Genomic DNA, 54,686 nt, shown 5'->3' with positions numbered 1-54,686 from the left:
TACGCCTTCCGGCTTGCGTCTCAATTGGGTCAGTGGCTTTGGCGCCTGGGAGCCAGGCCTGGCGCAGATCGAGCAACGCGATTGGAGCGGCGGCCGCGGTGCGCCGCGCTTCAGCACGCAATCGGCGCGCCGTTTCTACGACAGCCAGGACGCCTGGACCCTGACGCCGGGCCGTATCCATGCCGCGCCGCAGTGGCGCTATGCCAGCGGCCTGCGCACCGTCGCCCAGCGCCTGCCGGGCGACGTGCATTGGCAGGCGCTCATTGGTTCTCAGCGCAGCCTGGCCGCTCGCTTTACCGTGGGCGCTGGCGGCCTGGAAGCCAAGCGGGCGCGGGTATGGCTGCGCCGCGTGGGCTCGCCAGGCGAGCTGGCGCTGCAACTGCATGCCGATGCCGCCGGGGCGCCGGGTGCGGTGCTGCCCGGCTCCACGCATGCCATCACCCAGGCGGATGTGAGCGATGTGGTCAGCCAGCTGTACAGCTTTGATGTCTCCGGTTACAGCACCCCGCTTAGCGCGGGCACCTACCACCTCTCGCTGCGTGGGGCCGCGGCTGACAATGCCAGCAACCACTGGGAGATCGGCGTGCATCGCCGCGCTGGCGGTGGACACACCTCGCCGGACGGCAGCGTATGGAGCGCCAGCAAATTTTGCACGTACTACCGCGTGGAGGATGCTGACATCGCCCGCACGTTTGTCTTCTTCGAATTGCAGGGTGTGCTGTATGCCGCAGACCAGCGCGCCGATGGCAGCCCTTCGCGGCTGCATCTCAACGGCGAGCGCGGCGTGGCCACCAGCGGCGCGGCCGCCGCGCTCACCGATACCAACAAGAACTGGCCGGTCGACCAGTGGGCTGGCGCCTGGCTGCGCATCATCGCTGGCAAGGGCGCGGGGCAGACGCAGCGCATCCTCTCCAACACGGTCAGTACGCTGGAGGTGGAAGCTTGGCATCTGGCGCCGGATGCCACGTCTGAATACGCCATCTACGCCACGCCGCACTGGCAGGATATCTCACCCAGCACGGGCGATCTGATCGACGGCACTGTGCAGGATGTCAGCGTGCTGAACGGGCAGGCTTTGCTGGCTCAGGGCGGCGGGGTGCCGATCCTGCGCGTGCGCTTCAACCCGGCGGCTTCGCCGCCCAAGCATGAGTTTGATGATGACGGCAGCAACACGGCTGACCTTGTGCATGTATTCCAGCACAGCGAGCTGGGTCCACAAGTGTGGCGCGGCTTTACTGCCAGCGGCGAGATCTCGCGCGCTGCGCCCACCGCCTGGCTCACCGCGCTCAACTTTGGCACGCCGATCAAACTGGGTGCAGACGGCCAACCGTTGCACAAGCTGCTGGATTACAACAGCCAGCTGTGGGCACTAAAGGCCAACAGCGTTTGGCTGGTCGAGCGTAGTGAGCATGTGGCTCGCCACAACCTGGGCCTCGAAGCCCAGCCGCACCTCAGCCCGCCGCCGGCGCTGGTCTGGCAGGACAAGCTGTGGTTCGGCTGGGGCAGCAGCCTGCTGGCCACTGGCGCCAGCGGCCTGGCTGATCTTGGCCCGGGCCGTGGCGAGGGCTTGCCCGCAGGGCGCGGCGGCCGCGTGGCTGCCCTGGCGCCGCTCGGCGCCGGCCGCCTGGCTGCCGCGCTGGATGCCGGCGCGGGCGTCTCCAGTGTGATGGTGCTTGACGATGAGGCCTGGCATGAGCTGTTGCGCGCCCCGCAAAGCGGCACGCGCATCCGCGGCCTGCATTGGCAACACTGCCCGGGCACCGCGCCGCGCCTGTGGGTCGAGATGGGCGGCGACCTGGCCTACGTGCAGATGCCTGTGCATGGCGACAATCCGCTGGAGGATGCCAATATGCAGTTCCAGCACGAGGGCGTGCTGGTGGGCAGCACCATCGACATGGAGGCGACCCTGCTGCCCAAGTTCCTCACCCAGCTCAGCCTGGTGAGCCGCAACCTGGGCGAGGGCGCCCAGGTTGCGCTGGACTATCAGGTGGATGGCGAGATCGGCGGGTCGCACTGGCGGCAGGCGGGCGGCTTTTACTCTTCGCCGGTGGATACGCTGGCGTTGAACACCGGCCAGATCTACGCCTTCCGCCCGCGCCTGCGCTTGCTTAGCCAGCGCGCCGATCAGCCTGCCACAGTGGAGGCCACTTTGTTGGAGGGCTTTGCGCGCACGCCGCAGAAGTACCAGTGGGAGCTGCGTGTGCGCCTGGGTGAGCTGCAGCTCGACGGCGGCGGCGGGCTGGACCCGGCGCCGGCCGCCTTCCTGGCCTGGCTGCGTCGGGTGGCGCGCAGCGCCGCCCGCATCCGCCTGCGCTCCATCTGGAGCGCGCTGGACGACAGCTACGTCATCGTCGAGGCGCCTAGCCTGCAACGCCAGCTCTCCGGCGAAGGCGGCGTAGCCATCGTGCGCGTCCGTGAAGGGTAGCCCTGCCAGCATGATGATGATTAAAACTTTTCAAGTGAGGGGACATGTATAGCTTTATCTACAACGCAGGAAAGTTGGCTTTGCTGAAAGGGCAGGTGCAACCGCTGGCGGATACATTGCGCGCCGCCTTGGTGACCGACGCGTATGTGGCGGATAAGGATGCGCATGCATTTTTTGCAGACATCACCCACGAGGTCAGCGGCACTGGCTACACCGCCGGCGGCAAAGCGATCACCAGCGTGGCCCTGTCGCAGGACAATGCCAACGATCGCGCCGCCCTGCTGGCGGACAATGTGGTCTGGCCGGTCGGTGCCTTCACGGCCCGCGCCGCCGTGCTCTACAAAGACAGCGGCAACCCGGCCACCAGCCCGCTGCTGGCCTACATGAACTTTGGCGGTGACCACACCGTCAGCGGTGAGGACTTCAATCTGGAATGGAGCCCCGAAGGAGTTATCTACTTGGGCGAGTAAAAAAGCAAAGCTTGTCAAGTTGTATCGAGGGCACACCCGCCGCACTACAACTACAACTTGACAGAGTATGGCTTAGGCTGGCCTGTCACTTAGGAGGGATATGCAAACCTGGATCAACGGATTCTTGGAGAAAAACCCAGACCTGGCCCGTCTGCCGGTTGCCGCCCGCAGCGCCCACGCCACCCACTTTGAGCTTGGCGCGGGCGTTAGGCGGGCGGTCATCACCGCCGCGCCGCAATACTTCCGCGGCCCGCAGGGTTGGCAGGCCTATGACCTGCAACTGCGCGCCGATGCCGCCGCGCAGTGGGGCGCGCCCGGCGCACCCGTGCGCCTGGCGCCAGATGGCAGCGTTGTGCTGGGCCATTATCAGCAGCACACGCGCAGCGTGGGCGTGCTGGCGCGGGATGCATATACCCCGCTGGCCCAACTGCCCCGCGGGCGCGTGGCCGGCCCGCGCCTGCTGCGCGAGAACGGGCCGTTTCGCCATGAGCTGATGCTGACCGAAAACGGCGTAAAAGAAGAGCTGCACATCCTGCAGCCACCTGACTTGCAGGATGGCTACCTTGTCTACGAGACGCTCGCCCATGGCTCCACGCAAGGCCTGGCGTTCTCGCCCGGCAGCGCGGTGGACGCTGGCGGTTACCCACTGCCGCTGCATCGCTTCAACGAAGGCAGAGCGATGTACACAGGCCTGGCGGCTGAGGACCTGGCCCAGGCAGAGTTTCCCGTAGTGATCGATCCCACAGTCACTTTCGGCGTGCTGTCAGATGCGGTGGTGTGGTCGTTTGCCAGCACCTACTCCGCCACGCGCCTCACCTCGGCCGGGCACGACCTTGGCACGACCGACCTTTTCGTAGGCCAGGCCTACCAGGCGCCGATCCCGCGCTATCACAATCACCGCGCCGCGCTCAAGTTCTCGCTGGCTTCGTTGAATCCGTTAGCGGTCATTTATGCCGCTAACCTGCACCTGGCTTGCGTTGTAGATGCATCTACCCTGGCAGATTTCAACGTGCAGATCGTCACGTACAGCTGGGCCGCACAAGACCCCATAACCACTGGAAATCGAGAAGCGGTGTATGACGGCATCCTGTCTGCCAGTCTGGACGCAGTGTGGCGCAACACCAGCGGCCTGGCCAAGGATACCCTGCTGGCCAGCGCTCCGCTGGATCTGGCCTGGCTGGTGCCGGGAGGCACAGCCTACTATGGCCTGCGCAGCAGCCGCGATGCGGCGGGTACTGCTCCGCCAAGCAACGGCAACGAGTACGTGCGCCTGGCTGCGGCCGGCCATGGCACGCCGGCGCTGCGGCCGGCCCTGGTGTTAGATTACTTCGCGGTGCCCAGTGCCACCGGCAAACTGGTGCAGCCCAGCCCGCGCGTGCGCATACAGGAAACGCGCATCAAACTGCGCGCTCGCCGCCGCCGGACCTTGCTAAGCGCGCAGAACAGGGAGGAATGATGACAGACAGTGCAGTCTGGCTGATCGACAGCCCGGTCAGCATGCTGACGGGTGAGCAGATCGCCTACAGTGTGGATTGGCAAGGCGCTACCAGCGTCAGCGCGCCGCACGCCAGCGTGTATCGCAATGGGGTCGACATCACCGCCGAGGTGATGGACGCCGGCGATGCCCATGTGATCACCGGCAGCGTGCTGACGCTCAAAAAGCTGCGCGCCCTCGATGCAGATGGGGGCGCGCGCTATGTGGTGCTGATCGGTGCACAGGTGGATGGCAACCAGGAGCGGCGTAAGCTGCTGGTGCAGGTCGTCTCCGCCAACGCAGAAAGCTAGTGTTACGACACTTGCTTGTAACGCAAATAGGCCGTGGCCACTGCCCATGCGATGAGCCCCGCGATGGCGCCCAGCATCAGGTTGTCTCGTGCCAGCCCTACGCCCAAGCCAACGCCCAGTCCCAGCCAAATCGGGCGGTTGCCCGGGTTTGTCATCGCTTGCACTACTTGCTGCTGGCAGAGCCAGCCGCGCCGAAGGCCGCGCCCAGGGCCACGCCCAAAGCGATGCCCAGGCCAATGTTGTCCAGCGCAACACCAAAGGCGACGCCCAGGGCGATGCCAATACCCAATGACATCGGAAAGGTATTGGCGCCAGCGCGCTGCTTACCCTTTGCAGGAGCCTTGCTCTTGGTGGCAGCCTTGCTCTTCGCTGGGGTTTTCGGTTTGGCAGTTTTCTTTGCAGTGGTCTTCTTTTTCGCAGTAGCCATTTTCTCGATCTCCTTGATCGGGATTGTAGTGCATTTCTTGAGGGGGAGTTATGAGTGCAGATATGCAGGTGTTGTTCGAAGCCATCAACGCGCTCGGCGTGGTTGGCCTGCTCGCTTTCATGGTGGTGGCCTTCTACCGCGGCGATCTGATCGCGCGCAGTTTGCTTGACCGTATCCTGAGCCTGTATGAGGAGCAGATCGGCGAGCTAAGCCAGCGCATTCTTGCCAGGCTGGAGGAGGTGATGAAAGAGGAGAGATAGAAGAGCAAGATATCCGCCGCTATTCGTACGGGCGAAGCATGCTTCGCCCGCCTTTTTCTTGGAGATATGGATCACTTTCGCTAGGGGGACAAATGGAACAAGCACTGTATTGGCTTACCGGCGCACTGGGTGTGCCGCTGGTGAATTGGCTCAAGGCTTACTTCGGCCTGCAAGGCCGAGCCGCCATGTGGCTCACCACCGCTGTGGCGGCGGTGCTGGGCCTGGCGGCTGCATTGCTCAGCCGTGAGCTTGCGCCCGCCAGCCTGCAGCCAGAAGGGCTGCTGGCTGCCTTTGGGCAGGTGCTGGCCGCAGCCACGCTGGCCTACAAGCTGCTGACGGAGTAACGTCAACGGGGCTGGCGCTTGCGCCAGCCCCGTCTTTCATTGTCTTGTGCAATAATCGCAATATGTCTTTAAACATTGTTGACGCCGCTACACTGCCGGCCGAAGACCGCCAGCGCTTGGCCCAAATTCTGGTGGATGCCTTTGCGGAGCATTGGCCCAGCGCCTGGCCCACTCTGGCTGAAGCCCTGGAGGAGTTGCAGGATTTCGACGACCCACAGCGCATTTGCCGTGTAGCGCTGGATGGCACTGGCCGTGTGCTGGGTTGGATCGGCGGCATCCCTGAATACGACGGCAATGTGTGGGAGCTCCACCCGCTGGCAGTTGACCCGCCCATGCAGGGGCAGGGCATTGGCCGCGCCTTGATACAGGATTTTGAAGCGCAAGTGCGCACCCGCGGCGGCGGTCTCATCACGCTCGGCTCGGATGACGAGCATGGCATGACCACGCTGGCCGGCATGGATCTGTTTCCTGACCCGCTGCAAAAGCTGGCCAGCATCCAGGCCATCAAGCCGCATCCTTTTGTCTTCTATCAAAAGATGGGCTATGCGCTCATCGGCGTCGTGCCCGATGCGAATGGCCCGGGCAAACCAGACATCCTGATGGGCAAGCGCATCCGCTGATGGACGCTGCTGCGCTGCTGGCTGTCGCCCAGCGTCACTTCGCAGACCCGGGCGCACCGCAAAGTCTGGCTGGCCTCACCACCCTGCAGCACCAAGGCCAGCCCATTGGGCTGACCTTGCTCACCCGCCAGCCAGACGGCATGGCCTACCTGCAAGCCTTCGAAGACGGTATGCAGGCGCTGTTGGCCGCCCGCCAGCAGCAGCCCAGCTTGCAGCTGGCGCTGGTGGTGGATATGCAGCCTGCCCTGGCGCACGAAGTGGTCTCGTACCGCGCCGCGCTCAAGAAGTATTCGAAGTCGGTGGTCTTTGAAGACGTGGGGATAGGCCTGCTGCTGCTCGGCCGGCCGCAGCCGGTTTGGCTGCCGCCGCCGGAAGTGAACCCGTTCCTGCGCCAGCTGGATCGGTGGCTACTGGCTGACTAAGCGGCGACAGGTAACGATTGTAGTGCCCGTGGCGGCAGCTCGCCCAGGTCCACCATAAGCTTCAGGAACTCCGGCAGAATTTCGGGGTCAAATTGGCTGCCGGCCTGCTTCAGCATGAATTCGGCTGTGCGCGAGGGTGACCAGGCTTTGCGGTACGGCCGGTCGGAGGTCAGCGCGTCCCACACATCCACCACCGCAAACAGGCGGGCGGGGGCGGGGATGCGGGCGCCTTTTAGTTTGCGCGGGTAGCCGCTGCCGTCCCAGCGTTCGTGGTGAGCGTAGGGAATCGGCAGCGCTGAATGCAGGAAGACGATGGGGCGCAACATGTCGCGCGCGTACTCCGGGTGCTTGCGCATGATACGCCACTCACTATCGCTCAACTTGCCGGGCTTGTTTAAAATCGCGTCGGGCACCCCCAGCTTGCCAATGTCGTGCAGCAGCGCCCCGCGGCGGATGTCAGTCACCTCGGCGTCGTTGTAACCTAGACGCACGGCCAATTCAACCGCCAGGCGGGTCACTCGCTGCGTGTGGCCCTCGGTCTCCTGGTCGCGCAACTCAAGTGCACGAGCCCAGCCTAGCAAGGTTCGTTCATACTCGGCTTCACGCTGGATGTGCGCACCAAGGATATCGGCGACAGCGTGAAGGGCACTTGTTTCGGCGCGGCCCCATTTGCGCTTGCTGGTCGTTGAAGCCAGACTGATGCTCCCCCACCATTCTTTTCCTGAAAAAATGGGCATTATCAGTATCGAGCGTATCTCCTCCTGGTTCATCATGTCGCGCACATCAGGGTCAATGTTGTCAAGCGTGTCACTCACCATTTCACCAGCTGCCAATTTGCGTTGCCATCGCAACAACCCTGCATCGCGGTAGCTGACTTTGCGTTCGCCTAAACGATTCTTAAAACGAGGTTCAGAAACCCATTCCTTGCGCAGCGACAGCGCTTGGCCGCGCCCGCGGTGGCTAGGAATGTTCTGGAACAGGCGCACGCGCTCAACCCGTGTGGCTTGGCCCAGGCTGCGCAGCATGTCCGGGATCGGCTCGACGTAGTTGTCCGCCCTGAGCGTATCTTCGGCAATGCCTGCGATGGTTTCCAGGATCGAGCCGCGGTACTGCAACCCGGCCTGGGCACGCTTGCGCGCCTGCAGCTCTGCGTTCAATTGCGAATTGAGGTCAGATAGCTGCCGCGTGCGGCTTTTGACGCGGCCTTCGAGTTGGGCATTCAGATAATGCAGAGCTCGCTCTGCGGTTTCGCGCAGTTGAATTTCTTTGATCAACTCTCTGCGAGTTTCGCTGATGTACCCGGCGCTCGATCCATAAAACAGGATGATAAAAGTGTTGAAGATCAATTCAAGGGGAGCTTGAAGCGAGCTGGCGCCTGCCAGAAGCAGTAAAACCATATTGGTGGAGATGGATACTAGCGCCGCAACCAGCCCTCCACTCAGCCCAAAATACCAGGCAATAACGAAAACCGGGATGGCTGCTGCCGTACCTGCAATATTTCCGAGATATGGGTAACCGTAAAAAACCAAGGCTATGTAAGACGCTGTTGAAACAAGCAAAGAGACAAGCTGTGTAACAAAGTCACTTTGTTTGTTGTCCATACAACCCTAGGTACTCATTCTAACCACTTTTGCAGCTGCTTCATCGTCCAGGTATTAATGACATCGCCCGGCGTCACCCAGCCGCGGCGGGCCGTGGCTACGCCAAAGAACAGGAAGTCCATATGGTCGGCGTGGTGCGAATCGGTATTGATGGACAGCTTGATGCCCATTTCCACGGCGCGGCGCGCCTGCACGTCGTCCAGGTCCAGGCGGGCGGGGTTGGCGTTAATCTCCAGCGCGGTGTCGGTGTCGGCAGCGGCTTTCAGGATCGCATCCATATCCAGATCCGCGCCTTCGCGGTCGGGCAGTTTGCGGTTGGTGGGGTGACCGATGATGTCCACGTGCGGGTGGTGGATGGCGGCCAACATGCGCTCGGTGATCTGGGCGCGCGGCTGGCGCATACTCTGGTGGATCGAGGCCACCACAATATCCAGCGAGGCCAGCACATCATCGGGCAGGTCCAGCGTGCCGTCGGCGCGCACTTCTACTTCTACGCCATGCAGGATGGTGAGGGCATCGCCCATTTTCTTGCGCACCTTCTCTATTTCTTTGCGCTGTTCGATCACTTTCTCCGGCGTCAGCCCGTTCAGGATACCGATGGCCGCCGAGTGGTCGGTGACGGCCAGGATCTTGTAGCCGTGCGCCACGGCCGCCTCGGCCATTTCCTGAATGCTTTGCTGGCCATCGCTCCAGGTGCTGTGGCTGTGCAGCTCGGCCTTGATGTGCTTGACTTCGATCAGCTTGGGCAGCTTGTTCTCCAGCGCCAGCTGGATCTCGCCGCGGTCCTCGCGGATCTCGGGCGGAACCCAGTCCATGCCGAGGATCTTGTAGACCTCTTCTTCGGTGGCGCACAGGATCTCGCTTCCGTCTTCTTTTTCGAAGGATTGGTCAGACAGCGAGAGGCCAATATCCAACGCCATCTCGCGCAGGCGCACATTGTGCTCCTTGGAGCCGGTGGCGTACTGCAGCGCGGTGCCAAAGCGGGCCGGCTCGTGCACCCAGATCTGGCCGCGCATCCCGTTGTGGAATTCGACCCCGGATTTGACCGTGCCGCTGCCGGTGATACGGGCTACGTTCGGCGCCTCGGTGAAAGCTTTGATGACCTTTTCCGGGTCGGTGGAGGAGACCAGAATGTCAATATCGCCAATGCTGGCGCGCATGCGGCGCAGGCTGCCGGCCACTTCGGCGCGCTTGACACCTTTGACCTTGCGCAGGTTCTCCAGCAGCTCCTGGGCAAAGGGCCACACGTTGCCCAGCGGCAGGCGGCCGCTGCGGCGGCCCAGCGCCTCGATGCCGGTCAGGATCTTGGCCTCTGACTTGGCACCCATACCCGGGAGGTTTTGCAGTTTGCCCTCCTGGGCCGCGGCCTTCAGCTGGTCTATGCTGGTGATGCCCAGCTCTTTATAGAACATGGCGATCTTCTTGGGGCCGAGGTCTGGGATGCGCAGCAGGGTAGCCAGCTCCTCAGGCACCTCTTTTTTGAGCTTCTCCAGGAAGCTCATCTGGCCGGTGTTGAGCAGCTCGTCGATCTTCTCGGCGATGGCTTTGCCGACGCCGGGGATCTCCAGCAGGGCTTTTTGCCCGCCTTCCTTCCAAATGGTGGTCGCATCCCGGCCTAAATTGGTCAGATTTTCCGAGGCTTTGCGATAGGCCAGGGTTTTGTAGACCACTTCACCCTTGATCTCCAGCAAATTGGCGATGAGGAGGAAGGTATCGGCCAGCTCTTTATTGGTCATTGGCGCATTATACGCCCGTGTTATAATCTCTGCGCTTCCGGCAGTATTGGGTATGGCGTTCATTATGGACGCTTTATTTTATGTAAGGCAGGCGGCAGTCCACGATGGAAAGGTGGTGTTAGGTTTGCCCAAGGTTGTTCTAAGGCCTGGAGAGTCGCAAGGCTCTTTGCTCAAGCGCTTCCGCAAGAAAGTTGCGCGCAGCAAAGTGCTGAGCACGGTGCGCCGCAAGCGCTGGTTCATTTCCACCAACGAGCAGCGCCGCATGGAGAAGCAAAAAGCCATCCGCAAGGCGCAGCGCAAGCTTTCCGGCTGGAAGCCCAAGCCCAGGCCCACGTCTTCTGGCTCTGCCCAGTCGTAATCACTAAAAAGCGGCCCCGATTTTCGGGGCCGCTTTTTGTTTGCTGCGAAGTCTATTTCTCTTGCGAGAGCGAGCTCGGGGCGTTGGCGTGGGCATTCTTGTCCACACCCTCGCCGAGGGTGAAGACCAGCTCGCCGCCTAGCCAGCCAGTGACCGCCAGCAGCAGCGCACCCGCCAGGGAGAGCCACATGGCGTTGCCGCTGGCGATGAAGCCGGGCGCGGCGTAGCGCATGTACACGCTGATGGCGAACAGCAGCACGGCGAAGAAATTGCCAATGCCGTGCCAGGCACCCACGCGCTTGGCACGCGTGCCCTTTTCGATATACAGCCAATCCCACAGGCCAAAGATCTCGGCCACGACGCCGGTGATAACGCCTACCAGCATCATGTAATAAGCCGTGGCGGCCATGCTGGCCGAACCGGTCGCCAGATAGGCCAGGTCAAAGCCCACACCCGTCAACAGCAACCCCAGTGGAAACCCCACCAGCATCGGATGCACAGGGTGGCCAAAGAGCTTCATGCTAGGCTCCGTTGATGACTGGCTGTCCAAAGATGAGCGAGATAATGAACAGGATGATGAAGATAAAGAACAAGCCCTTGGCAATACTTGTGGCTGTGCCAGCCACCCCTCGAAAACCGAACAATGCTGCAATCACTGCAATGATCAGAAACCACAAAGCCCAACTCAACATATCGTCCTCCTAGCTAGTTTTTCTGGTTGTCTTTTTCTTGGCCGTCTTCTTCTTGGGCTGCGCAGGCACCTTGGCGCCCTTCTCGCGCGCCTCAGACAGGCCAATGGCTATCGCCTGTTTCTGGCTCGTCACCTTCTGGCCGAGCTGGAGCGCAGCGTGCCCTGCTTGCGTTTGCGCATGGCGCGTTCCACACTTTTTTGAGCTGCTTTTCCGTACTTAGCCATCATTTGTCTCGTACTGCGGCAAACGAGGGGGCTTTGCGTGTATTACAGGATCGCCAAGAATGAGTGCACTCTCATTTTGAGTGCAGCAGGTAACAGAGCCAAATACGAGAGCGTTGGCCGAAGTACATCCACTATCCAGTACAGGAGGTTGTGATGAACGAGCACGATAAAGACCGAAAGGACGAGAAGCAGTCCGTGCGCCCGCCCCAGGAAGGGGAGGAACATCTGCCGGATGGCGCCATTCACCGCACGCCCGAGCGCGACCCGCGCCAGGGTGCCCAGCGCCGCACCGAAGAGCCTGACCGCGAGAATCAAGAGACGCCCAACTAAAGTGGGCGTCTGAGTGCTTAAGCAAAAGAGCGAGGCATGGCCTCGCTCTTTTGTATAAATGCGAAGCCAATCAAACGCTTACGGCATGACCCATTCGTACACTACGCGGAGCAGGGCGCCAGCCGCAGCTGCACCAGCAGCCCAGGCCGCACCACCCAGCACGCCAGCCACCAGGCCGCCCAGCATGGGGACGAACATGTCGCCACCGGCCGAGGAGAACGCAACCAGGGCCAGAGCGGCCACAAAGAAGCCAGTGCGATCCTTCATCGTGCCAATGTACAGCACGCCGCCCAGGAAGGCGGCGACAGCGGAAATGGTCGCCAGAATTTCAGGCAGAGCCATCCCCAGGCCAGAAGCCAAGCCCCAAATGAGGCCAAGCGCAAGGCCAACGATCCAAAGCCACTTACCGATGTTTCCAGTATCCATCTGTTCTCTCCTTGAGATAGATGTGCGACAACCGCCGCTCACTAGATATAACCCCTGCACAGGTGTGCAGGTTGCTCCAGTTTTGCTATTGTGAAATAGAGAGCATATGCTGTTTAGGGGCCGCCGGGCGTTAGTGCAACTATGGGAAACAAAGATCTTTTAGAAAAAGTTGTTCTGCTTACGGGTGCCTCAGCCGGCATTGGCGCCGCCACGGCGCGCCAGCTGGCGGCAGCTGGTGCCCACCTGGCGCTGGCAGCCCGCCGCCAGACCCGCCTGCGCCGCCTGGCGGTTGAGATCGCCGGGCAGGGCGGGCAGATCCTGGTGGTCAAGACCGACCTGAGCGACTATACGCAGATCCGCCGCCTGGTGCGCCGCACCTTGGCCGTCTTTGGCCGCATAGATGTGCTGGTCAATATTGCGGGTTGGGGATCGTACAGTTGGATGGATACCGCCAAGGCCAAGCACCTCGAGACCCAGTTTGCCGTCAACGTGCTGGCGCCTTTGCATCTGACCCGCTTGCTGCTGCCTGATATGCAGCGCCGCCGCTCCGGCCATATCATCAACATGGTCTCGTATGCCAGCCGGGTGGCAGTACCCCCGCAGACCATTTACGCGGGCACCAAGTACGCCCTTGAAGGACTTACGGATGGGCTGCGCCGCGAGCTGCGGCCCTGGGGTATCCATGTTTCACGCGTCCATCCGGGCGGCGTCAGCGGCACGGAGTTCAATGACCTGGCCGCTCGGCGCGGCGGCGTTGGCTTTCAGTCGCCCGGGGTGGGCAACCTCAGCCGCGAGTCCGTGGCGCGCGCCATTCATCGCCTCATCCTGCACCCGCGGCGCGAGCTGATGCTGGGCCGTTTATACGATGTGCCCGCCTTCATTAACCGTTATGCGCCGTGGCTGGTGGACTGGGCTATGGCCTGGTGGGTGCGCCGCAAACGAAAGATGTTCTGAGTTAGCGATACAATGGCCGAACGCTTGTGGGAGGCCCTGTTTGAGAACTCACTATTTGCTTCTTCCCCTACTGTTGGCTTTGGTTGCATGCACTCCTGTTGCAGGCGGCGGCTATCCCGGTCGCTACCAGGCCAACCTTGAACGTGAAACGGTGATCCTTTGGCTGAATGCCAATGGCGACGCCACGCTGTCACAAGACCCCGGTGATGGCCAGGCGCCTCGCGTGGATGTGGGCGACTGGATTGGCAGCCAGGATTCATTGGACCTCAATTTTGACGCTGCCGTGCTGACCTTCGGCCGCGAGGATGATGATTCGCTCGTATTGGTGGATGATCTCAACGGCATTGCCCCGGCCGGGCTGGCGCTGCAGCCCACCATGGCGCTGATGGACACGCGCTGGGTCTGGCTGCAGACCGTGGCCAACGGCCAACCCACCCAGCCCAGCACGCGGGATGCGTTCGTGCTCACGTTCAATGACATGGGCTATGCCAGCATGGAGACCGATTGCAACTCAGGGCAGGGTGCCTTCCTGGTTGGCGCCGGGCGGCAGCTCAGCATGCCGCTGATCGCCACCACGCGCATGTTCTGCGAAGGCTCCAACGAAGGCGACTTCTACGCCCAGCTTGGCCTGGTGGAAAGCTACAGCCTCACGGCCGACGGTGTGCTGGAGCTGCACCTGGGCGGTGACGGCGGCACGATGGAATTCTCGCCTGAGGCCTAAGCTGCATGCTGCAACTGCGACCCAACTGTGAATGCTGCAATGTGGATCTGCCGCCCGAGGCGCAGGCCTACATCTGCTCGTTCGAGTGCACCTTTTGCGCAGACTGCGCGCGGGACAAGCTGAACTTCGTGTGCCCCAACTGCGGCGGCGGGCTGGTGCGCCGACCCGTGCGCCCGGCAGCGAAGCTGCTGAAGTATCCCGCGTCGACCGAGCGGGTCTACAAGCCCGAAGGCTGCGCGGCCAAGCCCGCTTAGTCTGCTTTCCCTTCTTCTTTTAGGAGTCTATCCATGAGCAATGCGTTTCTGTACGTCATCACCGTGCTGATTTGGGGTTCCACATGGCTGGCGATCAAGCTCCAGCTGGGCACGGTGGCGCCAGAGCTTTCGGTGGCGTATCGTTTTCTTCTGGCAGCATTGATATTGTTCGTATACAGCAAGTGGCGCGGGCTCAACTTGCGCTTCAGCCGCAGCCAGCACGCCTTCATGGCGCTGCAAGGGCTGATGCTCTTCTCGCTCAACTATGTCATGGTGTATTTCTCAGAGACCTATGTCACCAGCGGCTTGGTGGCAGTGTTGTTCTCGGCTGTCATCATTCTCAATGTCATGTTCGGCGCCATCTTCCTGCGCAATGCCGTGCAGGGGCGCGTGGTTGCCGGTGCGCTGGTTGGCGTGGTGGGCGTGGCGCTCATCTTCTGGCCTGAACTGAGAGGTTTGCAGGTGGATAGCCTGAGGGCGCTGGGGATCGGGCTGGGGTTGTGCGCGGCGGTATCGGCCTCGCTGGGCAACATTGTGTCGGCGCGCAACCAGCGCGCCAATCTGCCCGTCATCCAGACCAACGCGTATGGCATGCTCTATGGCTCGCTGGCCACGCTGGCGTTTGCCGTACTGCGCGGCACGCAGTTCACCTTTGAGCTCTCGGCGGGCTATCTTGGCTCGTTGCTGTATCTGGCGCTGTTCGGCTCGGTGATCGCCTTCGGCAGCTACCTGACCCTGCTGGGCCGCATCGGTGCAGACCGTGTGGCGTATGTGAACGTGTTCGTGCCTGTGATCGCTCTGGCGCTATCCGCCATATTTGAGGGGCTTCATCTGGGCTGGTTCGAGTTCACGGGTGTGGCTCTGGTGCTGCTGGGCAATGCGATCGTGGTGGGTTCGAAGCGGCTCAAAGCTTCGGCTTGATGCGCGGCATCCAGCGCGGCACGCTGGCCTTGTATTGGCGGTAGCTTTCACCAAAGCGGCGTTCCAGCCCCGGCTCCTCGGAGAGTACAAAGTAGATGTGGTTGATGGAAACAAAGGCCACACCCCAGGCCAGCAAGGCAACTGAACCAAAATACAAGGCTTCGCCCAGCAAAATGCCGGCCACGCCGCTGATCATCGGATTGCGCACATAGCGATACGGCCCCACCGCCACCAGCGCCTGGGTTGGGTCCCACGGCGCCAGGGTGCCGCGGCCCACGCGCACGAATAGGCTTACACACCAGGCAAACAGGCTGAACCCAGCCGCGAACAACAGCACGCCGGCCGCCCGCTGCCAAAGCGCCGGCTCCCCGGCGCCAAACTGGCCCAGCAGATACGTGGGCACGATCACAGTGACTACAAAGGGCAGCAGCAAGACTGCCAGCATATGGCGCAGCATCGGCTAATTATCGTCCAGCAGGTCGCCCAGCGCGGCGGGTGGGGCGGCCTGCAGCAGCCCGCGCAAGGTCCGCCGCCAGGCGGCCGGCGGCCGCGCCAACAGCGGTGCGGCCAGCTTGCCGCTCACCAGCAGCAACACGGCGATCATCAGCAGCCAAGGCACAGCGTTGAACGCCACCAGCGCCACTTGCGGAAAGCTGCGCTGCAGCACCGTGGCCAGCGCCTTGGTGGCGCCGAACAGCACCGCGCCCAGCGCCCCGCGCACGGGTGACCAGCCGCCAAAGATCACAATCGCCAGGGCGATCCAGCCCATGCCGCGGGTGTGTCCCTCGGCCCAGCCGATCTTGACGTCCAGTGAATAGGCCGCCCCGGCAATGCCCACCAGCGCACCGCCCAGCACCGCATAGAGGTAGCGTAGCTTGCGCACGGCCACGCCGCGGGCGAAGGCCGCCTCAGGCCGCTCGCCGGCGCTGCGCAGCTCCAGCCCGGCGCGGGTGCGGAACAAGAACCACCACGTCACCGCCACCAAGAGCAGGGCGAAGTACACCACCGCGTCCTGACGGAAGAAGATCGGGCCGAGTACTGGAATGTCTTTGAGGATGGGGATGTGCATGGCTGGCACGCTGGGGCCGGGCAGGCGGGTGAAGCTCTGGCCGAGAAACGCGCTCAGGCTGTCGCCCAGCATGGCGAGCACAAAACCGATCGCCACCTGATTCTGGCGCAGGTGCAGGCTACCAAAGGCCACGATGAGCGCCATCAGCGCGCCCACCGCGGCGGCCGAGGCGAAGCCCAGCAGCAGGCTGCCGCTCAGCAGAGCAGCCACGAAACCGGCCAGCGCCGAGAGCAGCAGGCTGCCATCCATGGAAAGATTGATGACGCCGGCCCGCTCGCTGATCGTTTCGCCGCATACGGCAATGATCAGCGGGGCCGACTGCAGCAGGATGCTGCCGAAAATGGCGATGAGTTGGGTGCTATCCATTCTTTGCACTCCCGCCACGCCTGAGGGCGCGGCGCACGCGTTCGTAATTGCCGAACAGCAGCACCAGCAGCACCAGCACGCCAGTCAGGATATCGCCCAGAGCCGAGTGCAGCTGTGTGCGGAGTTGTAACGTAATACTGCCGTTGAGCACGGCGGAGAAGAAGAAGGCCACTAGCGGCGTCAGCACCAGGCGGAAGCCTGCCAGCAGCACCACCATCAGCGCCAGGTAGCCAATGCCGCCTGAGATGCTTTGGCGCAGGCTGTCGAACCAACTGAGCACGCGCACGCCGCCGCCCAGCCCGGCCAGCGCGCCACACAGCGCCATCGCCAGCAGCATCTCGCGGCGGCTGGAAACGCCCAGCAGGAACGCCGAGCGGGCGTTTTGGCCCAGCGCCTTGAGGCGCAGCCCCCAATGGCCATTGGTCAGTGCCAGCGCCACCGCCGCGAAGGCCAGCAACGCCAGAGCCAGCGAGAGCAGGCTCAGGCGCGAATTCTCGAATAGGGGCAGCAGGGCGTGGGCGCCAAACGGCTGCGTGCCGCGGAAGCTGCCGCCCTCTGGTGGCTGCCAGGGGCCAGCGATCAGGTAATTGGTGAGCAGGATGGCAAGATTGTTCAAGGCCAGCCCGCCAAAGATCTCGTGCACGCCGCCGCGTGTCTTCAATAAGCCAGCCAGCGCCGCCCACAAGGCGCCGCCCGCCATCGCGGCCAGTAGCTCCAGCGGGATCTGCAGGCCGGCGGGCAGCTCGACCCGCAGCGCCACCCAGCTGGCAGCGATGGCGCCCATGATGATCTGGCCTTCGATACCAATGTTCCACAGACCGGCTTTGAAGGTGAGCAGCAGCCCGCTGGCTGCCAGCAGCAGCGGCACCAGAAAGGCCAGCACGCTGTATACACGTGCGCTGGTGCCAAAGGCGCCCTGCCACATGGCGGCATACGCATCAATGGGCGATGTGCCCATCGCCAGCAAAAGCAGCGTGGTCACCAGGAATGCGGCCAACCCGGGCAACAGCGGCCAGATGCGCTCCAGCCGGCTCACAGCGCGCCGCCAATCAAATGGCCCAGCTCATCCGCGGTGGTTTCCGCGGCGAGCAGGCTGCGCAGCAGCCGCCCGCCCGAGAACACCGCGATCACGTCGCTGCGCGCCGCGATCTCGTCCAGGTCGGCCGAGATGAACATGATCGCCGTACCCTGGGCGCGGCGCCGGTCGAGCTGTTCCCAGATCCAGTCCGTTGAGCGAATATCCAGCCCGCGGGTGGGGTGTTCCATCAGGATCAGTTTCAAATTCTGCGGCAGCATGGCGAACAAAAAGCGCTGCTGGTTGCCGCCGGATAAGTTCTCAATATACGACTCAGGCTGTCCCACCACCTGGTAGGTGCCGATGTGCTGCGCCGCCAGTTGGCGGTTGGACGGCCAGTCCACTAGCACTCCGTGGGCCTGGCTCACCAGCGCCATGTGCTCGGTCAGGGTCAGGCCGGCGATCAGGCCCTCTTCCAGGCGGCCGGCCGGTAAATAGGCCACGCCGTGCTGGCGGGCTTGTGGGTAGTTCCATTCAGTTTGGCTTTCGCCACCCAGCTGCAGGCTGCCGCCGCTCAGCGGCAGCAGCCCGGCGCAAGCGCGCAGTAGCAGCTCCTGCCCACTGCCCTCCAGCCCGGCCAGGCCGAGCACCTGCCCGGCCTGCAATTGCAGGCTCACCGGCTCCAACTCCAGGCGCGTACTGCGCACGGAGATATGTTGAAGCTGCAACAGCATGTCTCCGTGCGCAGTCTGGCGAGCGGGCCGCGGCGCCAACTCGTCAAACATGAGGCTCACCAGTTCCTCGTTGGGGCAGGGTAGCGGCAGGCCGCCCACCAGGCGTCCCTTGCGTAGCACATAGGCATAGTCGCACAGCTCTTGCACTTCATCCAGTTTGTGCGACACCAATATCAGGGTCTTACCTTCTTCGCGCGCCAGGGTGCGCATGGAGGCGAACAGGATGTCCTTCTGTTCTGCGCTGATGCCAGTGGTCGGCTCGTCCAATATCAGCACTTGCGCGCCGCCCGCCAGCAAACGCAGCAGATCCAGCTGTTGGCGCTCACCCATGCTCAATTCACTCGTATGTTCGTGGGGGTCAATATCGAAGCCGTAGCGCTGCGCCAGCGCTGCCAGCGTTCGGGCGGCTTGCCGCGGGCTTTCGCCCCCGGCGGCCCGGCCCAGCAAGTAATTCTCCAGTACGGTGAAGACCGGCACGTCCAGCGGCTCCTGGTACAGCATGCCGACGCCAGCTGCCAGCGCCTGGCGCGGCGAGGCGAACTGCTGGGGCGTACCCCTTAGCACAATTTCGCCGCGGTCTGGCTGCTGGTAGCCCGACAGGATCTTCATCAGCGTGCTCTTGCCGGCACCGTTCTCGCCCAGCAGGCCGTAAATGCGGCCCGGCTCGAACTGGATCGAGATCTCGTCGTTGGCAACCAGCGTTCCAAATTGTTTGTGGATCGCGTTGAGGTGTACTTGCATGATGATGTCAGCTGAGTAGACCAGAAAAATCCGTGCTGGCTGCCGCAATTTTGCGGCAGCCAGCACGTTGGTCCTCGTTGCTGCTACTGGCTGGGGCCGTTCATCCCTTCCAGCAGCTGGGGTAGATACCAGATCTCTTCATCGGTGCCTACTGCCCCCGCCGCGATGTACGCTGTGCCGTCTTGCAGGTTGATGGGACCGGACCACACGGCCACTTCACCGCTGGCCAGCTTGCTGATGTAGTCGGCCAGGTTGGCGGCCGCTTCTTCGCTCAGGCCAGGCCCGTTCAGCCAACCCACCGAGCTGCTGTCCAGATCGCTGAGGTCATCCCAGTTCGGGCCGTTCCACAACCAGCTCTGGCTCCACTCACCTTCGATGACGGCGGTGGCGACGGCCAGATAGTCCGGCCCCCAGTTGAAGAAGGGTACACCCAGGCAGATGTCGGGCGCATTGTCGCAGGCGCCGAGATAGTCGTAGGGTATCGCCCATACGGTGTCACCGGCCGCTGCGCGCTGGCCGGCCACGTTGATGGCTTCGGTGGTGTCGATTCCGCTCAGCACAACGTCAACACCGGTGTCGAGGAAGTTGGTAGTCACCTCGGTGGGGTCGCTGGTGACGCCGGGGATGTTGAACCAGAAGCCGATCCAGCTCACGGTGAATTCCAGGTCATCCGGGTTCTCGCCGCGGTAGGTCTCGTAGCAGTGGCGGGCGCCCAGGTAGGCCGAAGCCGTCAGGCGCAAAGTCTCATGGTTGATCAGCGGGCCAACGTAGCCCAGCTGGCCGGTCTGCGTGGTCAGCGCCGCGGCGCAGCCCGCAACCGCCTTCATCTCTTCCATGCGGCCCATCACATTGCTCAGGTTGGCGGGTGCTTCTCCGGTGAGGGCGTCATCACCGGAGACATTGACGAAGACCACATCCGGGTACTTGGCTGCCACCGTGGTGGTGTCCTCTTCGAACTCATCCGAAGTGGTGAAGATGAGCGTGGCGCCTTGCGCCACCATTTCGTCCACCACGCCTTCCAGCGTGGCCTCCGGCTTGTCGGCCGGGTTGAGCAGATCGAATACGATCATTTCCGCGCCGGGCAGGTGCTCGACGACATACTGGCCGCCCTCATAGTGCGCCTGGCTCCAGCCATGGTCGTTCTGCGGGCCGACCAGGATCATGCCAAAAGTGAAGCCTTCACCGCTGGCGCTGCTGCCGCCACAGGCGGCCAGCAGCAGGGCGGCCAGGGTGAGAAAAGCAAAAATCGGTTTTCGAGACATTCCACTCCTCCAAGTTCTAGTTAATGAAGCCGAGAAATAAAAAGCTGAGGTAGGTGAGCTCGCTCTCGGGTCACCTCCTCAGCTTTGATGTTCGCTTTGACTTGGTTGTGCAATGCGGGAAAACAAACGTCCCATCAAGATGATGGGACGTGATTTCGGCTGGGTCTTACACTCCTCCCCGTGTGGCTTCGATACCGGGGGGAGGTAGAAGCCGTGCATGCGTCCTTATGGAGTAGGCGTATACATGGCGGTTGGTGAGGGTAAGGCCACAATATACAGGCATTTTAAGCCTGAGTCAAGCTTTTTGCGAGGATTGGTACAAAGTGGGTCTAGAATGATAGGCATGACGCAACGATCCGCCCTCGTGCTCGGCTGCGGCGTGTCCGGCCTGAGCAGCGGCATCCTGCTCCTGCAGGCCGGGTACGCCGTCACCATCTGGGCCCGTGAACTGCCGCCGCACACCACCTCCAACCAGGCCGCCGCGCTGTGGTTCCCGTACCTGGCGCATCCTATTGAGCGGGTTGGCCCCTGGGCCAGCGCCACGCTTGCGTATTTCAAGCAACACCTGCTGCCTGACCCGGCCAGCGGCTGCCGCCCGACCCTGGTGCAGGACCTGTACGCCCACCCGGTCGAGACGCCCTGGTGGGCGGGGGCGGTGGCCGGCTACCGCCGCCTGGCAGCCGCCGAGCTGCCCGCCGGCTATGTGGACGGCTTTGAAACCGAGTCGGTCGTGATCGATACCAGCGCGTACATGGACTACTTGGTGGCGTGGTTCTTGCGCCTGGGTGGGAATATTACTCAACGCGAGGTAGCAAGCTTGGACCAGGCGCTGGCCGAGAGCAAGTTGGTGGTCAATTGCACCGGGCTGGGCTCACGCCAGTTGGCCGGTGATACCAGCCTGTATCCGGTGCGCGGCCAAACTGTGAAAGTGCGCCCGAATGGAGTGGTACACAGCATCCTGGATGACGAAGGGCCGAACGGGCTGGGTTACATCATCCCGCGCAGCGCGGATATCGTGCTGGGCGGTACGGCGCAAGCCGACGACTGGGATACCACCGTGCGCGCCGCAGACCAGGCCGAGATCCTGGCCAAGGCGGCCAACCTGCACCCCGCCTTCGGCGAGGTGCAGGTGGTTGGCGCAGGCGTAGGCCTGCGCCCGGTGCGCCACGAAGTGCGCCTGGAGGCTGAAACTCTTGGGAAGACTCGCGTAATCCATAATTACGGACATGGTGGCGCTGGTTTTACTTTAAGCTGGGGATGTGCAGAAGAAGTAGTGTCGCTGGGAACCTGACTCCTTAGTGCTTGTCATTCCGAAGCAGCGCTAATGATCCTTTGGCTATTTCAATATCCAGGCCAGATCTTTTATGCCCTAAAGGATTCCTCGCTTCGCTCGGAATGACAGGATCGCCATCATTGTCATTGCGAGGAGTAGGCGCTGCGTAGCAGCGGCAACCGTCGAAGCAATCCCCAGGCTTTACGCAAGCACAAGTGGAGATTGCTTCGTTGTTCAGCGGCTCCGCCGCCTCACGTCCTCGCAATGACGTTAAACAACAAAAAATAGAGCGCAGCTAAGGCTGCGCTCTTTTTTTTTTGAGATTGTTTTTAGCTACCGCCCAGCCACCGGACCGGCGCCCTTGATCGCCGCGCTGGCGCTGCCCTCGAAGCGTTTGAAGTTCTTGTGGAACTCGGCGGCCAGCTTGGCCGCCTGCGCGTCGTAGGCGGCCTTGTCGGCCCAGGTGTCACGCGGGTTCAGCACCTCGCTGGGCACGTCCGGCGCGCTGGTGGGGATCGCCAGGCCGAACACCGGGTCCGTCTGCGTGGCCACGCCGTCCAGCTTGCCTTCCACCGCGGCGTGCACCATGGCACGCGTATAGTCGATCTTCATGCGGCTGCCCACGCCGTAGGGGCCGCCGGTCCAGCCGGTGTTGACCAGCCAGGCCTGTGTGTTGTGCTTGCGCATCTTCTCGGCCAGCATCTCAGCGTAGACCGTCGGGTCCCACACCATGAACACCTCGCCGAAGCAGGCCGAGAAGGTGGCCTGCGGCTCGGTGACGCCGCGCTCGGTGCCGGCCAGCTTGGCCGTGTAGCCGGAGAGGAAGTAGTACATCGCCTGCTCGGGCGTCAGCTTGGAGATCGGCGGCAACACGCCCCAGGCATCCGCGGTCAGGAACACAATGTGGTTGGGGTGGCCGGCCATGCCATCAGGGTCTGTATTTGAGTTGAAGTTGAGGGGGTATGCGGAGCGAGTGTTCTCGGTGATCTCGTCACTGTCCAGATTCAGAGTGCGGTCTGGATTGAGCACCACATTCTCCAGTACGGTGCCATAACGATGCGAAGCCGCCCAGATATCCGGCTCGGCTTTCTGGGAGAGCTTGATGACCTTGGCGTAGCAGCCGCCCTCCAGGTTGAAGACGCCGTTATCACTCCAGCCGTGCTCGTCGTCGCCGATCAGGGCTCGCGAGGGGTCGGCCGAGAGGGTGGTCTTGCCCGTACCCGACAGGCCGAAGAAAAGCGCCGTGCGCCGGTCGCTGCCCACGTTGGCCGAGCAGTGCATCGAGAGCACGCCCTGCTTGGGCAGCAGATAGTTGAGCGATGAGAAGATCGACTTCTTGAGCTCGCCGGCGTAGCGCGTGCCGCCGATCAGCACCATCTTCTTGGCCAGGTTGAGCACGATGAACGTGCCAGAGCGCACGCCGTCCGTCTTCGGGTTGGCCTGCAGCTCGGGCGCGTGCAGCACGGTGAACTCGGCTTCAAAATTGCTCAGATCGGCCTTGTGGCGGAACATGTTCTTGACGAACAGCATGTGCCAGGCCGAGGTGGATACAAAACGTACCGGCATCTCGTAGGCCGGGTCGGCGCAGGCATACACCTCGCGCACATAGAGTTTGTCTTGCTTGTTGAGATGGGCGACCATCTTCTGGTGCAGACGGTCAAAGTATTTCTCGCTGATCTCGGTGTTGACCTTGCCCCAGTGCACATCGTTCTCACTGTAGGCTTCGCGCACCACGAAGCGGTCCTTGGGTGAGCGCCCGGTGTGCGGGGTGGTGACCGCGTTCAGCGGGCCGGCCGCGGTGAGCTGGATCTCGCCATTGCGCACGGCGTGCTCATAGCTTTCGGCTGTGGTCAGGTTGTAAATGGCCTTCTTCAGGCTCAAGGCAGCCGGTTTGTTGGCTACAGGTTTGCGTTTCGTTGTTGTCTTGGTCGTCTTTTTGCTGGTGGCTTTGCGCTGCAACTTCTTTTTGACCGGCATTCAATCTCCTCGGGATCGGGGTCGTTGATAGCTCTAAAAATTGTATCAGCAATCGGTTGGCGGTTAAAATCGCCGCTGCGAGGGCCTTATGAAAAGTCAGATGAATGAGAAGAAGCGTACCAAGAGCGCACTGGTGAACACTGAGCAGTTGGAGCGCAATATCCGTGAGGCGCTGACCCGCCGCCAGAACACAGCGCTGAAAGCCGCTCTGGAGCACCAGCACCCGGCAAACATTGCCGATGTGATGGAGCGCCTCAATACCGGCCAGCGCCGCCGCGTCTTCGCCGCCCTGGAGCTGGAGCGCCAGGCCGCCGTGCTCGGCGAGCTGCCGCCCAACCTGGTGCGCCAGGTGGCTGGCCCGCTGAAGGTGGGCCAGATCGCCGCCATTGTGGACCAGATGCCCATGGACGAGGCGGCCCAGATCGTGCCGCTGTTCCCGCGCCGCCGCTCGGTGATCCTCGAGGCGATGGATGCGCAGCACGCTCTCGACATCCAGCGCCTGCTGCAGTACTCCATCCACAGCGCCGGTCGCATGATGACCGAGAAGTTCGTGCGCGTGCACAAAGATTGGCGCGCCGCCGAAACTCTGGTGCGCCTGCGCCGCATGAACGCCGCCGCCGAGACCCTGACCAATCTGTATGTCGTGGATGACGAAGACCGCCTGGAAGGCGTGGTCTCGCTGCGCGAGGTGGTAGTGGCCCCGGCCCGCAAGAAACTGGGCGAGCTGATGAACACCCAACTGGTCAGCGTCACGCCCGAGACCGACCGTGAAGAGGTGGCCCGCCTGCTCTCGCACTACGATTATCTGGCTATGCCCGTGCTGGATGTGAGCGGGCGCATGCTCGGCATCATCCCGGTCGACGATGTGATCGACGTGCTGGCTGCCGAAAGCACCGAGGACATTCTGCGCTTCGGTGGTGTGGAAAGCGGCCCGGTGGACCAGCCCTATTTCACCATCCCCATCCGCACCGCCATCTCCCGCCGCATCGGCTGGCTGCTGCTGCTGTTCGTGGCCGAAACGCTGACCGGCATGGTGCTGCGCCATTTTGAGAGCGAGCTGGCCGCCGTGGTGGCGCTTTCGTTCTTCATCCCGCTGCTCATCGGCACCGGCGGCAACACCGGCGCCCAAACCGTCTCGACCCTGATCCGCGGCCTGGCCCTGGGCGAGGTGACCCCGCGCGACAGCTTCAAAGTCATCGGCCGCGAGCTATTCAGCGGCCTGCTCATCGGCCTATTGCTCGGCTCGGTCTCCTACATGCGCGCCAAGTTCTGGGGTTCCAGCGATGCGCTGGCCCTCACTGTGGCGCTCTCAGTGCTGGTCATCTGCACCTGGGCCAACACCATCGGCTCGCTGATCCCGTTGCTGGCCCAGCGCCTCAAGATCGACCCGGCCGCGGTCAGCGCCCCGCTCATCACGACCCTGGTGGACGCGACGGGTTTGGCTATTTACTTGTACATTGCGAAGACGGTTATGGGACTTTAGGGTTACTTAAAAGTGTAAGGAGTTTCGTCCCGAGCAAAGCTCGGTAACTCGGCGAAGCCGAGTAGAAACTCCCTAAAAGGTAAATGGCAAAGCCATTTGCCTAGCGCGCCCAGCAGGAGTCGAACCCACAACCTACTGATCCGAAGTCAGTCGCTCTGTCCAGTTGAGCTATGGGCGCATATTTCAATTATACAGTCTGCACTCAGCTATAACTTCCTCTCCTGTATACTCCCTCAAATACATGCCCGCATCCCGCCAACCAACCACCTGGGGCTTCGTCGCCGCCGGCAAGATGGCCGCCGCCATGGCGGCCGACCTGCGCTTTGCGCAGGGTAGCCGCGTTGGCGGCGTGTTCTCCCGTACGCCTGAGTCGGCGGCGGCCTTTGCCCGCCGCTTCGGCGGGCAGGCGTACGGCTCGCTGGACGCCATGCTGGCTGACCCGGCCATCGACGTGGTCTACGTCTCTTCGCCCAATAACCTGCACTATGAGCAAACGAAAGCCGCCTTGCTCGCAGGTAAGCCGGTGCTGTGCGAGAAGACCTTCACTCTCAACGCGCCCCAGCTGGCCGAACTCATCGAGTTGGCCCGTTCTCGCAAACTATTTCTGATGGAAGCGATGTGGGTGCGGTGGCTCCCGCTGGTCGCCAGGCTGCGAGAACTCCTGCAGCGCGGCGCAATCGGCCAGCCGCTGCACCTCAGCGCCGCGTTCTTCTCCCAGCCGCCCATCGTAGACGACAATCGCTTCTATAACCCGGCATTGGGCGGCGGTGCGCTGCTCGACCTTGGCATTTACCCCGTCTCCTTCGCCAGCCTGGTCTTCGGCCAGCCGCAGGAGATCATGTCCAAGGCTCTGCTGGCGCCCACTGGAGTAGATATCCGCTTCGCCGCCACGTTCCAATACGCCAGCGGCGCCACGGCGCAGCTGGCGGCTGGCTTCGACGGCCGCATGCGCCACGACATCATGCTGCTCGGCAGCGAGGGCAATATTCGCATCGAGATGGACCGCGGCGGTTGGAAAATGCGCCGCCTGCACCTGCAGCAAGGGGGCGGCACCCGCACTCTCACCGCGCCCTACAAAGGGCAGGGCTACGGCTACCAGGCCGCCGAGGTGGCCAGTTGCCTGGCAGCCGGCCAGCTGGAAAGCGAGGCCATGCCGCTGGATGAGTCACTGGCGATCATGCGCACGCTGGATACGCTACGGGCGCATTGGGGCATGCGCTACCCGGGCGAATAGCTACTCGTCCCGCGAGGGCAGGGTGTAGTAGTTGTATACCGTCTCGCTGAGGTCAGAGAAGATCACTGAAATCGGGTCGAACACCAGCTGCACCGGCTGGTAGAACGTGATCGCCAGCACATAGTCCCCGTTGGGGGTGAACACGATGCCGGCATCGCTCATTACATTGATGACCTGCGTATTCGGGTTGGTCACCCAGCCGTGTTTGTTGGCAACCCGGGTGCCCTCGGGCACGCCGGCCTGGATCAGGATGCCGATGCGGTTCTGGCTCAGGATCTCCAGCATGTCTTGGCATTCACCCTGGCTGATCTGGTCAGGGAACACGGCCCGCAGCGTGCCGCCGCCGTCCTGGGCGCACTGGTAGATGTCTGAGAGCAGCATGCCCATGTCCGTAGGCGTGGTCTGGTTGTAGGGGTCAGGGTCGGTGTTCACATCCGTGCGCTGGCTGGCAGGTGTGCTGTAGCGCTCCAGCAGCGGCGCCCCCAGGTAGAAGTAGCCGGCCAGGAAGGTGTTGTTCAGCCCCAGCTGGCGCATATCCTCGGTTACGCTGATCGGGGCGCGTGGCCCGCCGATCACTTCGCTCATGAGGGCGTCTGTGGCCTCGTTGAGCGATTGGGCGATCATCTCGCGGAACAGCTCCTGGATGCGCGCATCCGGCTCGGTGTCCAGGTTCTTGAAGGAGGACACCAGCACGGGGATCTTCATCAGGCTGGCGGCGGTGAAAGAGATATCCGGCTGGTTGGGCAGGTTGCTGCCCAGGCGGTAAATGAAGTGCAGATCCTGCCCGGTGGCCAGGTCTTGAAAGTAAATGTCAGCAATGCCGTCATAGCCCGCCACTTCAAGGATCTGCTGCATTTGCACTTGCAGGTTCTGCAGGTTGGGGCGGGCCGTGGCGGACTGTTGGATGCTCAGTGTGACCGTGCGCTGGGAAGGCGAGAACAGCGCATTCTCGATCTGGCTTACTGCATTTTCCATGTTGATGGTGGTGCCAGGCTCGCCCAGGCGGAACTGAGTGGTGCCGGCGATGGGCTGCGCCGGGCTGGGTGCCTTGTCGTAGCGCGCCGAGACTTCGTCTTGTAAATAGCGCAGCAACAGGCCCTCAGAGTAGGTAGCATCCAGCGGCACTTCCACCGGGTTGGATACGTTGCCCCACAAATAATCCCAGAAGCCGCCCCAGAAGGGCGAGCTGGTGCGCTGCTGGTCTGCCGCGGCGATCATGCCTTCAAGGTTCAGGCGGAACTCGGCCATGGCCGGGTCCATGTGAATGATGCTGTCGCCGTAGCGCAGCTCCACCGGCAGGTTATAGATGCGCAACAGGCGCTCGGCGGCTTGCTGGCGGCTGATGCCGCCCATGGGGATGCCTGCCACCACCAGGCCAGCGGGAAAGTTGGCGCGGTCACGGCTGTATAGAATGAGCTGAATGATCAGAAGAACGAGGGTGCTGATCAGCAAGAAGCTGGCAGCCAGGCGCATGAATGAAGAGCGCGGGCGGACGTAGAAACTCATAAGACGTTGCGAGTATATCGCATCCACTTGTGCGTGTTAGAATCCCGCGTATTAGGGTTGTATGAATGCAACCCTTCCTCCAAAAACTGCAACCCATAACGCTCATGCTACGTAGCTTTCTTATATATCTCTCACAAGCTGACTGGGCTCGTCGCCTCATCATGAGCCTGGGCGTCTCGCGGCGCATGGCGCGCCGCTTCGTCGCCGGCGACGAGCTGTCAGACGCCCTGCACGCCGTGCGCAGGCTCAACAATGACGGCATGCTTGCCACGCTCGACCTGCTGGGCGAGCACACAGCCGATGCGGCGGCTGCTAACGCCTCCACTGCCCGCATTATCGAGGCGGTGCAACAGATCGCCGAAAGCGGCGTGCGCTCCGGCGTGTCCATCAAGCTGACCCAGCTGGGCCTCAAGCTCGACCTGGCGCTGGTTGAAAGTAATCTGCGCCAGATTCTGCAGGCGGCCAGCGAGCGCCAGGTCTTCGTGCGCATTGATATGGAAGACTCCCCCTGGGTGGATACCACCCTGACCCTGTACCGCAAAATGCGCGCCGAAGGTTTGCATAATGTCGGCGTGGTCATCCAGTCGTACTTATATAGAAGCGAGGCTGACGTACTCGCTCTGATCGCCGAAGGTGCCCGTATCCGCGTCGTCAAGGGTGCTTACATGGAGCCGGCCGACCGCGCCTTCCCGGACAAGGCTGATGTGGATGCCGCCTACGACCGCCTGGCCGATCTGCTCTTGCATGCCGGCCACAGCGTGCTCGCCGCCGAGGGCGTGGCCGGCCCCTGGCCGCCCATGCTGGCCGTTGCCAGCCAGGACCTGGCCCGCATTCAGTTCGCCAAGCAGCACGCCGCCGAGCTGGGCATTCCCAAAACCCAGGTCGAGTTCCAGATGCTGTTTGGCATCCGCCGTGACCTGCAGCAGGCCTTGGCCGCCGAAGGCTACCCTGTGCGCATCTATGTGCCCTACGGCCGCGAGTGGTATCCCTACTTCATGCGCCGCCTGGCCGAGCGCCCGGCCAACCTGTGGTTTTTCCTGACCAATCTGGTGAGGCGCTGATGTCTGAACTCGCCCACGAACTGGCCGATGCGCTGCACAGCGAAGGGGAGAAGACCGCCGCCTTCTTCCGCGGCCTTACCCCAGAGCAGATGCAGACCCGCATCTATGAAGATGGCCTAGCCTGGAGCACGCATGACCTGCTGGCCCACTTTGTAGAGGTCGAAGGCTCGCTGGGCCGCATCATCCGGCGCATTGCCGAAACGGGCGAGGGCGTGCCGGCTGATTTCAACATCAACCGCTGGAACGCCCGCCACACCACTGAGATGAGCGAGCAACACGATGATGCCTGGCTCATCGAAGAGTTCGCCCGCCGCCGCGGCGAGAATGCGCACTGGGCTCGCAGCCTGACCGATGCCGACCTCGAACGCCGCGGCCGCCACCCGGCGCTCGGCGAAACCGAGATCAAGCATATGCTCAAGCTGCTGTATATCCATCTCCTCGGCCACCAGCGCGACATTAAGCGCACCCTCAAACTCGCATGAGCAGCCAGCCGCCCATCTCGGACATGCACCTGCTGCCCCAGCAGCCCGCACCCGACGGCGTGGTGCTGCTGCGCGAGACCGATCACATCCTGCGCCGCTTCGGCGAGCTGGCCCTGCACAACCTGGCGGCCGGCAGCATGGGCGCTTATGCGCTGCGCGTCGAGGCCGACCGGGTGCTCTTCGTCTTAGACGGTGCGGTGGATGCGCGCCTGCTGGACCTGCGCACCCAGTCGCCCAGTTACGGCGTACACACCAGTATCAGCCTGCAAGCCAATGCGCAAGCCATGCTGGTGCCGTTCGGCGTGGCCTGCAGCCTGGCGGCCGCGGCTGACGCCCGCGTGCTGTGGCTTAGCACGCATAGCCAGCCGCACGCCAGCGATCGTCACGCCACCCCAGACGAACTCAAGCAGTTTGGCGCGGCCACCTAAGCTGTGAAAACCAACCCGCTCATCTTGTTCCTGCGCCTCTCCCGCCCCTGGTTCCTTGGCGGTGGGGCGCTGTTTTATTTCCTCGGCGTGGGCATTGCCCGCTACCTGGGCCATCCGCTGGATTGGAACCTTGTGCTCAGCGGCCAGATCTGGGTCAGCGCCATGCAGCTCAGCGTGCATTACCTCAACGAATATTTTGATCACCCCAACGACGCCGATCACGCCAACCGCACGCCGTTCAGTGGCGGCAGCGGCGCGCTGGGGCAGGGCGAGGGCCAACTGCGCCCGCAGGTGGCCCTGATCGCCGCCGGCACTGCCCTAGCATTGGTGGCGGCCGCCACCAATGTGGTCGCGCGGGCTGGCAGCCTGAATGCGACCGTTTTGCTGATCATGGGCCTCATCTTCTTCGGCGCCTTCTTTTACTCCGTGCCGCCCGTGCGCCTGGCCACCAGCGGCTACGGCGAGCTCAGCACCGCTATCATCCTGGCCGCACTGGTGCCGGCCCTCGGCTTCAGCCTGCAGAGCGGGGCCATGCACCGCCTGCTGGCCATGAGCACTTTCCCACTGGTGGTGCTGACCCTGGCCTCCACCCTGGCCCTTGAATTTTCTGATTACGCCCAGGATCTGCGAACCGGCAAGCTGACCCTGTTCGTGCGCATCGGCTGGGAACAGGCGCTGCGCCTGCACCATATTCTGGTGGCCGCGGGCTACGCCCTAATGCTCGGTGCGCTGGCCGCTGGCTTGCCAACCGCCATTGGCCTTATGCCGCTGCTCAGCCTGCCGCTGGCCGGGCTGCAGGTCTGGTACATGCAGCGGATCGCTCAGGGCCTCAAGCCCAATTGGCTGGCGGTCACTTTCAACGGCATGGCCTTTACTTTCCTCAGCGCTTATTTGCTGGCCCAGGCGTTTTGGGTTAGATAAGGGCTGCAATTCTCCTTACGTAGCCTAAATGCTTGCCAAAAGTTATTGTTGTTGGAATAGGGGTGGGGGTCAAAAGATATTACTAACAACTTTCGGCTTCCCCAGCTCATGCTGATCTTATAGCGCAGATCGTTTGTTTAGGGGTGTATTGGGGTTGGTTGTCAAAGCAATGGGCTGATCAAGAGTAGGGCAGAGCTTGTGCCGGCAAGGCTTAATCTCCCAACAAATCCCCATCCCACTGACTATAATTTCAAAAAACGGAGACTTATATGACCCTGAACATTGGCCAGAAGGCCCCTGATTTCAAACTGCCCGACGAGAACGGCAAGCTGCACAAGCTCTCAGACTATAAGGGCAAGACGGTGGTGCTGTACTTCTACCCGGCAGATGACACCCCGGGCTGCACGCTGGAAGCCTGCAACTTCCGTGACGACTACCTCAAGTACAAGGCGGCTGGCGCGGTGATCCTGGGCGTCAGCCCGGATGACGAGCAATCCCACGAGAAGTTCAAGGCGAAGTTCAGCCTGCCGTTCCCGCTGCTGGCGGATGTGGGCCATAAGGTCTGCGAGCAATACGGCGTTTGGGGCGAGAAGACCATGTTCGGCAAGAAGTACATGGGCGTCATCCGCTCCACGTTCCTGATCGGGCCGGACGGCAAGATCGCCGAGATTTACAGCAAGGTCAGCGTCCCCAAGCACAGCGAAAAAGTGCTCAAAGCGGTTGAAGAGCTGCAAGCCTGAGGGTTCAAAGTTGAATTAGTGATATACTGACTTCGTACCTTTCGGCACAATAACAACACGAAAGGCTTTTTTCGGAGGACAACGGATGATTCATCTCCTCATTGTTGGTGTGCTTGTGATCGTGGCAACCCTTGGTTTGGGCTTGTTGCTAACGCAAACAAACATCTTGCCGCTCCAGGCAAGCCAACAAGCCATCACCATTGACTGGCTCTTCAACATTCACTTCTGGTTCATTGCTTTCTTTGTTGCGCTGATCTGTGTCGTCATCGTCTACAGCCTGGTCGTCTTCCGCCGCAAGGCGGGCGAAAAGGGCGATGGCGTGTACATGCACGGCAACCAGCGCCTCGAGATCTTCTGGACGGTGGTGCCGATCGGCATCGTGTTGTGGATGGCGGTGATCGGCGGCCAGACGCTCTCCGACGTGGAGCGCCGTGACCCGCAGGCCATTACGGTAGATGTGTTTGCCTCGCAATGGAGTTGGCGCTTCCAATATGAAGTGACCACCGAAGAGGGCGTGCGCACCGCGGTGGCCTCCGATGTGCTCGTGTTGCCGCGCAACCAGCAAGCTCTGTTGCGCCTGCACTCGCAGGATGTGATCCATTCCTTCTTTGTGCCTGAATTCCGCGTCAAGCAAGACATCTTGCCTGGCGGTGAAGAATACGTGCGCGAACTGCGCATTACCCCCAACACCAACGGCACCTATCAAGTGCAGTGTGCCGAGATCTGCGGCCAGGGCCACTACAGTATGCTGGCCCAGGTGCAGGTGGTGGATGGCTCTGAGTTCACCGGCTGGCTCACCGAGCAGGCGGCTGACTGCAACCTGACCGATGTAGAGTGCGGCCAGCGCTGGGCCGAGACCTTCGGCTGCCTGGGCTGCCACACCACCGACGGCACTGCCAAGATCGGCCCCACCTGGCTCGGCCTGGCCGGCCACAATGTGGAGCTAACCGACGGCAGCACCGTCATTGCCGATACCAATTACCTGCTGACCGCTATCGTGGACCCGAATGCCCAGATCGTGGCCGGTTTCCAACCCAATGTCATGCCGCAAAACTTTGATGAGCTTCTCAGCGAGGAGCAGATCAACCAGATCGTGGCTTTCATTGAGAGCCTGGGCAACTAACTTGCCGACAAAGTTGAGGAGTTAGAGGATGCGTTTCTTTTCCACTAGTTTTTTCCGCGGCCTGATCGCTCAGATCGCCGGCACCGTGCTCGGTATGGGCTTGGTGATGGCGCTGCGCGTCATCTTGGGCCTGCCGCTCTCCAGCGCCGTTGAAGCTGAAGACGCCCACATCCGCGAGATCATCGTGGTGGGCGGCGTGCTGGTGGGCGCCATCGCCTTCCTCATCGGCGCCGGCGTCTTCACCGACTGGTTCAAGTGGGCCCGCGGCGAGGAAACCTCAGACGATCACACGCCTGACCCCAGCAAGCCCAACTGGATGCGCTACTTCAGCGTGGACTTTGACCACAAGGTCATCGGCGTGCAGTATGGCGTCACCTCGCTGCTACTCCTGCTGTTCGGCGGCACGTTTGCCATGCTCTTCCGCATCGAGCTCTCCGGCTCCGGCATTACTTTCCTCAACAGTGAGATCTTCAAGGTGCTGCTGGGTTATGACGGCCCGCACCTTTACAACACCCTCATGTCGCTGCACGGCATCGTCATGATCGCCGGCATCCTGCTGGGCGTTGGTGCCATGTCCAACTACCTGGTGCCGATGCTCATCGGCGCCAACGATATGGCCTTCCCGCGCCTCAACGCATTCGCCTTCTGGATCAACGTGCCCGGCGCGGCCATCCTGCTCAGCAGCTTGTTCTTCGGCGGCTTTGACACTGGCTGGGTGGGTTACCCACCGCTGAGTCTGCGCGCCCCGTTGGGCATGCAGATGTTCCTCATCGGCGTCTACCTCGTCGGCCTGTCGTCCATCGCCGGTTCGATCAACGTCATCGTCACCACGCTCACCATGCGCGCCAAGGGCATGAGCCTGTTCCGCATGCCCATCTTCTGCTGGGCCGCCCTGGCCACCGCGCTGCTGCAGTTCAGCGCCACCCAGTTGATCGGTCTGTCCTTCCAGCTGGTGATGCTGGAGCGCTTGATGGGCATGAGTTTCTTCGACTCGCTGCAGGGCGGTGACCCGGTGCTGTACCAGCACCTGTTCTGGTTCTACTCGCACCCGGCCGTGTACGTATTCATTCTGCCCGGCCTGGGCGTCATCAGCGAGCTGCTGCCGGTCTTCGGCCGCAAGCCGCTCTACGGTTACCGCTGGGTGGCGTTGTCCTCCTTCGGCATCGCCGTGGTCAGCTTCTTCGTGTGGGCTCACCACATGTTCGTCTCCGGCATGAGCCCCTTCCTGCGCATTCCTTTCATGTATTCGACCCTGTTGGTGGCAGTGCCCACCGGCGTCAAGTTCTTCAGTTGGGCCGCCACCGTATGGCAGGGCAAGACCATCTTCAAGACGCCCATGCTGTTCGCCCTGGGGGCGGTGGTCATATTCCTGCTGGGTGGCGTGACGGGGCCCCCGCTGGCCACCATCGCCACGGACCTGCATTTGCACGACACCTGGTTTGTGGTCGGCCACTTCCATGACACCATGTTCGGCGGTTTCATCTTCCCGTTCGTGGCGGCCATCTTCTACTGGTTCCCCAAGATGACCGGCCGCATGTATAACGAGAAGCAGGGCAAGATCCAGTTCTGGCTGATGTTCATCGGCTTCATGCTGATGAGCAACCTGCAGCTCGTGCTCGGCTTGCTGGGCATGCGCCGCCGCGTGGTTGATTTTGACGCTGCGCTGGGCTTCGACACGATGCAGTTGTTCGTCACCATCGGCGGCTTCATGGTCTTCTTCGGCATGCTGCTCTTCGCCTACAACATCATCCGTAGCTGGACCAAGGGTGAGGTTGCCGAGGGCAACGTGTGGGACTCCCGCTCCCCCGAGTGGCAGAAGCCCAACCCGATGCCGCTGCACAACTACGAGCAACCCTTTGAAGTGGTGGGTGAGCCGTATGACTACGGCCTGCCCAACTCACAATACGTCAACATGAACCCGGCGGGCAGCAGCCCGTCTGCGCACTAACGGTTTAGGAGTGGACTGGTATGGCTGATAACAACGAAAGCCGCCGAGCGGCGCTGAACCGGGGAATGTGGGTGGCCTTCATGCTCGCCGTGCTCACCTTTGGTGAGTTCCTGGTGGGCGTCATTGCACCCCCCTGGGGCACGCTGCTGCTGGTGGTGGCCGGCTTCAAGGCTTTTTTCGTGATCACGGAGTACATGCACATTGGGCGCCTGTTCTCCTCGGATGAGGAGCACTAAATGTCTGCTGTAGAAAGCTACGCAACCAAACTCGTCCGCAACCGCATGGGGTTGTGGCTGTTTGTCATCTCAGACGCCTTTGTCTTCGTGGGCCTGTTCATTGCCCGCATGGTGCTGCTGGGCGACACCCGCCCGCACCTTGACCAGGGCCTGGGCCTCGGCGTCACGATCATGCTGCTGGTCAGCAGCTTCTTCATGAACCGCGCCGAAGTCGAGATGGCCCATGGGAACCGCCCGGCCTTTTTGCGCAACACCTTCATCACCATGGTGCTGGGCGCCATCTTCCTGCTGGGTGTGGTCGGCGTTGAGTGGCAGATCGCCCACTTCGGCCCCGCGGATGGCCAGCAGGGTGCTGTGTTCTACGCCATGACCGGCTTCCACGCCTTCCACGTCCTGACCGGCGTGATCTTCCTGTTCATTGTGTGGAACAACGGCCGCCGCGGCCACTACAGCGCCGAGAAGCACTGGGCCGTGGAAGCGTGCGCCATCTACTGGCACTTTGTAGACGTGGTGTGGATGTTCTTCTATGTAGGTCTTTACCTACTGGGAACGCCGATCGTCTAAACTTTCTCGAAAAGCTATCGGGTATAACAGAAGCGGGCTGTGCTGGCCCTGCTGAAGCTGTTGGCTTCAGCAGTCAGCCACCCGCTTTTGTGTTTGAAAAGAGATGATGAAGAACAAACGCATTCTTGCAACTGCACTGGGTCTTGTAGCTCTGGCCGCCCTCGGGGTGACCGCCTTCCAGATCTGGGAGAAGCAAAAGGCCTTCCGCGGCTCGGAGATCGTGCCACCCCAGATTGCCGCGCCCATCACGCTGCAGCGCCTGGACGGCTCGACCTATGACCTGGCCGCCCAGCGCGGCCGTGTGGTGGTGCTGTACTTCGGCTTCACCCATTGCCCTGACTATTGCCCCGGCACCCTGGCTAAGTTCCAGCAGGTCGTTACCCGCATGGGCGAAAACGCCAGCCAGGTTGACTTCGTCTTCGTCACCGCTGACCCGGACCGCGATACGCCTCAGGTGGCCGATGAGTACGCCCGCCACTTTAACCCTGACTTCATCGGCCTCTCCGGCAGCGAGGAAGAGCTGACTCCCACCTGGCAGGCCTACTATGTGGGCCGCCTGATCGTACCCATGCCGGACAGCGTGCTCGGCTACACCGTGCAGCACTCCACCCGTTCCTATGTGATCGATAAGCAGGGCAACCTGCGCCTCACCTTCCCGTTCGAGATGCAGGCTGCCGATATGGCCCATGACCTGCAATTGCTGTTGGCGGAGAAATGAAGCTAGACCCCGTAAAGACCCCTCTCTACATGAACCGTTTCGTGCTGGTTCTGCTGGTTTCCATACTGGCCGCCTGGCTGATCAGCGAAGCCGGCCTCTTTTTGCAGCAGGATCGCAGCACTGCGCGTGCTCCGCAGCAGGTCGAGCTCATCATCCCGGCGGGCACGGCCGCCAAGGTGGCGGCCGGCGAGCCGGCGCCCGGCATCCCCGATGAGATGACCTTCGTGCTCGGCGATGTGCTCGTGGTGCGCAACGAGGATAGCGAGACCCACACCCTTGGCCCGCTGCTGGTGCCCGCCGGCGCCAGCGCCAGCCTGCCGCTGAATGAAGAAGACAACTTCTCCATGACCTGCAGCTTCAACGCCAGCAGCTACATGGGGCTGACTGTGCGACCGCCCACAACCCTGCGCACCCGTTTGGTGGGCATCGCCTTCGCCGCCATCCCCACCGCCGCCATGCTGTTCGTCTACAGCCTGGCGGTGTTCCCGGTCAAGCCCAAGGCCGCCTAACCCATGCTCGCCCGCCTGTTCAGCCGCCGCTGGCTGCTCACCACCATTCTGGTGTTGGCAGCCGCCGCGGTCATGGTTCGCCTGGGGATCTGGCAGCTGGACCGTTTGGAATGGCGTCGTGCCTTCAACGCGCGCGTGATCGAGCAGGCCAACCTGCCGCCCATGCAACTTGGGGCGGCCGACACCGATTTGGATTTATACTCAATGGAATATCGCCAGGTGCAAGTGACTGGCGAGTACCTTGCACAAGACGCCGTTGCGTTGCGCAACCAGGTGTGGGTTACGGTCTACGGCAACCAGGTAGGCTACAAGCTGCTGATGCCATTGCGCATCCAGGGCAGCGAGACGGCGATCCTGGTGGATCGTGGCTGGGTACCCGCCGAGCAACCGCTGGACCTGGCGCAGTATGCTGAACCAGGCCCGGTGGCCATCACCGGCCAGATCCGCCGGGCCGAGATCGACGTGCAGCTGGCCTTCAACGCCGACCCTACGCTGCAGCCCGGCGAGCTGCGTTTGGAGCTGTGGAACTATCTGGATCTGCCACGCCTGGCAGACCAGATGGAGACGCCACTGCTCACCGGCGGCTATGTGCAGATCGTGCCGCAGGGCGCGCAGGAGCAGCCGCCGTTTGCCAACCCGCCCGAGCTTGACTTAAGCGAGGGCTCGCACTTTGGCTACGCGGTGCAATGGTTCACCTTTGCCACTATTTTGCTGACGGGCTACCCGTATTTTGCCCGCCGCCAGGATCTGAGAAACGAGAAATGAGCCCAACGAAGAAAAAAGCAGCAAAGAAAAAGGCTGTGCGCAAGGCTGCCCCCAAACTGGTGGTGGGCAACTTTCGCTATCTGGTGCTGGCCGCGGCCATCTCCACCTTCCTGCTGATCGTCATCGGCGGCATCGTGCGCGTCACCGGCTCCGGCCTGGGTTGCCCTGATTGGCCCACCTGCTTTGGCCGTATCCTGCCGCCGCCGCAGATCGAAGCGCAGATCGAGTTCAGCCATCGTTTTTGGGCTTCGGCCATCACCTCACCGCTCATTCTGCTCTCGGCCTTCTTCGCCTGGCGTCGCTTCCGCAGCGTGCGCCTGATCTGGTCCCCCTTGTTCTGGTCGCTGCCGATCCTGGCCATCCAGGGCGCCTTGGGGGCCATCGTCGTTTTGCAGGAGCTGCCGCCGTACATCGTAGCCGTCCACCTCGGCACCGCCTTCCTGCTGCTGGCGCTGCTCATCCTGGCTACGGTGACCGCCTTCCGCCTGCATGCTCAACCCCAGCAGGCCGATAAGCTGGTCTTCCGCAGCCGCTTTGCGCGCCTGGCTATGGGTGGCGTGATCGGCCTGTTCATTGTGCTGGTCAGTGGGGCCTTCACCGCCGCTGAGGGCGCAACCTATGCCTGCTCCGGCTGGCCACTGTGCAACGGCGAGCTTATCCCTAGCCATCCGCTCGGCTGGCTGCATATGTTCCATCGTCTTATCGTGGCCTTGCTCACCGTGCATATTGTGATGCTGCTGCGCGCCGCCTGGCGCACCCAGCGCACTCAGCGCGGCATCCTGTCGGCCGCCACGCTGACCGTCGTGCTTTACTTCGCCCAAGTCTTGGTGGGGGCGCTCAAGGTCAGCATGCAATTCCCCATCTATTTGCTCGGCCTGCACGTGGCCACGGCCGCGGCGGTGTGGGCGATGATGGTCGTGCTCGTCGTTCTGGTCGGCCTGGCTGGCCGCACCACGCAAGACGAGGAGCGCGAGGCGGCCAAGCCGGTCAACCGCAAGCAGCGACTGGCCGATTTTGTGCTGCTCACCAAACCCATTATCGTGGCCCTGCTGCTGGTGACCACCTACGCTGGCATGGTGGTGGCTGGCAAAGCCTTGCCTTCGCTCTCGCTCACGTTCTGGACGATGCTGGGCGGTGCGCTGGCGGCGGGCGGCAGCGGCGCCATCAACCAATACATTGACCGCGAGATCGACCAGCATATGACGCGCACGGCGCGGCGGCCCATTGCCGCTGGCCGCCTAACCCCCGCCGAAGGCTACGCCTTCGGCCTGGGTGCGCTGGTCGTTTCGTTCTATATCATGGCGGGCTTCGTCAACCTGCTAGCCGCGCTGCTCACCTTGACCGGTATGCTGTATTACATCGTGCTGTACAGCCTGTGGCTCAAGCACGCCACCGTGCAGAACATCGTCATCGGCGGCGGCGCCGGCGCCATCCCACCGCTGGTGGGCTGGGCGGCCGTCACCGGCGACCTCAGCATTCCGGCGCTGTTCCTGTTCGCCATCGTCTTCATGTGGACCCCGCCGCATTTCTGGGCGCTGGCCCTCGTCAAGCAGAACGATTACGCCCGCGCCGGCGTGCCCATGCTGCCGGTGGTGCGCGGCGAGAAGGCTACCCGCTGGCAGATCTGGGTCTATACCCTGGAGCTGGTGGCGCTGACCCTGCTGATGCCGATCCTGGGTATGGCAGGCGGTGTATACGCGGTGTGCGCCGTGCTGTTGGGCGCCTGGCTCATTTACTGGGCCTGGAAAGTGTGGAAAGTGGGCAGCAACAAGATCGCCTGGAGCATGTACCGCTACTCCAGCATGTACCTGGCCTTCCTGTTTGTGGCTTTGGTGGTTGACGCGTTGGTATAGTTGCGTGGGCTGCGCCCACGCGTTGGCGTTGCTACTCGGCTATCGCCGAGTAACGCAACACCACGCAGCGTTTGTGGTAGCCAAACGGGCGCACATCGTGCGCCCGTTTTATTTTAGGTTTTGTCATTGCGAGGAATGCTGAAAGTTGCATGTCGTGCAACTTCAGCCGACGAAGCAATCCGGGTTTGCGCTCTAAAATTTTTGAAACCCGATTGCTTCGCTGCGCTCGGAATGACAAACAGTCTACGGAGCCAGCACCTTGACCTCGATGGTGAGGTCTTCGGCGTGTTCGAAATGCAGGGTCAGCTCGAAGGTGTCGCCGGCGCTGAGCTCGCGCTGCAGGTTGATGAGCATGATGTGATAGCCGCCCGGCGCGAAAGCGATCTCATGGCTGGCGGCAAGCTCGACGCGGTCCACCTTCACCATCGTGCCGATGCTGGACATGTCGTGCATTTCGGTCTCGCCCATGGGATGTTCGCCTTCAGCGTGCCCGGCTTCGCCGTGCTCGTCATGGGCGGCTTGCTGGCTCTCGACGGCTTCGCCATCCGCCACCATGCCACTGAGGTGGATCTCGACGGTTTCGGCTACGTCAGACGAGGCGCCGATCAGGGCGTCATCGGTTTCGGTGGCGTTGTGCAGCATGAAGTAGGTTGCACCGGTGCCGCCGGCCAGGGTGGGGCGGCTGTAGGCTTCGTGGGTGTGCCAGCGGCCGCCGGCGTTGTTGCACGCAGCCAGCGCCACGGCAAGCACAACAAGAACAGCTACATAGTGCTTCTTCAAGACATCCTCTCTGGTACTGGTGAATGGGCGGCTAAGTATACGCCCGCTAGCTGACCACGACGCGGGTGCCCGGGCCAATGGATTGCACTTCGCCATACTGGCTCTCTGGCATGAGCCAGCGGAACAACCACTTGGCCTCGTGCGGCTTCATGTTGACGCAGCCGTGGCTCATCTCGTTGCCGTAGTTGTCGTGCCAGTAGGTGCCGTGGAAAGCCACACCCCATTCGTGGAAGTACGAGACCCACGGCACGCCAGGCAGCTCGTAGGCTTCCACGTCGGCGGTGATGTTGCCGTCGCCCATGTGGCGTACTGGCATTTTAGAAGTGACGCTAAAAGTTCCTCTTGGCGTGGCAGTCGGGATGCCGTTGGTGCTGACCAGATAGGGGATTCCGGTGGAGATCTTGGTGTCCATCAGTAGGGCGCCTTCTTCGTAGGCCCACAGACGCTGCTCGCGAATGCTGACCTCGACGTGTTTCTGGTGCAGCGGGATGTGGGCATTGATCGGGGTCAGTTCGCTGGCGGGCACTTTGCGCATGTGCTCGGCGAGTACGTGATAGGTGATCTTGAGCAACTCATCGGTGATCTCGTACCACAGGGCGCCATCCGGACCCTCGGTGATGGCGGTGACCCAGTGGGTGGAGAGGTAGTAGAGGCGGTAGAGCTTCTCCCAGCCGCGGGCGCGGGTGAAGCGGTAGGACTGGGTGAGTGGCACGGTGATCTCGAACAGTTCGCCGGCCGGGTTGATCTGCACTTGGGGCGTGTTGAGCTGGGTTTCGACGGGTTGCAGGTAGGCGGTGTGGGCGTAGCCTTCGTCTACCCGGTACCAGCGCGGGTTGAAATCTGGGCCCAGGTCGGATTCGAACTCTTCGAAGGTGTAGATGAGCTGGTCACGCGAGCGGGTGGCGACGACATCGCTCTGGTAGGAGGGTTCGCTGTACAGGCGCAGCTCCTTGACCGCCACGCGGGCTAAGCCGGTAGCTTCGTTTGGCTTGCTGGCGCTCATCAGGCCGCGGTTGGCCTGCGCCAGCGGCTGCAGGGTCAGGCCACCGAGGGCCAGGCCGCCGAGCTGTAGGAATTCCTTGCGGGAGAGCTGGTCTTGCATGCTTCTATTCTAACAAGCCGGCTCGACGGCGGAACCTGAACGGTGTATGAGTATGTTCATACTGGCTGGTGCTTGAAATGCCCTAAAGGATCCCTCGCTACGCTCGGGATGACTGAGTGGCACTTCAGTTACCCATGCCAACGAGGATCCCTCGCTCCGCTCGGGATGCACAAATGGCGCTGCTAGCCGCTAGGTATGGCGGCGCGTATAATCGCGCCGTGCCTTCGTTCACGCTGGACATCCAGAGTTTTATACGCGCGGCAACCTTCGTCTTGCTGTTCTTCGGCGTGTATGCTTTATGGTCCGGGCGCAGCTCCATCCAATCCTCCCATGATGTGCCGTTCTACCGTGTGCGCCAGCAACGCGTCTTTGCCGGCTGGCGCAACATTGTCTTCGGCATGGTGCTGCTGGCCGCCTCGGCGTGGACCGGGTTCAACGGCGAGCGCACCGCCTACGCCGTGTTCCCGGTGACGGCCACGCCAACACTGAGCCCCACGCCTTCGCTCACCTTCACCCCGTCGCTGACGCCATCCGAAACCCTGACGCCCAGTGAAACGCCCACGCTGCAGTTCTCGCTGACCCCGTCCCCCTCGGCCATCCCGGTGCTGCCGGGCGAGATCGCCGCCGAATTCACATCCCAGGTCACACCCAGCGGGGCCGAGGTGTTCAGCCCGTTTGTCTTCGCCCGCAACATCAACTTGAGCACCTATCAGCCCATCGGCGCGGCGCTGGTGTTCGAGAACCCGGTCACCGGCATCTATGCGCTGTTCAGCTATGACCAGATGCAGCCCGGTGTGCAGTGGACGGCGCTGTGGTACCGCGACGGCCAGCTGGTGCACTACGAAAGCAAGCCGTGGGACGGCGGCACGGGCGGCTATGGCTACACCGAGTGGCTGGCCCCGGCCGAGGACTGGCTGGCGGGCCGCTACCAGGTGGAGATGTACGTGGGCAGCGATGTGAAGCTGGTGGGCAATTTTGATGTGACCGGCCAGCCTTCAACAAGCACGCCCACGCCTTCGGCCACGCCCACCTTTACGCCCAGCCCGACGCGCACACCAACGCCGCTGCCCAGCCCAACGCATACGCGCCAGCCCACAGCCACCGCGCCATCCAATTGATCAGGCGTGCTGCTGGCTGCCCTCAGCCAGCTCCTTGGCCACGCCCGCGGCGATGCGGGCGTTGTTTTTGAGCAGCGCTAAGTTCGCCTGCAGGCTGCGCCCGCCGCTGAGCTGGGCCACGCGGGCCAGCAGGAACGGCGAGACGGCCTGGCCGCGGATGCCCTGCGCGTTGGCCTCGGCTTGAGCCTGGGTGATCCAGGCTTCCACTTCGTCGCGCGGGATGGCGGCCTCGGCCGGCGGCGGGGCGGCCAGCAGCACGCCGCCGCCGCCCAGCTGCCAGTGCGCCCGCGCCAGGGCGGCCGCCCCGGCGGCATCCTCCACGCGGTTGCTGGTGGCGAGCCCGCTGTCTACGGAGTAGAAGGCGGGGTAAGCGTCCGTACCATAGCCGACCACCGGCACGCCGAGGGTCTCGAACTGCTCCAGCGTAGCGGGTAGGTCGAGAATGGCTTTGGCGCCGGCGCAGACCAGCACCAGCGGCTGGCGGGCCAGCTCGGGCAGATCGGCCGAGATGTCCCAGTGCCCGCCCCGATGCACGCCACCGATACCGCCGGTGGCGAAGACACGGATGCGGGCGCTGGCGGCGATGCGCAGCGTGGCCGCGACGGTGGTGCCGCCGCTGGCCTTTTGGGCCACGGCGGCGGCCAGGTCTCGGCTGCTGAGCTTGCGGACTTCAGGATCGTTGGCGCGCGCCTCCAGCTGGGCGGTGTCCAGCCCCACGCACAGCTCGCCGTCAATGACGGCGATGGTGGCGGGGATGGCGCCCTCGGCGCGCACGATGGCTTCGAGCGCCTGGGCCAGCTCCAGGTTCTGCGGGCGGGGTAGGCCGTGGGTGATGACGGTCGATTCGAGGGCAACCACAGGCTGGCCGTGCAGGATGGCCTGGCTGACTTCGAGGGAGAGTTTGAACATGCCGGATAGTTTCATAAGTTCACCACAGGGATTCTAAAGGCAAAAGTTATTGTTGCTGGAATAGGGGAGGGGGTTAAAAGATATTACTAACAACTTTGGGGAGCGTTTCGGGATCTTGCAGACCGGGTGCGGGATGCTGGTTGCGGAGGGCATGCTGCATCTATAGCGCGGAGTGGGGTGTCTGACAAGGGTGCGTCAAGCTGCTGGACGAGCTTGAATTCATGCCACCTAAGTGGAAGCCCTCACGGCCGCGTAGGGGCGGGTCTTAGACCCGCCCCTACAGAGTCACTGCTGAGTACTTGCCAGCGGGCAGGAACACTCTTGAAGTAAACCAGATTGCTCATCACGATGTGCCGCTTCGTGCGCAGGCAAGCCTGCGCCTCGCAATGACGGAAAATGAGCCGTTACAATGCTCGCATGCTCACTGTTGAAACCCATTGCCATACTGACGCCAGCGGCGACTGCCGCGTGCGTGTGGAGGACTTGGTGAAGACCGCCCGCCGGCGCGGGATCGACCGCCTGGTGGTGACCGACCATAACACCATCAGCGGAGCGGTGCGGGCACAGCAGCTGGCCCCGGAGCTCATTATTGTGGGGCAGGAGATCATGACCGAGCAGGGCGAGCTGCTGGCCTTCTTCGTGAGCCAGGAGGTGCCGCGTGACCTGCCGCCCATGGAGGCTATCCGCCTGCTGCGTGAGCAGGCCGCCTACATCAGCGTCTCGCACCCGTTTGACCCGCGCCGCGGCTGGGAGCTGCGGGCGCTGGAGGCGATCGCCCCGTATGTGGACGCAGTGGAGATCTTCAATGCGCGCAACATCCTGCCGGCGTACAACGAGGCCGCCGAGCGCTTTGCCGCCCGCTTTCAGCTGGGCGGCACGGCCGGCTCGGACGCGCATACCCTGATCGAGGTGGGGCGGGCGACGATGCAGGTGCCAGAGTTCACGGATGCGGCCAGCCTGCGGGCGGCCATGCCGCGGGCGCAGTACACCAAGCGCGCCAGCGGGCCGCTGATCCGCCTGGCCTCTCGCTATGCAGCTATCCTCAACAAGCTGCGCTAGCAGTGTTTTGAGCTAGCAGTCTGCTAAAATAGCCCGCTGCGTGAATGCGCACACGGCTCGGTGGCGGAACTGGCAGACGCAGGGGACTTAAAATCCTCCGAGGGCAACCTCTTGTGGGTTCGATTCCCACCCGAGCTACTTTTTTTATGAGGGAAACAAAACGATGGCTAACATAACTCCAAAGAGAAATGGCGAATTTCTAAAAATCGTATTCGCAATACTTGCTGAAAAACCTGAAGGCATGCCCGCCAAAGCAATTCTCGCTGAATTAGGAAAGAGAATCGAGCTTACTGATTTTGAGCGGGGTAGCTATCCGTCGGATCCAAGTCATCGGCCACGTTTTGAAAAGATTGTTCGATTTGCCACGATTCCAACCGTCAAAGCTGGATGGCTCTATAAAGATAAGGGTATCTGGACAGTGACAGATGAAGGTCGAAAAGCAAATGAAACGATAGTGGATCCCGAGAAACTTTATCGAACAGCGTATGACATTTATAAAAAGTGGGCAAGCTCTCAAGAAACTTTGTCTGAAGAAGACGGTGGGGAACTTGAGGAGCCTTCTGCTTCAACGGCTTTAATTGCTTTAGAGGAAGCTCAGGAACAAGCTTGGCAGCAAGTCCGTGATTTCCTCTTGGAAATGGACCCTTATGACTTTCAGAACCTTGTTGGGGATTTGCTGACGGCAATGGGCTACCATGTGGATTGGATTGCTCCTCCGGGGCCGGACAAAGGGATTGATATTGTGGCATTCAATGACCCACTAGGAGCGAAAAAGCCCCGGATCATTGTTCAAGTCAAACACAAGACTTCTCAGAGCGTCTCATCAAAGGATTTGCGAGAGTTTCTTTCTGTCATTGGAGCCGACCGAGTGGGCATCTTTGTTTCGTCTTCAGGGTTCACAAGGGACGCAGAAGAAGCTGCTCGTGGGCAGGAGAATAAACTGGTGACTTTAATAAATCTAAGTAAATTCTTTGATCTTTGGGTAAAGAACTTTGAGAATTTATCCCCTGAGGCCCAGAAACGTTTGCCTCTAATGCCAGTCTATTACTTAGCTCTAGACTGACAGTTGTGCTAAAATCTCAGCATGTTCCAACCAATTGTTGTGGACAGCAATAATCTGGACAATAACCCCCAACGGGCGGGAGGCTCCTGCCTGGCGGTTCGTTAGGTCCGCCAGCTCGGCTCTCGCCCGGTGCCCTCGCACCGGGCGTTTTTGTTAAATGAACTTATCTTAAGGAAGATTTTAGGAGCGTTATGTACAAGACCCATACCTGCGGTGAACTGCGCGCCGAGCACAGCGGACAAACCGTCACGCTGGCCGGCTGGGTGCACCGCCGCCGAGACCACGGCGGGCTTACCTTCATTGACCTGCGCGACCGTTTCGGTTTAGTCCAGATCGTCACCGACCCCGAGAAGGCCCCCGAGGCGCACGCCGCCTTCGAGCCCGTGCGCAGCGAGTGGGTGCTGCAGGTCACCGGCGTAGTACGCGCCCGCCCCGAGGGCATGCAGAACGCCGAACTGGCCACCGGCCAGATCGAAGTGGCCGTGACCGAGCTCAAGGTGCTCAACCAGGCCAAGCCGGTGCCCTTCGCCATCAACAAAGACGAAGAAGTGGACGAGAACGCCCGCCTGAAGTACCGCTATCTCGATCTGCGCCGCGAGCGCATGCAGCGCAACATTGTGCTGCGCCACAAGATCGTCAAGTTCATTCGCGATTACATGGACAAGGAAGACTTCCTCGAGATCGAGACGCCGATCCTGTTCAAGACCACGCCCGAGGGCGCGCGCGACTACCTGGTGCCCTCGCGCGTGCACGCAGGCGAGTTCTACGCGCTGCCCCAGTCGCCGCAGCAGCTTAAGCAGCTGCTCATGGTGGCGGGCATGGAGCGCTATTTCCAGATCGCGCGCTGCTTCCGCGACGAAGATTTGCGCGGCGACCGTCAGCCGGAGTTCACCCAGCTGGACATCGAGATGTCGTTCGTGCAGCGCGAAGACGTGATGGATCTAATGGAGCGCATGTATACCGCCATGGTCAAAGAGCTGGTGCCTAACAAGCGCCTGCTGTCTGAGCCCTGGCCGCGCTTGCATTACAAAGAGGCCATGGCGCGCTTCGGCAAAGACAACCCAGACATGCGCTACGGCATGGAACTGCAAGACCTCACCGCCTGGGCCGCGGGCAGCGGCTTCAAAGTCTTTGAAGACGCCGTGGCTGCCGGCGGCCATGTGCGCGGCATCAACGCCAAGGGCATGGGCAGCGCCAGCCGCAAAGAGATCGACGCGCTGACCGACTACGTCAAGCAGTTCAAGGCCAAGGGCCTGGCCTGGCTGGCCGTAGCCGCCGAGGGCGAGGACCGTTCGTCTTTCGTCAAGTTCCTGAGCCCCGAAGGGCTGGCCGCGCTCAAGCAGGCCATGAGCGCCGAGCCGGGCGACCTGCTGCTGTTCGTGGCTGACCAGCCGGCCGTGGTGTACGACACCCTGGGCCGCCTGCGCGTGCACCTGGCAGAGCAGCTCAAACTGGCCGATCCGGATCTGCTGGCGTTCTGCTGGGTCATCGACTTCCCCTTCGCCTTCTGGAACGAGGAGGAGCAGCGCTGGGACCCCAGCCAGCATCTGTTCACTTCCCCAATGCCGGATGACATTGACCTGATCGAGAAGGACCCCGCCAACATGCGCGGCACGCAGTACGACATGGTGCTCAACAACACCGAGGTGGCCGGCGGCTCGATCCGCATCCACGACCGCGCGTTGCAATCGCGCATCTTCAAGCTGATCGGCTTGAGCGAGGACGTGGCGCAGGAGCGTTTTGGCCACATGCTGGAAGCCTTCGAGTACGGCGCGCCGCCGCACGGCGGCATCGCCTCCGGCATTGACCGCCTGGCCATGATCCTGGCCGATGAAGAGAGCATCCGCGAGGTCATCGCTTTCCCCAAGAACCAGGCCGCCCGCGATGTGATGGCGGACGCCCCGTCGCCCACCGAAGAGCGCCAGCTCAAAGAGCTGCACATCAAGGTGGATATGCCCAAGAAGAAAGACTAAAAAAAAAGGCCGAGCGTTCGCTCGGCCTTTTTTTATCCACCTATGTGTCATTCTGACCGGCTTTATAAACCTGCACCCGAATCGCCGAAGCTCGGCTCAGGGAAGAATCCTTGCTGGCGCATCTTTTATGTAGAGCCTGAGTTACTCATACGTAAGCAAGGATCCCTCGCTGCGCTCGGGATGCACGAATTGCCTAGTGTGGAGCCATTAATAACCCACCTGTAAGGTTAGAGAATGGTCGTTCTTTAATCTTGGCGTGCTATAAGAGAAGTAACCCGCTGTGCTGCCGTAAAGCTGGGCTTGCAGCCTTCAGCTTTTGAACCAACACAAGCAGATCGGGCTCGGCTTCCAGAACAGTCGCAGTAAACCGCGTGTTCTTCCGCGGGCTTTCGGAGCGAGACCAGCTTGACCCTTTGGGTTCAAAACTCCCGCTGCAAGTCCAGCTACGCTGGGTAGCACAGCGGGTTTTATTTTCTAATGCGCCGCTCCGGCACCACATAGATCAGCGGCAGGCTCACCAGCGTCACCGCGTACTTCACCAGCAGATTGACCACAAAGATGCCCCATACCGTCGCCCACGGCAGCAGCCCGCCAAAGGCGCCCACGGCAAAGATGACATTGTCCACCGGTACGCTGAGGCTGTTGCTCACCAGCACCCGCGCCCACTGGTAGCGGCGCGTGACGCGCGTCACGAACAGATGATAGAGCTCCGTATCCAGCAGCTCGCTCACCACTTCGGCGGCGATGGAGGCCAGGGTGATGCGCCACACCGGCGCCAGCACGGCGGCAAACTCGGCGCCCAGCCCCCAGCTGGCGTCGCTGGGGAAGTTGGCCGCCCACACCAGGTAGGCCGCCATCACCAGGTTGATGGCGCCGGCCGCCACCACCAGCGTGCGGGCCGCCTGGCGGCCGAGCAGCTTGTGCACCAGATCGCGCAGGGTGAAGGTGATGGGGTAAATGAAGGTGCCCATATCCACCGCCAGGCTGCCGAGGGCCGGCAATGTCAGCACGCCGATCTTGACGCTGGCCACGTCCGAGAGCATCTGCGCGGCGATGTAGGCGGCGATCACCACCACCGCGGCACGCGAGATCGTTTCCACTGTTTGTTTCTTTGCCATCCTGCTCCTTGGCGGCGAGTGCGCGTGCAAAAGAAATGAGAACGCGCAGTTCTCGCCGCAGTTTTGATAAGCCGGGTGCGCTGCTACCGGCGCGCGGGCCATGCTTAGGTCAGTCTAAGCTTGGCGCGTTGCCTGAACATTATAATCATCTCATGAGCGCTACTACGCCTCTGACGCAACAAGCCTGCGTTCCCTGCCGTGGCGATGAGCCCAGCCTGAGCCAGCCTGAGATCGACCGCATGCTGCCGCAGGTGCCCGAGTGGCAAACCGTCACCGTGGCCAATGTGCCCCGCCTGCGCCGCACCTTCCGCTTTGATGATTTTGCCGGCGCGCTGGCCTTCACCCAACAGGTGGGTGAGCTGGCCGAGGCCGAGGGCCACCACCCGGTGCTGCGCACCGAGTGGGGCCGGGTGCGGGTGGACTGGTGGACGCACAAGATCAATGGTTTGCACAACAATGATTTTGTGATGGCTGCCAAGACCGACGAGCTGTTCGGCGGCTGATGTTCCAAGCCCGCCGCGCCGTCCTTGTATTCACCTGCCTAGCCGCGGCGCTGGCCGCCTGCCAGCCGCTGCCCGCCGTCTCGCTCGCAACCCCGGTGAGGCTGCCGACTAATACCCCCTTTGCCTTCTCCAGCTTGTACGGCCAGCTGGCGCCCACCTATACGCCCACCCCGCAAGCGGAGCTAGAGCCAACCGCCACCCAGCCGCCAGCGCTGAGCGGCGAAAGCATCCCCATCCATTTGTTCTGCACGCAAAGCAGCCCGCTGGGCGAACTGGCCGCGGCCCGCGCCGCCGCCTTTGAGGCGGCGGTGGCTGCACACAACGCGGCCGGCGGCATCCAGGGCGCGCAGATGGCCCTGCAGGTCACTGACATCGGCGCGGCCGAAGACCCGGCCGAGCTGGCCGGGGATGCGCTGGCTGCATCGGGCGCGCCGCTGGCGGTGCTGTGCGATGCAGCCAGCGAAGCCGCCCTGGCCGAGCTGCTGACCCAACGCCGCACGCCGGCGATTGCACTGGGGGCACTGGCTGAGCGGCGCGGCGGGTTGTACGGCATCGAACCGCCGCCCAGCCAGGCGCTGGCTTACCTGCTGCGCACGCTTAAAACGAATTGGGGCACGGTCAAGCCGACCGGCGCCAGCAGCACCCTGCGCCTGGCGGTGCTCAACTGGCCTGAGGCCTACGCCGGCATCGCGGTCAGCGATGAGCTGGCCGCCTACGCAGAGGAGCAGCGCATCGAGCTGGTGTACCAGGCTGAATACGAGCCGCGCCACGACCTCAATGTCTACGATTCCCTCTTTGCGCTACGGGACGAGCACGCCAACCTGATCTTTGTGAATGCTGATTCATATGGGCTGGCCCAAGTGCTCAATGCTCTCTCCCACCTGGGCGTGCGCAGCCGCGTAGTGGTGGCCACGCCGGCGGCGGCCTATGAGCCGGTGCTATACACCTACCTGGCCGACCCGGCTTTCGCCGAGGGGCTGTACATCGTCTCGGCCTGGGACTATACGCCGCAGAACTGGGAACAACTGCACATGCACGCGGCCTTGGCACTGGCCGAGGATGCGCTGGCCCGCGCCCTGGATGCTGGCGGTGGCCCGCAGGCGCTGACGCCGGCAGCGGTGGCGCAGGCGCTGCAAGCTGCGCCCTTCGGCCCGCTGGATTTTGCGGGCGGGGCGCGCTGGCCTGCCCAGCTGGCGCTGTGGCAGGTGGGCGCCGCGCCCGGCCAGCTGACCCGGGTCGCCGAGCCGGCCGCGCTGCCGGACCTTCCCTAACTTTGGGCTAGTTTCACAATTTGCTTGAGGCTTGTATCGCGTTTGGCGAGCGGGCCAATTTGCACCGCCTGCGCGCCCAGATATCTGGCGAACTGGCGCACGCATTCAGCCAGTGCATCAATGGCGGCCTCGTCCTTGCGCGGCGCGCGGGGCTGCCACCACCAATTCTTGATCAGGAAGGTCTTGCTGTCACGCACGAAACCGGGGTCCAGGCGGGCGATCAACTCGTCACCATACAGCACCGGCAGCACGTAGTAGCCATATTGGCGTTTCGGTTCGGGCACATACACTTCCCAGCGATAGAAGAAATCAAAAATGTGCTCGATCATCGTGCGATCCCATAGGAAATTGTCCAGTGGGGCGATGAAGGCGGCCTGAGCCTTGCTTTTGCGCGCCGGCGCCTGCAGGGCCGCCAGCTGCGCCCGGGGAACGTAGAACTCCTGGCCCTTGATGCCCTCAACGCCCACGCGGGCCACCTGCTCGCGGCCAAGCAGGCGTGCAAACGAGGGTTGCAGCGAACCCTGGCGGTTGACACCCACCCAGTGGTCATTGCCTATCGGGCGGGCCATGCCCATGCTCTCGAGGCGGCGCATGACGTGCCACTCGCGGTAGGCCTCCAGGCTGCCGTGCGGGTCAGCCTTGGCGAGCAGCTTCTTGTCCAGCGTGCGGTGGGCGTATTCGAAATAGCGGCGTGTGCCGACGCGGTGGTGCACCACCAGTTCGCCGCTGTAGAACAGAATATCCAGCGCAATACGGGCTGCCCGGGCCGAGTTGGCCAGCCACCAATCCATCTTGGTGTCGTCTTCCAGCTCCAGCGATGAGAGCGGCCCGCGGGTCTTGACCTCGCTGCGCACCCAGTCCAGCAGTTTGGCCGCCTTCTGTGTGCTGCTGGCCTGCTTGTAGCGCTGGCCCATCCGCTCGCGGTAAGCTCCGAAGAAGGGCCAGTCCTCGGTGGGGTAGATCGACATGACCTTGTCGAAGCCGTCCACCAGGCTTCGGTCGGCATACAGCAGCTCGTCGAGCACGTGCGGCTTGTAGTTGCGCACGCGGGATTGCAGTACCAGGTGCGGGTTCTGGCCCACGATGTTGATGGGATCGTACTGGATGCAGTTGACCTGGCGGACGAACTGCAGCGCGCCGGCTTTGCCCGCCAGTGAACGCGGCGGGGCGAGGCGGTGGTAACTCACCAGGTAGCGGCGCGCCTGTTGTTTGCTGATGATGAGCTCGGGCGGGAGCAGTTTTGCCATCACAGCCAGCCTTCCAGTTGGGCGCGCACCGCCTGGGCAATGAGCTCGTGCCCGGCCGGGGTGGGGTGCAGCCCGTCTGAGGTCAGCTGGGCTGGGCCGCCGGCGGCCTCGAAGGCGGGCTGGAGTGCCACGTAGCCATAGCCGTGCTGCGCCGCAAAGCGGCGCAGGGCGGCGTCGTAGTCGCTGGCGGCGATCTGGGTGTAGTGCAGGTCTTCGGCGATGGGCAGGGTGCGCGGCTCGTCCACCGGCGTCAGGCCAACGATAAGGATGCGGGCATCGCGGCCGGCCATGCGGCTAGCAAATTCGGCCAGCCCGCGTTCAAAGTCCTCTAGCTTAACCTCGTAGCGTCCGGCGTTGTAGCGGCGCGAATCGTTGATGCCCACCGCCAAGGTCAGGATGTCTGGCTTGTAGAGGAGGGCGTCCTGCTCCAGGCGGTTGAGGATGTGAAAGATGGTGTCGCCGCCCACGCCAGCGTGTACGGCCTCCCAGCCGGCGGGCAGCGTAGCTGCCAGACGGCGTGTCCAACCGCCGCTCTCGTGGTCGGCCGCGCCCTCGGTGATGGAATCGCCAATGAATACGATGGTGGGCATAATCGGCAGAGCGGTATTATAGTCACACGATGAGTCAAAACACCCGCGTCCTCGCCGTCAGCAACGATATGTTCTTCATGCCGCAGGTGGAAGCAGCCGCCAAGGCAGCCGGCTACCGCTTCGAATGGCTGGAGACGCCGTTCACTGAGGCCGAGTTCACCGCCCACCTGGCCGCCCAACCTACCGCGCTGGTGGTGCTGGACTTGAACACTGGTCTGCCATGGCCGCACTGGCTACCCGCTGCCAAGGCGCAGGCCGCCACCGCCGCCATCCCCTGGCTGGCGTTCGGCTCGCACCTGAAGCCGCGCCGCCTGGCGGCGGCCCGCCATGCCGGCGCGACGAAGGCGGTGCCCAAGTCTCAGTTCGCCGAGACTTTGCAAGCCATGCTGGCGCAGTCCGCATAATTGTTAAGGCGAACCGCAGTGCGCCCTAATGTTTTTTACAGCACCACTCCCGGGTCTTGAAGAACGGTTTGTATATTGTCGGGGTTGTAATGGGCGCGAATTCCATTCGTGCGGCCTGACCAGTCTGCACCCATGCTTGAAACCAAACTCCCCTCTTCCCCCGAAAAGCGTACGCTGTCCTGCTCCGTCTGGGTAAGAACGAGACTAACCCCGTCGGCTTGCGAAGAATACCCTTGAGTTGGGGTTTCTCTCTGGCGCAGACGAGAGAGGCAGGCTTTTGTTTGCCACCAATGGATACCGACTCTTGAAGAATTACGATCCTGCAGATATGGAGAATCTTTGAATCCTACCTTTGTTGCTGACAGATTCCAGGAGATGGCGGCGGCTCTGGGAATAACGCCGAACGATTGCATGCCGGCGACGTCTCTTCCGAAGCTTTGAAAGCATATTGCCAAGCGGCTTCAAGATATCGATTCCTTCAAAGGCCAGTAGAACTTCCCCCCTTCATGAATCAAAGTATCCACTAGCTCAACCGTCTGCGCCCTTGTTGAAGGAGTGTTGTATAGGAGAGAAAAGACCTCTTTCCATGTGTCATCAAGTAAGAAGTGCGTTCTATTTTCTTCAACCCTTACGCTTCCTTCTAGCAGAAATAGCTGCACTGCCTCTAAAGTTTGCTCCGGACTCTCAGAGGCTAGACGAGGTAGACAACTCATTAAACCGATGTCCCACTCCAACAGACCCCCAGACCTCCGCAGGGTTAAAAATAATAACTCAGCGAGTTCAGATACTTGAAAAATCCCTTTATCAAGACTAGTCCAAAACCCAAAATCTTTGAACAATTCATCCTTAGGATAGTTCTCTAAAAGCCTTCTCCAAATTTTCTTTATTCTCTCCCGCAGCTCAGGTGAATTTTTTATAAGACCGTCGATCTCAGAATTTCCGCCAGACACATAAAGACGACCAATCTTATTCACGAAAGCTCGATGAGCTTCAAAGGACCCACAGCGCCAGAAGGTTTCTAATATATCCGCCTCATCCTCAGGAAGTTCATGGAGATAAGCGATAGCGAGATGCGCTCCCAGCCCTTCTTCGGGAGATTGAAAATGCTTTTGATGTGGATAATGAAGATCCGCAAGATACACGCCTCGTTTGTAGAGTTTTTGAAATTGAGGAGTATTGAATATCTCCGTATAAAGGGAGTTATATAAATAACCCTCCCATCCCGCTAGAAACAAAAGACGCCTAGACCTTCCGCTAGGGAAAATACGACCTACCCTTTCCAGCGTCCACTCTCTATCAAGGAAAAAGAAAGTGGGCAGGTAATGTCCAAACATAAACATCAACGCGCGAGTGTTCTCTTCCTCTAGTACACCCTCACAAAGATTTTTAATATCAGAAGATAGCTTTGAGGCTGCTTCAACAGGAAAGCCCATCCGTTCAATATCCACGAACTGAACTAAGGAACGAAAGGCTTTCCCTCTAATAGAATTGATCGCCAAATTCAGGGGGTCACTAACCATAGGTGGTTCTCTTCCTACAGTCTCGGTCATCATTGCAGTATCAATTTGTTCGTCTTCGGGAACAGGATTGGGGTAACCCAAGATGTACTCAATAATTGAAATGACTTTCGACCGATGAGCTTCTAAGCGGAGCCCCAAGGCAAGTGCCTGCTCGGATAGCGCTTTTTGTAATAGGCTTGCTATACCATGAAGAACTCCCCTCAATCTAACGAGGTGTGCGTCACCAACCCGCTCTTCACCTTGATGAAGGTCAATTGGCTGAGCTTGAGCTACTCCAATAATGACCAAACAAAAGTCAAACAGCTGCCCCCATGCCTCCCCAGAAAATGGCTCAGTGGAATTTTCAATAGCTTTTTCAAGGCCGGCAGATAATGAGTATGCGTAGTGCAAATCTATTTCATCGCCTAAAAATTCCGTCGCATGGGCTAAGTACTCAGATGGCCGCAAAGAAATATCTGCTTTTAATACATCACCTAACCCTTCTGCATCTAATGGGCTGAGAAAATGTTGCTCAACATCTTGTTCTCTCAACCTTTGCGGAGACCACTCTCCCTTTAAATTCTCAACGATCACTTCTAACGGGATTTCCTTTAGTTGCTCCAAGTCAACCGGTCCTCTATGTCTAACCCACCCTACTTGCATTTGACCCACGGTTGGCCGAGGGACAACTTCAAGATCAATGTTAAAATCTTCTCCCGCCAGTACTTCTTTTTCTTCATCCGTGAGGTGTTCGCTAATTAGAGAGGCAATCTGCGAGCCCTCCCTTTTGCGGTATTCATTTTCATCGGGCCGACCGAAGTATTCCCTTAGGTTACTGATGTAGGCTCTCTTATCCTCATCACTCAGGGATGGGAAAACCATTTGAAGGGTTGTCTTGTATTCAGCCCCATAAGTTAGTTCTCCATATCTTTCTGTTTCAAACACTCGAAACAGGGCTTCTTTTAGTGGCCGCTGAAGAACTAAAGGACAAAGAGTGAGAAGGTAAAGTCTTAAGCGCCATGTGACCAAACTATCAGGTAAAGACTCGATGTATTTAGAAAAAAATTCGCCT

General features: G+C 61.7%; 59 protein-coding genes and 2 tRNA genes (2 of these 61 running past the window's edge). 38 read left to right on the top strand and 23 right to left on the bottom strand.

Features of this window, described 5'->3' with window-relative positions; all coding sequences use genetic code 11:
* From KIT08_02720 to KIT08_02705, 4 genes are all read left to right on the top strand, one after another.
* Positions 1-2,425, top strand: partial view of a hypothetical protein gene (locus KIT08_02720; GenBank protein UYN90160.1) — the 3' portion only. 125 nt of this gene lie to the left of the window's left edge; the window shows 2,425 of its 2,550 coding nt (coding positions 126-2,550); its start codon lies off the left edge, out of view; the stop codon is at positions 2,423-2,425.
* Positions 2,426-2,499: 74 nt separating this feature from the next.
* Positions 2,500-2,895, top strand: coding sequence for a hypothetical protein (locus KIT08_02715; GenBank protein ID UYN90159.1), 396 nt, complete (start codon positions 2,500-2,502; stop codon positions 2,893-2,895).
* A 100-nt stretch (positions 2,896-2,995) separates the two neighbouring features.
* Positions 2,996-4,351: a hypothetical protein gene (locus KIT08_02710; GenBank protein ID UYN90158.1), complete on the top strand. Its 1,356-nt coding sequence runs from the start codon at positions 2,996-2,998 to the stop codon at positions 4,349-4,351.
* Positions 4,351-4,680 (top strand): hypothetical protein, encoded by a 330-nt coding sequence (locus KIT08_02705; GenBank protein UYN90157.1) that lies wholly within the window; start codon positions 4,351-4,353, stop codon positions 4,678-4,680. Before KIT08_02710 ends, KIT08_02705 begins: the two co-directional genes overlap by 1 nt.
* A gap of 2 nt (positions 4,681-4,682) precedes the next feature.
* Here the strand turns inward: KIT08_02705 and KIT08_02700 are convergent, their stop codons facing one another.
* Together KIT08_02700 and KIT08_02695 are read right to left on the bottom strand one after the other, a co-directional pair.
* Entirely contained in the window at positions 4,683-4,844 is a 162-nt protein-coding gene (locus tag KIT08_02700; protein UYN90156.1) for a hypothetical protein, read from the bottom strand.
* Complete coding sequence (locus KIT08_02695; GenBank protein UYN90155.1) at positions 4,844-5,107, bottom strand: hypothetical protein; 264 nt, start codon at positions 5,105-5,107, stop codon at positions 4,844-4,846. The genes KIT08_02700 and KIT08_02695 overlap by 1 nt, the downstream gene beginning before the upstream one ends.
* A gap of 50 nt (positions 5,108-5,157) precedes the next feature.
* Here KIT08_02695 and KIT08_02690 point away from each other — a divergent pair, with 50 nt between their 5' ends.
* The 4 genes from KIT08_02690 (at position 5,158) to KIT08_02675 (ending at position 6,753) form a co-directional block, all read left to right on the top strand.
* Positions 5,158-5,367, top strand: coding sequence for a hypothetical protein (locus tag KIT08_02690; protein ID UYN90154.1), 210 nt, complete (start codon positions 5,158-5,160; stop codon positions 5,365-5,367).
* A 92-nt stretch (positions 5,368-5,459) separates the two neighbouring features.
* Complete coding sequence (locus KIT08_02685) at positions 5,460-5,711, top strand: hypothetical protein (GenBank protein ID UYN90153.1); 252 nt, start codon at positions 5,460-5,462, stop codon at positions 5,709-5,711.
* A 62-nt stretch (positions 5,712-5,773) separates the two neighbouring features.
* Positions 5,774-6,331 carry a GNAT family N-acetyltransferase gene (locus KIT08_02680; protein ID UYN90152.1) on the top strand — a complete coding sequence of 186 codons (558 nt, stop codon included), beginning with the start codon at positions 5,774-5,776 and terminating at the stop codon, positions 6,329-6,331.
* Entirely contained in the window at positions 6,331-6,753 is a 423-nt protein-coding gene (locus KIT08_02675) for a hypothetical protein (protein ID UYN90151.1), read from the top strand. The genes KIT08_02680 and KIT08_02675 overlap by 1 nt, the downstream gene beginning before the upstream one ends.
* On the opposite strand, the gene KIT08_02670 is transcribed toward KIT08_02675, so the two are convergent.
* Together KIT08_02670 and polX are read right to left on the bottom strand one after the other, a co-directional pair.
* A complete protein-coding gene (locus KIT08_02670; protein ID UYN90150.1) occupies positions 6,750-8,150 on the bottom strand; it encodes an HD domain-containing protein in 1,401 nt (466 codons plus the stop codon). The two genes, KIT08_02675 and KIT08_02670, sit on opposite strands and share 4 nt — an antisense overlap.
* 218 nt (positions 8,151-8,368) lie before the next feature.
* Positions 8,369-10,090 carry a DNA polymerase/3'-5' exonuclease PolX gene (polX, locus tag KIT08_02665; GenBank protein ID UYN90149.1) on the bottom strand — a complete coding sequence of 574 codons (1,722 nt, stop codon included), beginning with the start codon at positions 10,088-10,090 and terminating at the stop codon, positions 8,369-8,371.
* Positions 10,091-10,214: 124 nt separating this feature from the next.
* Here polX and rpsU point away from each other — a divergent pair, with 124 nt between their 5' ends.
* On the top strand, positions 10,215-10,448 hold the full coding sequence (rpsU, locus tag KIT08_02660; GenBank protein ID UYN90775.1) for a 30S ribosomal protein S21: 234 nt from the start codon (positions 10,215-10,217) through the stop codon (positions 10,446-10,448).
* Between the two features lie 52 nt (positions 10,449-10,500).
* Here the strand turns inward: rpsU and KIT08_02655 are convergent, their stop codons facing one another.
* Positions 10,501-10,968, bottom strand: coding sequence for a DUF2231 domain-containing protein (locus KIT08_02655; GenBank protein UYN90148.1), 468 nt, complete (start codon positions 10,966-10,968; stop codon positions 10,501-10,503).
* A gap of 1 nt (position 10,969) precedes the next feature.
* A complete protein-coding gene (locus KIT08_02650) occupies positions 10,970-11,140 on the bottom strand; it encodes a DUF1328 domain-containing protein (GenBank protein UYN90147.1) in 171 nt (56 codons plus the stop codon).
* A gap of 377 nt (positions 11,141-11,517) precedes the next feature.
* Between KIT08_02650 and KIT08_02645 the strand changes: the two genes are divergently transcribed.
* Positions 11,518-11,694 (top strand): hypothetical protein, encoded by a 177-nt coding sequence (locus KIT08_02645; protein ID UYN90146.1) that lies wholly within the window; start codon positions 11,518-11,520, stop codon positions 11,692-11,694.
* Between the two features lie 78 nt (positions 11,695-11,772).
* Here the strand turns inward: KIT08_02645 and KIT08_02640 are convergent, their stop codons facing one another.
* On the bottom strand, positions 11,773-12,120 hold the full coding sequence (locus KIT08_02640; protein UYN90145.1) for a hypothetical protein: 348 nt from the start codon (positions 12,118-12,120) through the stop codon (positions 11,773-11,775).
* A gap of 141 nt (positions 12,121-12,261) precedes the next feature.
* Between KIT08_02640 and KIT08_02635 the strand changes: the two genes are divergently transcribed.
* The 4 genes from KIT08_02635 to KIT08_02620 are packed head-to-tail and all read left to right on the top strand — an operon-like array spanning position 12,262 to position 14,970.
* The gene (locus tag KIT08_02635; protein ID UYN90144.1) at positions 12,262-13,074 is read left to right on the top strand and encodes an SDR family NAD(P)-dependent oxidoreductase; all 813 of its coding nucleotides are present in this window, start codon (positions 12,262-12,264) and stop codon (positions 13,072-13,074) included.
* A gap of 55 nt (positions 13,075-13,129) precedes the next feature.
* Complete coding sequence (locus KIT08_02630) at positions 13,130-13,795, top strand: META domain-containing protein (protein UYN90143.1); 666 nt, start codon at positions 13,130-13,132, stop codon at positions 13,793-13,795.
* A 5-nt stretch (positions 13,796-13,800) separates the two neighbouring features.
* Positions 13,801-14,049 carry a DUF1272 domain-containing protein gene (locus KIT08_02625; protein UYN90142.1) on the top strand — a complete coding sequence of 83 codons (249 nt, stop codon included), beginning with the start codon at positions 13,801-13,803 and terminating at the stop codon, positions 14,047-14,049.
* 33 nt (positions 14,050-14,082) lie between these two features.
* On the top strand, positions 14,083-14,970 hold the full coding sequence (locus KIT08_02620) for an EamA family transporter (protein ID UYN90141.1): 888 nt from the start codon (positions 14,083-14,085) through the stop codon (positions 14,968-14,970).
* On the opposite strand, the gene KIT08_02615 is transcribed toward KIT08_02620, so the two are convergent.
* The 5 genes from KIT08_02615 to KIT08_02595 form a co-directional block, all read right to left on the bottom strand.
* Positions 14,954-15,427, bottom strand: a complete 474-nt coding sequence (locus tag KIT08_02615) for an isoprenylcysteine carboxylmethyltransferase family protein (protein UYN90140.1) — start codon at positions 15,425-15,427, stop codon at positions 14,954-14,956. The genes KIT08_02620 and KIT08_02615 overlap by 17 nt on opposite strands.
* Before the next feature lie 3 nt (positions 15,428-15,430).
* On the bottom strand, positions 15,431-16,405 hold the full coding sequence (locus KIT08_02610) for an ABC transporter permease (protein ID UYN90139.1): 975 nt from the start codon (positions 16,403-16,405) through the stop codon (positions 15,431-15,433).
* The gene (locus tag KIT08_02605) at positions 16,398-17,441 is read right to left on the bottom strand and encodes an ABC transporter permease (protein UYN90138.1); all 1,044 of its coding nucleotides are present in this window, start codon (positions 17,439-17,441) and stop codon (positions 16,398-16,400) included. Before KIT08_02605 ends, KIT08_02610 begins: the two co-directional genes overlap by 8 nt.
* Positions 17,438-18,895, bottom strand: coding sequence for an ATP-binding cassette domain-containing protein (locus KIT08_02600; protein ID UYN90137.1), 1,458 nt, complete (start codon positions 18,893-18,895; stop codon positions 17,438-17,440). The genes KIT08_02605 and KIT08_02600 overlap by 4 nt, the downstream gene beginning before the upstream one ends.
* 83 nt (positions 18,896-18,978) lie before the next feature.
* Positions 18,979-20,157, bottom strand: coding sequence for a BMP family ABC transporter substrate-binding protein (locus tag KIT08_02595; GenBank protein UYN90136.1), 1,179 nt, complete (start codon positions 20,155-20,157; stop codon positions 18,979-18,981).
* Positions 20,158-20,500: 343 nt separating this feature from the next.
* Between KIT08_02595 and KIT08_02590 the strand changes: the two genes are divergently transcribed.
* A complete protein-coding gene (locus KIT08_02590) occupies positions 20,501-21,448 on the top strand; it encodes an FAD-binding oxidoreductase (GenBank protein UYN90135.1) in 948 nt (315 codons plus the stop codon).
* Between the two features lie 315 nt (positions 21,449-21,763).
* Here KIT08_02590 and pckA read toward each other — a convergent pair whose 3' ends face one another.
* On the bottom strand, positions 21,764-23,407 hold the full coding sequence (pckA, locus tag KIT08_02585; GenBank protein UYN90134.1) for a phosphoenolpyruvate carboxykinase (ATP): 1,644 nt from the start codon (positions 23,405-23,407) through the stop codon (positions 21,764-21,766).
* Positions 23,408-23,507: 100 nt separating this feature from the next.
* Between pckA and mgtE the strand changes: the two genes are divergently transcribed.
* Positions 23,508-24,890 (top strand): magnesium transporter, encoded by a 1,383-nt coding sequence (gene mgtE / locus KIT08_02580; GenBank protein ID UYN90133.1) that lies wholly within the window; start codon positions 23,508-23,510, stop codon positions 24,888-24,890.
* 104 nt (positions 24,891-24,994) lie between these two features.
* Here the strand turns inward: mgtE and KIT08_02575 are convergent.
* A tRNA-Arg gene (locus tag KIT08_02575) sits at positions 24,995-25,068 on the bottom strand.
* A 63-nt stretch (positions 25,069-25,131) separates the two neighbouring features.
* Between KIT08_02575 and KIT08_02570 the strand changes: the two genes are divergently transcribed.
* Positions 25,132-26,124, top strand: a complete 993-nt coding sequence (locus tag KIT08_02570) for a Gfo/Idh/MocA family oxidoreductase (GenBank protein ID UYN90132.1) — start codon at positions 25,132-25,134, stop codon at positions 26,122-26,124.
* Here KIT08_02570 and KIT08_02565 read toward each other — a convergent pair whose 3' ends face one another.
* Complete coding sequence (locus KIT08_02565) at positions 26,125-27,630, bottom strand: serine hydrolase (protein ID UYN90131.1); 1,506 nt, start codon at positions 27,628-27,630, stop codon at positions 26,125-26,127.
* A gap of 104 nt (positions 27,631-27,734) precedes the next feature.
* On the opposite strand from KIT08_02565, the gene KIT08_02560 reads away from it, so the two are divergent.
* From KIT08_02560 to KIT08_02500, 13 genes are all read left to right on the top strand, one after another.
* The gene (locus KIT08_02560; protein UYN90130.1) at positions 27,735-28,691 is read left to right on the top strand and encodes a proline dehydrogenase family protein; all 957 of its coding nucleotides are present in this window, start codon (positions 27,735-27,737) and stop codon (positions 28,689-28,691) included.
* Entirely contained in the window at positions 28,691-29,173 is a 483-nt protein-coding gene (locus KIT08_02555) for a DinB family protein (protein UYN90129.1), read from the top strand. Before KIT08_02560 ends, KIT08_02555 begins: the two co-directional genes overlap by 1 nt.
* Positions 29,170-29,601 carry a dTDP-4-dehydrorhamnose 3,5-epimerase family protein gene (locus tag KIT08_02550; protein UYN90128.1) on the top strand — a complete coding sequence of 144 codons (432 nt, stop codon included), beginning with the start codon at positions 29,170-29,172 and terminating at the stop codon, positions 29,599-29,601. The genes KIT08_02555 and KIT08_02550 overlap by 4 nt, the downstream gene beginning before the upstream one ends.
* Before the next feature lie 3 nt (positions 29,602-29,604).
* Complete coding sequence (locus KIT08_02545) at positions 29,605-30,522, top strand: prenyltransferase (GenBank protein ID UYN90127.1); 918 nt, start codon at positions 29,605-29,607, stop codon at positions 30,520-30,522.
* A gap of 269 nt (positions 30,523-30,791) precedes the next feature.
* Entirely contained in the window at positions 30,792-31,262 is a 471-nt protein-coding gene (gene bcp / locus KIT08_02540; protein ID UYN90126.1) for a thioredoxin-dependent thiol peroxidase, read from the top strand.
* A gap of 85 nt (positions 31,263-31,347) precedes the next feature.
* Entirely contained in the window at positions 31,348-32,385 is a 1,038-nt protein-coding gene (gene coxB, locus KIT08_02535) for a cytochrome c oxidase subunit II (GenBank protein UYN90125.1), read from the top strand.
* Positions 32,386-32,413: 28 nt separating this feature from the next.
* Positions 32,414-34,333 (top strand): cbb3-type cytochrome c oxidase subunit I, encoded by a 1,920-nt coding sequence (locus tag KIT08_02530; GenBank protein UYN90124.1) that lies wholly within the window; start codon positions 32,414-32,416, stop codon positions 34,331-34,333.
* Positions 34,334-34,353: 20 nt separating this feature from the next.
* The gene (locus KIT08_02525; protein ID UYN90123.1) at positions 34,354-34,569 is read left to right on the top strand and encodes a hypothetical protein; all 216 of its coding nucleotides are present in this window, start codon (positions 34,354-34,356) and stop codon (positions 34,567-34,569) included.
* Complete coding sequence (locus KIT08_02520; protein UYN90122.1) at positions 34,570-35,133, top strand: heme-copper oxidase subunit III; 564 nt, start codon at positions 34,570-34,572, stop codon at positions 35,131-35,133.
* Between the two features lie 106 nt (positions 35,134-35,239).
* Positions 35,240-35,851, top strand: a complete 612-nt coding sequence (locus KIT08_02515) for an SCO family protein (protein ID UYN90121.1) — start codon at positions 35,240-35,242, stop codon at positions 35,849-35,851.
* Positions 35,848-36,360, top strand: a complete 513-nt coding sequence (locus KIT08_02510) for a hypothetical protein (GenBank protein UYN90120.1) — start codon at positions 35,848-35,850, stop codon at positions 36,358-36,360. The genes KIT08_02515 and KIT08_02510 overlap by 4 nt, the downstream gene beginning before the upstream one ends.
* Before the next feature lie 3 nt (positions 36,361-36,363).
* A complete protein-coding gene (locus KIT08_02505; GenBank protein ID UYN90119.1) occupies positions 36,364-37,125 on the top strand; it encodes an SURF1 family protein in 762 nt (253 codons plus the stop codon).
* Positions 37,122-38,978, top strand: a complete 1,857-nt coding sequence (locus KIT08_02500) for a heme o synthase (GenBank protein UYN90118.1) — start codon at positions 37,122-37,124, stop codon at positions 38,976-38,978. The genes KIT08_02505 and KIT08_02500 overlap by 4 nt, the downstream gene beginning before the upstream one ends.
* Positions 38,979-39,221: 243 nt before the next feature.
* On the opposite strand, the gene KIT08_02495 is transcribed toward KIT08_02500, so the two are convergent.
* A complete protein-coding gene (locus tag KIT08_02495) occupies positions 39,222-39,758 on the bottom strand; it encodes a copper chaperone PCu(A)C (protein ID UYN90117.1) in 537 nt (178 codons plus the stop codon).
* A 46-nt stretch (positions 39,759-39,804) separates the two neighbouring features.
* A complete protein-coding gene (locus tag KIT08_02490; GenBank protein ID UYN90116.1) occupies positions 39,805-40,860 on the bottom strand; it encodes a L,D-transpeptidase in 1,056 nt (351 codons plus the stop codon).
* Positions 40,861-41,078: 218 nt separating this feature from the next.
* On the opposite strand from KIT08_02490, the gene KIT08_02485 reads away from it, so the two are divergent.
* Positions 41,079-41,978 carry a hypothetical protein gene (locus tag KIT08_02485; protein UYN90115.1) on the top strand — a complete coding sequence of 300 codons (900 nt, stop codon included), beginning with the start codon at positions 41,079-41,081 and terminating at the stop codon, positions 41,976-41,978.
* On the opposite strand, the gene KIT08_02480 is transcribed toward KIT08_02485, so the two are convergent.
* Positions 41,979-42,887, bottom strand: coding sequence for a pseudouridine-5'-phosphate glycosidase (locus tag KIT08_02480; protein ID UYN90114.1), 909 nt, complete (start codon positions 42,885-42,887; stop codon positions 41,979-41,981).
* A 417-nt stretch (positions 42,888-43,304) separates the two neighbouring features.
* On the opposite strand from KIT08_02480, the gene KIT08_02475 reads away from it, so the two are divergent.
* The 4 genes from KIT08_02475 to aspS all read left to right on the top strand — a co-directional run bounded on the left by KIT08_02475 (position 43,305) and on the right by aspS (position 46,982).
* On the top strand, positions 43,305-43,946 hold the full coding sequence (locus tag KIT08_02475) for a PHP domain-containing protein (GenBank protein ID UYN90113.1): 642 nt from the start codon (positions 43,305-43,307) through the stop codon (positions 43,944-43,946).
* Positions 43,947-44,000: 54 nt separating this feature from the next.
* Positions 44,001-44,084 (top strand) — tRNA-Leu (locus tag KIT08_02470).
* A gap of 25 nt (positions 44,085-44,109) precedes the next feature.
* On the top strand, positions 44,110-45,009 hold the full coding sequence (locus KIT08_02465) for an Mrr restriction system protein (protein ID UYN90112.1): 900 nt from the start codon (positions 44,110-44,112) through the stop codon (positions 45,007-45,009).
* A gap of 191 nt (positions 45,010-45,200) precedes the next feature.
* Entirely contained in the window at positions 45,201-46,982 is a 1,782-nt protein-coding gene (gene aspS / locus KIT08_02460; protein ID UYN90111.1) for an aspartate--tRNA ligase, read from the top strand.
* A gap of 467 nt (positions 46,983-47,449) precedes the next feature.
* On the opposite strand, the gene KIT08_02455 is transcribed toward aspS, so the two are convergent.
* A complete protein-coding gene (locus KIT08_02455; protein UYN90110.1) occupies positions 47,450-48,100 on the bottom strand; it encodes a queuosine precursor transporter in 651 nt (216 codons plus the stop codon).
* A gap of 152 nt (positions 48,101-48,252) precedes the next feature.
* Here KIT08_02455 and KIT08_02450 point away from each other — a divergent pair, with 152 nt between their 5' ends.
* Both KIT08_02450 and KIT08_02445 read left to right on the top strand, forming a co-directional pair.
* Complete coding sequence (locus KIT08_02450; protein UYN90109.1) at positions 48,253-48,603, top strand: 4a-hydroxytetrahydrobiopterin dehydratase; 351 nt, start codon at positions 48,253-48,255, stop codon at positions 48,601-48,603.
* Positions 48,603-49,874, top strand: a complete 1,272-nt coding sequence (locus KIT08_02445) for an ABC transporter substrate-binding protein (GenBank protein UYN90108.1) — start codon at positions 48,603-48,605, stop codon at positions 49,872-49,874. Before KIT08_02450 ends, KIT08_02445 begins: the two co-directional genes overlap by 1 nt.
* Here KIT08_02445 and KIT08_02440 read toward each other — a convergent pair.
* Both KIT08_02440 and KIT08_02435 read right to left on the bottom strand, forming a co-directional pair.
* A complete protein-coding gene (locus tag KIT08_02440) occupies positions 49,871-51,121 on the bottom strand; it encodes a YcaQ family DNA glycosylase (protein UYN90107.1) in 1,251 nt (416 codons plus the stop codon). The genes KIT08_02445 and KIT08_02440 overlap by 4 nt on opposite strands.
* Positions 51,121-51,711 (bottom strand): hypothetical protein, encoded by a 591-nt coding sequence (locus KIT08_02435; protein UYN90106.1) that lies wholly within the window; start codon positions 51,709-51,711, stop codon positions 51,121-51,123. Before KIT08_02435 ends, KIT08_02440 begins: the two co-directional genes overlap by 1 nt.
* 29 nt (positions 51,712-51,740) lie before the next feature.
* Here KIT08_02435 and KIT08_02430 point away from each other — a divergent pair, with 29 nt between their 5' ends.
* Complete coding sequence (locus KIT08_02430) at positions 51,741-52,115, top strand: hypothetical protein (GenBank protein UYN90105.1); 375 nt, start codon at positions 51,741-51,743, stop codon at positions 52,113-52,115.
* Between the two features lie 35 nt (positions 52,116-52,150).
* Here the strand turns inward: KIT08_02430 and KIT08_02425 are convergent, their stop codons facing one another.
* The gene (locus KIT08_02425; GenBank protein ID UYN90104.1) at positions 52,151-52,528 is read right to left on the bottom strand and encodes a hypothetical protein; all 378 of its coding nucleotides are present in this window, start codon (positions 52,526-52,528) and stop codon (positions 52,151-52,153) included.
* Positions 52,529-52,576: 48 nt separating this feature from the next.
* Positions 52,577-54,686, bottom strand: the 3' portion of a protein-coding gene (locus tag KIT08_02420; protein UYN90103.1) for a hypothetical protein. It continues 1,160 nt past the right edge of the window; only the last 2,110 of its 3,270 coding nucleotides appear in the window; its start codon lies beyond the right edge, outside the window — the gene reads right to left on this strand; its stop codon occupies positions 52,577-52,579.

Source organism: Anaerolineales bacterium (assembly GCA_025808555.1).
GTDB lineage: Bacteria > Chloroflexota > Anaerolineae > Anaerolineales > UBA11579 > JAMCZK01.
Note: the sequence above shows the minus strand (reverse complement) of the source record. Positions and strands in the feature narration are given on the sequence as shown.

Bases quoted from the DNA above. Each gene is read 5' to 3' on its own strand.
- KIT08_02710 (UYN90158.1), top strand. From the start codon at position 2,996: ATGCAAACCTGGATCAACGGATTCTTGGAGAAAAACCCAGACCTGGCC.
- KIT08_02480 (UYN90114.1), bottom strand. From the start codon at position 42,887: ATGTTCAAACTCTCCCTCGAAGTCAGCCAGGCCATCCTGCACGGCCAG.
- KIT08_02430 (UYN90105.1), top strand. From the start codon at position 51,741: ATGAGTCAAAACACCCGCGTCCTCGCCGTCAGCAACGATATGTTCTTC.
- KIT08_02690 (UYN90154.1), top strand. From the start codon at position 5,158: ATGAGTGCAGATATGCAGGTGTTGTTCGAAGCCATCAACGCGCTCGGC.
- KIT08_02555 (UYN90129.1), top strand. From the start codon at position 28,691: ATGTCTGAACTCGCCCACGAACTGGCCGATGCGCTGCACAGCGAAGGG.
- KIT08_02650 (UYN90147.1), bottom strand. From the start codon at position 11,140: ATGTTGAGTTGGGCTTTGTGGTTTCTGATCATTGCAGTGATTGCAGCA.
- KIT08_02705 (UYN90157.1), top strand. From the start codon at position 4,351: ATGACAGACAGTGCAGTCTGGCTGATCGACAGCCCGGTCAGCATGCTG.
- KIT08_02695 (UYN90155.1), bottom strand. From the start codon at position 5,107: ATGGCTACTGCGAAAAAGAAGACCACTGCAAAGAAAACTGCCAAACCG.
- KIT08_02465 (UYN90112.1), top strand. From the start codon at position 44,110: ATGGCTAACATAACTCCAAAGAGAAATGGCGAATTTCTAAAAATCGTA.
- KIT08_02530 (UYN90124.1), top strand. From the start codon at position 32,414: ATGCGTTTCTTTTCCACTAGTTTTTTCCGCGGCCTGATCGCTCAGATC.
- KIT08_02510 (UYN90120.1), top strand. From the start codon at position 35,848: ATGAAGCTAGACCCCGTAAAGACCCCTCTCTACATGAACCGTTTCGTG.
- KIT08_02680 (UYN90152.1), top strand. From the start codon at position 5,774: ATGTCTTTAAACATTGTTGACGCCGCTACACTGCCGGCCGAAGACCGC.
- KIT08_02425 (UYN90104.1), bottom strand. From the start codon at position 52,528: ATGCAATCGTTCGGCGTTATTCCCAGAGCCGCCGCCATCTCCTGGAAT.
- KIT08_02450 (UYN90109.1), top strand. From the start codon at position 48,253: ATGAGCGCTACTACGCCTCTGACGCAACAAGCCTGCGTTCCCTGCCGT.
- KIT08_02625 (UYN90142.1), top strand. From the start codon at position 13,801: ATGCTGCAACTGCGACCCAACTGTGAATGCTGCAATGTGGATCTGCCG.
- KIT08_02525 (UYN90123.1), top strand. From the start codon at position 34,354: ATGGCTGATAACAACGAAAGCCGCCGAGCGGCGCTGAACCGGGGAATG.
- polX (UYN90149.1), bottom strand. From the start codon at position 10,090: ATGACCAATAAAGAGCTGGCCGATACCTTCCTCCTCATCGCCAATTTG.
- KIT08_02435 (UYN90106.1), bottom strand. From the start codon at position 51,711: ATGCCCACCATCGTATTCATTGGCGATTCCATCACCGAGGGCGCGGCC.
- KIT08_02570 (UYN90132.1), top strand. From the start codon at position 25,132: ATGCCCGCATCCCGCCAACCAACCACCTGGGGCTTCGTCGCCGCCGGC.
- KIT08_02515 (UYN90121.1), top strand. From the start codon at position 35,240: ATGAAGAACAAACGCATTCTTGCAACTGCACTGGGTCTTGTAGCTCTG.
- mgtE (UYN90133.1), top strand. From the start codon at position 23,508: ATGAATGAGAAGAAGCGTACCAAGAGCGCACTGGTGAACACTGAGCAG.
- KIT08_02500 (UYN90118.1), top strand. From the start codon at position 37,122: ATGAGCCCAACGAAGAAAAAAGCAGCAAAGAAAAAGGCTGTGCGCAAG.
- KIT08_02505 (UYN90119.1), top strand. From the start codon at position 36,364: ATGCTCGCCCGCCTGTTCAGCCGCCGCTGGCTGCTCACCACCATTCTG.
- KIT08_02475 (UYN90113.1), top strand. From the start codon at position 43,305: ATGCTCACTGTTGAAACCCATTGCCATACTGACGCCAGCGGCGACTGC.
- KIT08_02565 (UYN90131.1), bottom strand. From the start codon at position 27,630: ATGAGTTTCTACGTCCGCCCGCGCTCTTCATTCATGCGCCTGGCTGCC.
- KIT08_02685 (UYN90153.1), top strand. From the start codon at position 5,460: ATGGAACAAGCACTGTATTGGCTTACCGGCGCACTGGGTGTGCCGCTG.
- KIT08_02675 (UYN90151.1), top strand. From the start codon at position 6,331: ATGGACGCTGCTGCGCTGCTGGCTGTCGCCCAGCGTCACTTCGCAGAC.
- KIT08_02640 (UYN90145.1), bottom strand. From the start codon at position 12,120: ATGGATACTGGAAACATCGGTAAGTGGCTTTGGATCGTTGGCCTTGCG.
- KIT08_02440 (UYN90107.1), bottom strand. From the start codon at position 51,121: ATGGCAAAACTGCTCCCGCCCGAGCTCATCATCAGCAAACAACAGGCG.
- pckA (UYN90134.1), bottom strand. From the start codon at position 23,407: ATGCCGGTCAAAAAGAAGTTGCAGCGCAAAGCCACCAGCAAAAAGACG.
- bcp (UYN90126.1), top strand. From the start codon at position 30,792: ATGACCCTGAACATTGGCCAGAAGGCCCCTGATTTCAAACTGCCCGAC.
- KIT08_02610 (UYN90139.1), bottom strand. From the start codon at position 16,405: ATGGATAGCACCCAACTCATCGCCATTTTCGGCAGCATCCTGCTGCAG.
- KIT08_02615 (UYN90140.1), bottom strand. From the start codon at position 15,427: ATGCTGCGCCATATGCTGGCAGTCTTGCTGCTGCCCTTTGTAGTCACT.
- KIT08_02490 (UYN90116.1), bottom strand. From the start codon at position 40,860: ATGCAAGACCAGCTCTCCCGCAAGGAATTCCTACAGCTCGGCGGCCTG.
- KIT08_02600 (UYN90137.1), bottom strand. From the start codon at position 18,895: ATGCAAGTACACCTCAACGCGATCCACAAACAATTTGGAACGCTGGTT.
- KIT08_02645 (UYN90146.1), top strand. From the start codon at position 11,518: ATGAACGAGCACGATAAAGACCGAAAGGACGAGAAGCAGTCCGTGCGC.
- KIT08_02560 (UYN90130.1), top strand. From the start codon at position 27,735: ATGCTACGTAGCTTTCTTATATATCTCTCACAAGCTGACTGGGCTCGT.
- KIT08_02455 (UYN90110.1), bottom strand. From the start codon at position 48,100: ATGGCAAAGAAACAAACAGTGGAAACGATCTCGCGTGCCGCGGTGGTG.
- KIT08_02655 (UYN90148.1), bottom strand. From the start codon at position 10,968: ATGAAGCTCTTTGGCCACCCTGTGCATCCGATGCTGGTGGGGTTTCCA.
- KIT08_02445 (UYN90108.1), top strand. From the start codon at position 48,603: ATGTTCCAAGCCCGCCGCGCCGTCCTTGTATTCACCTGCCTAGCCGCG.
- aspS (UYN90111.1), top strand. From the start codon at position 45,201: ATGTACAAGACCCATACCTGCGGTGAACTGCGCGCCGAGCACAGCGGA.
- KIT08_02635 (UYN90144.1), top strand. From the start codon at position 12,262: ATGGGAAACAAAGATCTTTTAGAAAAAGTTGTTCTGCTTACGGGTGCC.
- KIT08_02595 (UYN90136.1), bottom strand. From the start codon at position 20,157: ATGTCTCGAAAACCGATTTTTGCTTTTCTCACCCTGGCCGCCCTGCTG.
- KIT08_02620 (UYN90141.1), top strand. From the start codon at position 14,083: ATGAGCAATGCGTTTCTGTACGTCATCACCGTGCTGATTTGGGGTTCC.
- coxB (UYN90125.1), top strand. From the start codon at position 31,348: ATGATTCATCTCCTCATTGTTGGTGTGCTTGTGATCGTGGCAACCCTT.
- KIT08_02590 (UYN90135.1), top strand. From the start codon at position 20,501: ATGACGCAACGATCCGCCCTCGTGCTCGGCTGCGGCGTGTCCGGCCTG.
- KIT08_02550 (UYN90128.1), top strand. From the start codon at position 29,170: ATGAGCAGCCAGCCGCCCATCTCGGACATGCACCTGCTGCCCCAGCAG.
- KIT08_02520 (UYN90122.1), top strand. From the start codon at position 34,570: ATGTCTGCTGTAGAAAGCTACGCAACCAAACTCGTCCGCAACCGCATG.
- KIT08_02670 (UYN90150.1), bottom strand. From the start codon at position 8,150: ATGGTTTTACTGCTTCTGGCAGGCGCCAGCTCGCTTCAAGCTCCCCTT.